Origin of the sequence: Variovorax boronicumulans (genome assembly GCF_019352895.1) — a bacterium.
GTDB classification, from domain to species: domain Bacteria; phylum Pseudomonadota; class Gammaproteobacteria; order Burkholderiales; family Burkholderiaceae_C; genus Variovorax; species Variovorax boronicumulans_A.
In genome coordinates this window covers 346663-402659 of record NZ_JAAAFX010000007.1, presented here as the reverse complement: position 1 = coordinate 402659, position 55997 = coordinate 346663, and the positions used below count along the sequence as shown (strand labels likewise).

Genomic DNA, 55997 nt, shown 5'->3' with positions numbered 1-55997 from the left:
TCGCTGCCGCCCGGTGCGGCGCGCCACGTGCAGGTGCTGCGGCTGCAGCCCGGCGACGCGCTCACGCTGTTCGACGGCCGGGGCGGCGAGTACGCGGCCACGGTCGAGCGCATGGGCCGCAGCGAGGTCACGGTGAACGTCGGCGCGCACGATCCGGTCGAACGCGAGGCCGTCACCGCGGTGCATCTCGCGCCGGGCATGCCGGCCAACGACCGCATGGACTGGCTGGTCGAGAAAGCCACCGAACTCGGCGTCGCGAGCATCCAGCCGCTGGTCACCGCGCACGGCGTGCTGCGGCTGGCGGCCGAGCGCGCCGAGAAGAAGCGCGCGCACTGGGAAGCGATCGCGATCGCGGCCTGCGAGCAGTGCGGCCGCAACCGCGTGCCCGTGATCCATCCGGTGCGCAGCTTCGCCGACTGGGTCGCGGCCGCCGACGACGGCGCGCAGCGCGCCGTGCTCAGCCTGGTGCCCGGCACCCGGCCGCTGGCCGAACTCGCGCACGAACACGCGGCTGCGGCCTGGCGCATCCTGAGCGGGCCCGAGGGCGGCCTGAGCAGCACCGAGGAAACGCGCGCGCTGGACAGCGGCTTCCTTCCCGCCCGGCTCGGGCCGCGCGTGCTGCGCGCCGAGACCGCCGCGCTGGCCGCACTGACGCTCCTGGGCGGCGCATGAGCGGCGCGCTGCGAAGCGGGTCGTTTCGCAGCAAGTGCCGGGCCGCCGGGGCCGCGTCGATCTGGCTCGCGGGGCTCTGCGTCGCCGCCGCGGCGCAGGGGCAGTACCTGCATTCCCGCAGCGCCGTGCCGGCCCCCGTGCGGCCCGAGGTCGACCGCGCCTACGTCCAGCTGATGGCCTCGCCAACGGTGCAGCGGCTGCTCGACGCGGTGCGCGACGACCATGCGCGCGCGGGCGTCGACCTGCGGCGGCTCACCGAGATCGAGGCGCCGCCCTTCAAGGAGCAGGCGCGCGCCGAAGCCTTCCTGGCGCGCCTCAAGGCGCTGGGCCTGAGCGACGCCCGTATCGATGCCGAGGGCAATGTGCTGGGCCTGCGCAAGGGCCGCGGCAACGGGCCCACGCTGCTGGTCTCGGCCCACCTCGACACGGTGTTCCCGGCCGGCACCGATGTCACGGTGAAGGAGCGCGACGGCCGGCTCTACGCGCCCGGCATCTCGGACAACACGCGCGGCCTCGCGGTGCTGCTGTCATGGCTGCGCGTGCTCAACGAAGAGCAGGTGCAGACCGAGGGCGACCTGCTGTTCGCGGCCAATGTCGGCGAGGAAGAGCTCGGCAACCTGCGCGGCATGAAGCACATCTTCGCCGAGCACCCGGAGATCGACGGCCTGGTGGCGCTCGAGCCCGCGCCCGAGGGCAGCGTGCTGATCTTCGGCACCGCGAGCCGACGCTACGAAGTCACCTTCGAGGGGCCGGGCGGCCACAGCTTCGGCGCCTTCGGCCGCGTGCCCAGCGCGATCCACGGCATGGGCCGCGCGATCGCCAAGATCGCCGACCTCAAGACGCCGCGCTTTCCGCGCACCACCTTCACCGTGGGCACGGTCAGCGGCGGCACCTCGGTCAACACCATCGCCGCGCAGGCCCGCATGGCGATCGACATCCGTTCCGATGCGAACGGGCCGCTGCTGGCCACCGAGAAGAAGATCTTCGCGGCCATCGATGCCGCGGTGCGCGAGGAGAACCACCGCTGGGGCGTGGACACGCTGCGCGCCTCAAGCCGCCTGATCGGCGACCGGCCGGGCGGCCGCACCCCCTCGGACACGCCGATCGTCGAGGCCGCGGTGCGCGCCAACACCGCCTTCGGCCGCCGCACCGTGTTCCGCGGCGGCAGCACCGACGCCAACGTGCCGATGTCGCTGGGCATTCCGGCCATCGTGGTGGGCGGCGGCGGGCTGACCGGCGGCTTCCACGCGCTGGACGAATGGATCGACCTGCACGAGGCCTGGCGCGGGGCGCAGAACTCGCTGCTCACGGTGCTGGGCCTGGTCGGCGTGCAGGGCGTGAGCGCCCCCCTGCTGGCCAAACGCCTGCCGCCGTGAAGGAATTTCGCACGGGAACGCCGATCGCCTGACTACGATCTGTTTCATTCTGCGCAGCGGCCAAGCACAATCGCTGCGGTACTGTCACACAACAGAAACTTCAAGGAAAAACCATGGGATTGCTCGACTCGGTACTCGGTCAGGTGCTCGGCGGCGCGGCGCAGAAGTCCGGCGGACTCGGCGATGCGGGCGGGCTGGCCGACGCCCTCGGCGGGCTGCTGGCCAACAACGGACAGCAGGGCGGGCTGGGAGGCCTGGTCTCGAAGTTCGAGCAGGCCGGGCTGGGCGACGTGATCGGCTCATGGATCGGCAAGGGCGACAACGCGCCGGTGTCGGGCGGGCAGCTGAACCAGGTGCTCGGCGGCGACGTGGTCTCGGCCATCGCCGGCAAGCTGGGCATCAACGCCGCCATGCTGCTGCCGATGCTGGCCACGATGCTGCCCTCGCTGATCGACCAGCTCACGCCGCACGGCAAGATTCCCGACGAGGGACTCAACACCAACGAAGACCTGCTGTCTTCGCTGAGTGGTCTGCTGCAGAAACGCTGAGACGCATCTGCGGCTTCGGTACGGCGCCCCTTTGGGGGCGCTTTTTTTTTGGCCTCAGGCGGGCTCGGCCTGCGCCGCCTTGTGCGCCACCGGCAGCGCCGCGATCACCTCGGCCACCGCGGCCGTGAGCTTCTTGGCGTAGGGCACGTGCAGGAACTCGTTGGGGCCGTGGGCGTTGCTCTTGGGGCCGAGCACGCCGCAGACCATCATCTGCGCGGTCGGGAAGCCCGCGCTCAGCATGTTCATCAGCGGGATCGTGCCGCCCTGGCCGATGTAGCCGCAGGGCGCGCCGAAATGTGCGCGCGAGGCGGTGTGCAGCGCCTGCTCGAACCAGGGCGTGATTTCGGGCGCGTTCCAGCCGGTGGCGCCGCCGCCGCCGTCGAAGGTGACCTTGGCCTGGTAGGGCGCGTTGTCTTCCAGCAGGGCCTTGAGCTCCTGCACCGCCTTGTCGGCATCCACCAGCGGCGGCAGCCGCAGCGAGAGCTTGAAGGCGGTGTAGGGCCGCAGCACGTTGCCCGCGTCCTTGGGCGCGGGGAAGCCCTCGGCGCCGACCACCGACAGCGCGGGCCGCCAGGTGCGGTTGAGCAGCGCCTCGACCGGGTCGCTGGTGGTGGGCAGCGTGAAGGTGCTCGAACCGCCGCAGTCGGCATGGGCCCAGGGGAAGCGCTTGAACAGTTCGTCGCCGAGGATGGCGGCCGTGGCCTGGGCCTGCGCCAGGCGGTCGGGCGGCACTTCGCAATGGAAGCTGGCCGGCAGCAGGCGGCCGGTGGCGCTGTCCTCGAGCCGGTCGAGCACCTGCCGCATGATGCGGAAGCTCGAGGGCACCAGGCCCGAGGCGTCGCCCGAGTGGATGCCTTCGGTCAGCACCTCGACCTTGAGCGTGCCGCCCGCCAGGCCGCGCAGCGAGGTCGTGAGCCAGAGCTGGTCGTAGTTGCCGGCGCCGGAGTCCAGGCAGATCACCAGTTCGACCTCGCCGAGCCGGGGCCGGAGGGCGTTGACGTAGGGCAGCAGGTCGTAGGAGCCGCTTTCCTCGCAGGTCTCGATTAGGCCGACGATGCGCGGGTGCGCGGCGCCCTGGCTCTTGAGCGCCTGCAGCGCCGCCACGCTGGCATAGACCGCGTAGCCGTCGTCGGCGCCGCCGCGGCCGTAGAGCAGGCCGTTCTCGTACTTGGGCGTCCAGGGGCCGAGGTCGTTGCGCCAGCCGGTGAACTCGGGCTGCTTGTCGAGGTGGCCGTACATCAGCACGGTTTCCTTCATGTCGGTGCCGCTGGCCGGCACTTCGAAGAACAGCACCGGCGTGCGGCCTTCGAGGCGCACGATCTCGAGCTTCAGGCCCTCGATCTTCTGTGCCTCGACCCAGGTCGCGGCATTGCGCAGCACGGTCTCCAGGTAGCCGTTGGCCGACCAGTCCTTGTCGAAGCCCGGCGACTTGGACGGGATGGCGATGTAGTCGGTGAGCTGACGCAGGATGTCGGTGTCCCATTTCGCCGAGACTTCGGACAGGGCACGGTCGGCGTCGAGCAGGCCAGCGGGCATTTCACGGTGCAGGGGGGCGTTCATCGGGGGTCTCCGCGCAAAGGGATCGTCGGGGGAAAAAAGCATTTTGCACCTGCGGCCCCGCCGCGTAGAGTGCGCAGTCCCAAACCCGACAAGCCGGAAGGAACGCGATGAGCAGCAGCAAGGTGACGCCCGGCATCCGCGTGGGCATCGGTGGGTGGACCTTCGAACCCTGGCGCGACAACTTCTACCCGTCCGACCTGCCGCAGAAGCAGGAGCTGCACTACGCGAGCCGGCAGGTCACGGCCATCGAGGTCAACGGCACCTACTACAGCACGATGAAGCCCGAGAGCTTCCGCAAGTGGCACGACGAGACGCCCGAGGACTTCGTGTTCTCGCTCAAGGCCTCGCGCTTCGCCACCAACCGCAAGCTGCTGGCCGGCGCGGGCGAATCGATCGCGCGCTTCGTCGAGAGCGGCGTCGCCGAATTGAAAGACAAGCTGGGCCCGATCGTCTGGCAGTTCATGCCGACCAAGGTGTTCGACGCCGAGGACTTCGCGGCCTTCCTCGCGCTGCTGCCGAAGAAGGAGGGCAGCCGCGCGCTGCGCCACGTGATGGACGTGCGGCACGAGAGCTTCATGACGCCCGACTACCTGGCGCTGGCACGCCGGCACGGCGTAGCCACGGTGTTCACCGACTCGCCGAAGTTTCCGTCCTTCGCCAACCTCACGGCCGACTTCGCCTATGCGCGGCTCATGAACAGCGACGCCAAGCTCAAGAGCGGCTATGCGCCCAAGGCGCTCGCGGCCTGGGCCGACCATGCGCAGCACTGGGCCGAGGGCGGTACGCCGGCCGGGCTGCCGCGCGTGGAAGGCGTCGACGACGTGGCGGCGAAGACGCGCGAGGTGTTCGTCTTCTTCATCAACGGCGCCAAAGAAAAAGCACCCGCCGCGGCGGGTGCCTTGCTGACGAAACTGCGGGGCTGAGCCCGCATCGCATCAAGCCGACTGCAGGCCGGACTTCTTGCTTTCGCTGGTGCCGAAGCTGATCTCGCCCGACAGCTGGCCGCCTTCCTCGATCACGATCTTGCCGTAGCGGATCTTGCCCGTGACCTTGCCGGTCGAGTGGATCACCAGCTTCTCGCGCACCGTGAGGTTGCCGTCGAACACGCCGCGGATCTCCGCGATGTCGATCTCGGCCGAGCCCTTGAACTCGCCCTGCTCGGAAATCTGGATCACGCGCGAGTCCATGGTGGCCTCGACCATGCCTTCGACCACTAGCGTGTCGCAGTCGGTGATCTCCACGCCCTTGAGCTTGATGTTCGGGCCGACGGTGAGCTTGCTGCCGCCTTCCTTGACCGCGGGTGCCGCGGCGGCGGCGCTGGATGCGCCGGTGGTGAGGGAAGAAGGATTGACGGGTGTACCTGCGAGGTTGGTGCCGGCGCCGACGAGCGGTGCGGGACGGGAATTGAAGTTGTCGGTGTCGCGGTCACGCTTGCCGAAGAAGGGGGACTGTGAAGCCAAGACTTACTCCTCTGGGAAACGGCCTATCGTAAGAAGCATGTGGACGCTGGTGGCACTTCTTTGAGAAAGATTGGTAACGAATCCATTCCCAGCCACCCGCATGCGAACTTTCGATCGGCATGGTGCGCCCGCACTGCGCCATAGGCGCAGCAGCCACAATGCCTGCGATTCCATCAAACACCAAGCCATGTCCTCAAAGCCCTTGCCCAGCGGCGGCACAACGCGCGCGTCCTTCAGCGACGAGGTGCGCTTCGGCAAGCCCACGCATGGCTGGCGCCTGCGGCTCTACTCGGTGATCTTCGAATCGGAGACCCGCGCCGGCCGTGCCTTCGACTTGCTGCTGATCGCGGTCATCCTGTTCAGCGTGCTGGTGGTGATGCTCGACAGCGTGCAGCCGATCCGCGCGCGCTGGGGCGAGGTGTTCGGCGCCTTCGAGTGGGTCTTCACCGTCGTCTTCACGCTCGAGTACATCGCGCGGCTCGCCTGCCTGGGCCGGCCGCTGCGCTATGCGCGCAGCTTCTATGGCGTGGTCGACCTGCTGGCGCTGCTGCCCACCTACCTCGCGATCCTGGTGCCCGGACTGTCGGTGCTGATCGACGTGCGCATCCTGCGGCTGCTGCGCGTGTTCCGGATCTTCAAGATGTCGCGCTATGCGGCCGAGTACCGCGCGCTGGCCACCGCGCTGGCAGCCAGCCGGCGCAAGATCATGGTCTTCGTCGGCTTCGTCTTCATGGTGGTGCTGGTGCTGGGCACACTGATGTACGTGGTCGAAGGGCCGCAGCACGGCTTCACCAGCATCCCGGTGGCGATCTACTGGGCCATCTCGACCATGACCACGGTGGGCTTCGGCGACCTGGTGCCCAAGACCGACATCGGCCGCGCGATCGCCTCGCTGATGATGCTGCTGGGCTGGGGCGTGCTGGCGGTGCCCACGGGCATCGTGTCGGCGGAGATGGTGCGGCACGGGCGCGATGCGGCGCCCGAGGGCCTCATCGGCCGCGGCCTCCTCGGCGACATGACGACGCGCTGCACCGGCTGCGGCACCGAAGGCCACGCGGCCGATGCGCGTTTCTGCCGCCGCTGCGGCACGTCGCTCGGCTGAAGCGCTCGCGCCTCAGACCGCGCGCCAGTCCGCGCGCCCCTGCGTGAGATCGTCGATGCGCCGCACCAGCGCGTCGGCCTCGGACTCGACCACGCTGAACTGCAGCGCGACCAGCGTGCCGTGCGCAACCTCGCCCAGCGTGGCGCCGGCCGCCGCCAGTTCGCGCCGCAGCGCGCCCTCCATTGCATAGGGCACGGCGCAGCAGCACACGCGCAGCCGTTGCAGCGGCAGCTTGGCGGCGCCCAGCAGCGCCTGCGCCACGGCATCGGTGTAGGCCCGCACCAGGCCGCCCGCGCCCAGCTTCACGCCGCCGAAGTAGCGCACCACGGTGGCCAGCACGCCTTCGAGTTCCTGGTGGCGCAGCACCTCGAGCATGGGGCGGCCGGCGGTGCCGCCGGGTTCGCCGTCGTCGTTGGCGGCCGACTGGCCGCCGGCCATCAGTGCCCAGCAGACATGGGCCGCGCCGGGATGCTGCGCGCGCAGCGCGGCCACGACCTGCAGCGCGGCCTCGCGGTCGGCGACGGGCTGCACGCAGCCGATGAAGCGGCTCTTCTTGATCGAGAGCTCGCTGTGCACCGCACCGGCCAGCGTCTGCGCCACGGCCTCAGGCGCGTTCGAACTTGAAGACGGCCGTGCTGGCGCGCGCGTTCGGCAGCCAGCGCACCTCGCGGTCCTGCTGCACGCCGAAGGCGTCGAGCACCCGCAGTTGGTTCTTCTGCGCCAGCACCTCGAAGTCCTTGAAGGTGCCGACCCGGATGTTGGGCGTGTCGTACCACTGGTAGGGCAGCCGGCGCGTGACCGGCATGCGGCCGCGCACGATGCTCAGGCGGTTGGGCCAGTGCGCGAAGTTGGGGAAGGCCACGATGCCGATGCGGCCCACGCGCGCCGTCTCGCGCAGCATGACCTCGGCATTGCGCAGGTGCTGCAGCGTGTCGATCTGCAGCACCACGTCGAAGGTGGCGTCGTCGAACATCGCCAGGCCTTCGTCGAGGTTGAGCTGGATCACGTCGACGCCGCGGCGGATGCACTGCAGCACGTTGCCGTCGGCGATCTCCACGCCGTAGCCAGTGCAGCCGCGCTCGCGCTGCAGCAGGTCGAGCAGCGCGCCGTCGCCGCAGCCGAGGTCGAGCACGCGCGCGCCTTCGGGCACCAGGCGGGCGATCAGGCGTTGGGTGTCGAGGTCGCTCATGCTGCGGCTCCGGCGAGTTCGGCGGCAACCCGCTCGAAGTAGGAGCGGACTACGCCCATGTAGCGCACGTCGTCGAGCAGGAAGGCATCGTGCCCGTGCGGCGCGTCGATCTCGGCGTAGCTCACGCTGCGGCGGTTGTCGAGCAGCGCCTTGACCAGTTCGCGGCTGCGCTGGGGCGAGAAGCGCCAGTCGGTGGTGAAGCTGACCAGCAGGAACTTGGCGCTGGCCCGCGCGAAGGCCCGGGTCAGGTCGCCGCCGTGTTCGCGCGCCGGATCGAAATAGTCGAGCGCGCGTGTGATCAGCAGGTAGGTGTTGGCGTCGAAGTACTCGCTGAACTTGTCGCCCTGGTAGCGCAGGTAGCTCTCGATCTGGAACTCGACCTCCTGCGTCGAGTAGCGGTAGGTGGTGCCGGCCAGCTCGCCCTCCACCGCGCTGCGGAGTTCGCGACCGAACTTGGCGTTCATCACGTCGTCGCTGAGGTAGGTGATGTGGCCGATCATGCGGGCGATGCGCAGGCCGCGCTTGGGGATCACGCCGTGTTCGTAGAAATGGCCGCCGTGGAAGTCGGGGTCGGTCACGATCGCGCGCCGCGCCACTTCGTTGAACGCGATGTTCTCGGCCGTGAGGTTGGGCGCGCTCGCCACCACCACCGCGTTGCGCACCCGGTCCGGGTACTGCAGCGTCCACGACAGCGCCTGCATGCCGCCCAGGCTGCCGCCCATCACGGCGGCCAGCGTCCGGATGCCCAGCGCATCAAGCAGGCCGGCCTGCGCGTCGACCCAGTCCTCGACCGTGACCACCGGGAAGTCGGCGCCGTAGACGCGGCCGGTGGCGGGGTCGGTGTGCATCGGGCCGGTCGAGCCGAAGCAGGAGCCGAGGTTGTTGACGCCGATGACGAAGAAGCGGTCGGTGTCGAGCGGCTTGCCCGGGCCGATCATGTTGTCCCACCAGCCCTCGGACTTGGGCTGGCCGGCGTACACGCCCGCCAGGTGGTGCGAGGCGTTGAGCGCATGGCACACCAGCACCGCATTGCTGCGGTCGGCGTTGAGCGTGCCGTAGGTCTCGTAGGCCAGCATGTAGTCGCCGAGCGACGCACCGCTGCGCAGGGGCAGCGGCCCCGGGAAGGACATCGACTGGGAAACGGCTTCGAGGGAGGAAGACATGGACAAAGAAAAACCCGGCCTCGCCAAAAAACGAGCCGGGGTCGGCCACGGTCTTTAGCTGAATTTGTTAAGCGCCCGCAAGCTGTAGCAAATCGGCGCAGGGTCAGTATATCGCCCCGAGGGCTCGCGCGCTTCGTGTCGCTTCGCCTTCCCCCTTCCGGGGGCAACACCGGCGGCCCGGCAAAGCCGGTTCCGCGGTAGGACTTGGCTCCCCCCCGAGGGCTCGCGCACTTCGTGTCGCTTCGCCTTCCCCCTTCCGGGGGCAACACCGGCGGCCCGGCAAAGCCGGTTCCGCGGTAGGACTTGGCTCCCCCCCGAGGGCTCGCGCACTGCGTGTCGCTTCGCCTTCCCCCTTCCGGGGGCAACACCGGCGGCCCGGCAAAGCCGGTTCCGCGGTGTTTTTGGAAAAGAGAAGAGTGTGGGGCGAAGGGTACGGAGGTGCTACCAGCCCACGATCATGACGATGCCCAGCACCAGGAAGATCGCGGCCGAGAGGCCGTGGACCAGCTTGATGGGCACGCGCCGCATGATGCGTTCGCCGAGGAAGACCACGGGCGCGTTGGCCAGCATCATGCCGAGGGTGGTGCCGGCGACCACGCCGAAGTAGTCGTGCACGAAGCGCGCCGCGAGCATCACGGTCGCGATCTGGGTCTTGTCGCCCATCTCGGCCAGGAAGAAGGCCACGACGGTGGTGCCGAACACGCCGAAGTGGGAGCGCACGCCGGTGTCCTCCTCGTCGAGCTTGTCGGGGATCAGCATCCAGGCCGCCATCGCGATGAAGGAGGCGCCCAGCAGCCAGCGCAAGGTGGTCGGGCCGAGCCATTGCGTGACGAAGGCGCCGACCGCGCCCGCGAGCGCATGGTTGACGATGGTGGCGGTGAAGATGCCCAGCACGATGGGCCAGGGCTTGCGGAAACGCGCCGCGAGGACGAGGGCCAGAAGTTGGGTCTTGTCGCCCATTTCCGCCAGGGCAACGATGCCGGTGGCGACGAGAAAAGCTTCCATGATGAACGTGGGTTCCTTGGGCCGAAGGACGCAATTGACCATGCAGCGCCTTCGGCCAAATTCCGAAGCTGCATGGTCAAAGGTCTCGCCAAGTTCTCACCGTTTGCGCCATGTCCCGTGTGGGGCAGGACAAGTCTGTTGACGCAAACCCTTCTCGCGATGGAAGGCGGCTACTCCCCAATGACACGCAAATTGTAAATGCCCGCCAGAGCTGATTTGTGAGCGAGCGCTAGCTTCTTATAAATTTGCACGGGGCTTGTGTTCACGCGCAAATCCTGTTTTCAATCCGGATATTTCACCCATAATGCACGAGCCTCCCTTTAAATTTCCCAGGGCGGCAACTGGGTGATCGGACAGTTTCGCGCGGCTCGGAATGCTCTCCGGGCTGGTGCTTTCGGGACTCCATCGCTTTCATTGATGTGTTTATAGGAGTCCCTCAATGGGCAACAAACTGTACGTCGGCAACCTGCCATATTCCGTGCGCGATGGCGATCTCGAGCAGGCCTTCGGCCAGTTCGGCGCGGTCACCAGCGCCAAGGTCATGATGGAACGCGACACCGGCCGCTCGAAGGGCTTCGGCTTCGTCGAGATGGGCAGCGATGCCGAGGCGCAAGCCGCCATCAACGGCATGAACGGCCAGCCCCTGGGCGGCCGCAGCGTCGTGGTCAACGAAGCGCGCCCGATGGAAGCCCGCCCGCCCCGTAGCGGCGGCGGCGGTGGCTACGGTGGTGGCGGCGGCGGTTACGGCGGCGGCGGCAGCGGTGGTGGGGGATACGGCGGCGGTGGCGGCGGCTACGGTGGTGGCGGCGGCGGACGCAGCGGCGGTGGTGGTGGCGGCTACGGCGGCGGTGGTGGTCGCAGCGGTGGCGGCGGCGGTGGTGGTGACGGCGGCTTTCGCAGCCCCTATGGCGCCGGCCCGCGCGGCGGCGGTGGCCGCAGCGGTGGTGGCGGCGGTTACGGCGGCGGCGGTGGTGGCTACGGTGGCGGCGGCAACGGCGGCTATTGAGCCCACTCTCTCATTCCAGCAAAAAAGCTCCCTCGGGAGCTTTTTTCATGTCCGGCCCGCCTCGGTGGCGCCAACCTGAAACGGGCTATTCGCCCTTGCGCCGCTTCCGGCCCCGCCCCTGGACGGCGCGGTCGAACAGCGCATTCGGCGCCAGCCGCATCAGCTTGGCGAGCACCCCCATCTGCCAGGGAATGACGCGGTAGCTGCTGCCCGCCTCGATGGTGCGGAAGGCGCGCTCGGCGAAGTCCTCGGGCTGCATCAGGAAGGGCATGCCGTAACGGTTGCCCTGGGTCAATGGCGTGTCGATGTAGCCCGGGCAGACGGTGACCACCTTGACGCCGCTCGCGCGCATTTCACCGCGCAGGCTTTCGCAGTACGCGACCACGCCGGCCTTGCTCGCGCAATAGGCGCCGTGGCCGGGCAGTCCGCGGATCGCGGCCACGCTGCCGATGCCGACCAGCCGGCCGCTGCCGCGCGCCGCCATCGCGGCGACGAAGGGGTGGAAGGTGGCGGCCAGGCCGACGTTGTTGACGGCGAAGGTCTGGGCCAGCACGTCGAGATCGGCCCGGTCGGCGGTGTCGATGCCCACGCTGATGCCCGCATTGGCGATCACCACGTCGGGCAGGCCCTGGCGTTCGATGCAGCGCGCACCGACAGCGGCGATCGCATCGATCTGCGCCACGTCGGCGCCGTAGATCTCGCAGCGATCGGAGGCAATCCCGCGGGCCGCGGCCCAGGCCTCGATCTCCGCGGTGCGGCGCGCCACCAGCGCCAGCCGATAGCCGGCCTCGTAGAAGCGGGCCGCCAGCGCCTGGCCGATGCCGCTCGAGGCGCCGGTGATGAAGACGAGCGGGGTCGCGGTCATGGCGGTCCTCAGCGGGCCTGCCGCAGCGCGGCGGGCGAGGGCATCAACTGGCCGCGCACGCGCCCCTGCAGGTTGGCGACGCCGCTGAGGTTGTCGTAGTCCAGCGTGTCCGCCGTGAAGCGGTCCGTGCCGCGGGTCAGGGTGACGGGCTTGTTGGAGGTGACGCGCTCGGTGTCGAGGTAGGCGTGCAGGAACTCGCCGCGGAACTCGAGGCGCGGCACGACGCGCCCGCTGTTGCCGGTGGCGGCTTCGCGCACCACCACGGCATTGCCGAACAGCTGGATCTCCGAACCATCGCCGTTGGACAGGCCACGGTTGGCGGTGGCCTGGGTGACCAGCCCCTCCGGCGAGATCGCACGCATGCGCACCTGGTCGACTTCCATCGTGTCGTTGTCCGGATAGTGCCGGCCTTCCTTGCCAAACAGTTCGCTGCGCAGGTCCCCGCTGGGCAGGAAGTTCTTCACCACGAAACCGCGCATGAAGTAGTCGGGATCGTGCGTGGGCGCCTCCTTGACGGTGGGCTCCAGCAGCTTGGGCGCGTTGCGCACCAGCCAGTAGGTGCCCAGCGCGAGCAGGGCGGTGAGGATGACGGGCAGGTAGATCGTGACGCGATCGAGCGCGTCGCGCAGCAGCAGGCGCGGGGCCTTCATGCGGCCGCCCCCAGGACGGCATCGAGCAGCCGGCGGTAGTGACCGCCCGCGGTCAGCAACAGGTCGCAGAACTCGCGCGCCGCACCTTCGCCACCACGCGCGGTGGTCACGTGGTGGACGCGGGCGCGCACTTCGGCGTGTGCATTGGGCGGCGCGGCCGCGAAGCCGACGCGGCCGAGCACCGGCAGGTCGGGCCAGTCGTCGCCGATGGCGGCGGCCTGCGCCCAGGAGAAGCCGAGCTGCGCCAGCATCGCCTCGGCTGCCGGCAGCTTGTCCTCGGTACCGTAGCGCACATGCACGATGCCCAGCGCCTCGAGCCGCACGCGCAGCGGCTTGGAGTCGCGCCCGGTGATCACCGCAGGCTCGATGCCGGCCTTGCGCAGCAGCTTGAGGCCGTAGCCGTCGAGGATGCTGAAGCGCTTGAGCGTCTCGCCGTCCTCGCTGAAGAAGACGCCGCCGTCGGTCAGCACGCCGTCGATGTCGAAGAAGGCGATGCGCACGTCCTGTGCGGCCAGCAGGGTCTCGGGCGTGAAGCGGGCCGTCGTCATCAGATGACCTTGGCGCGCATCAGGTCGTTGATGCTCAGGGCACCGACCAGCACGTTCTGCGCGTCCACCACCAGCACGCTGGTGATGCGGTGCTGCTCCATGAGTTCGGCGGCCTCGACGCCCAGCGCCTCGGCGCGGATGGTGCGCGGGGCGCGGTGCATCACGTCGGCCGCGCTGAGCGAGCGCAGATCGGCGCCGGTCTCGATCAGCCGGCGCAGGTCGCCGTCGGTGAAGATGCCCTGCACGCGGCCGTCGGCATCGACCACCGCGGCGGCGCCCAGGCCCTTGGAACTCATCTCGCGCATCAGCTCGCTGAAGCCCGCGGTGGGTGCGATGCGCGGCACCTGGTCGTCGGCGCGCATCAGGTCGCTGACCAGCGTGAGCAGCTTGCGGCCCAGCGCACCGCCCGGGTGCGAACGCGCGAAGTCCTCGGCGCCGAAACCGCGCGCATCGAGCAGCGCCACGGCGAGCGCGTCGCCCATGGCCATCTGCGCGGTGGTGCTGGCGGTGGGCGCGAGGTTGAGCGGGCAGGCCTCCTTCTCGACGCTGCTGTCGAGCACCAGGTCGGCATGGCGCGCGAGCATCGACCCGGCGCCGCCGGTGATGGCGATCAGCGGCACGCCCTGGCGCTTGACGACCGGCAGGATGGCGGCGAGCTCGTCGCTCTCGCCGCTGTTGGAGATCGCGAGCACCAGGTCTACCGCCTTGATCATGCCCAGGTCGCCGTGGCTCGCCTCGGCCGGGTGCACGAACATCGCGGGCGTGCCGGTCGACGCCAGCGTGGCGGCGATCTTGCGGCCCACGTGGCCGCTCTTGCCCATGCCCATCACCACGACCCGGCCGCGCACGGCCAGGATCTTGTGCACGGCCTCGACGAAGCTGGGGCCGATGCGCGACTTCAGGCCCAGCACGGCGGCGGCTTCGATCTCGAAGGTGGTACGTGCCCGCGCCAACAGCGTCTCGGGGTCGGCCGCGAAGGCCTGGGGGGGGCGGGTGCTCATTGCCCGGATTTTATCGGTCGGACGCCCCGCGGCCCGCGCCGCGCCGCCGCATGGCCTTGCGAAGCCCCGGACGCGCCGTGTGCATGGCCCTTGCTAGCATCGGGTGATGTCCTCCCTCGATCTCACGCTGTTGTACCTGCTGGCCGCAGTGATCGGGGTGGTGATCTGCCGTTCGCTCAAGCTGCCGCCGATGCTGGGCTACCTGACGGCCGGCGTGCTGATCGGCCCGCACGCCTTCGCGCTGGCGCAGAACAACGAGGGCATCCGGCACCTGGGCGAGTTCGGCGTGGTGTTCCTGATGTTCGTGATCGGGCTCGAATTCAGCCTGCCCAAGCTGCGTGCGATGCGCAAGCATGTGTTCGGGCTCGGGCTGATGCAGGTGGTGCTTACCATGAGCCTGGCCACCGTCGCCGCGCTGCTGCTCGCGCGCCTGCTGCCGCCGGCCTGGCAGCTGGGCTGGCAGACCGCGCTGGCGCTGTCGGGCGCGCTCACCATGAGCAGCACCGCCATCGTGGTGAAACTGATGGCCGAGCGGCTCGAACTCGAGAGCGAGCACGGCAAGCGCGTGATGGGCGTGCTGCTGTTCCAGGACCTGGCCGTGGTGCCGCTGCTGGTGCTGATCCCGGCGCTGGGCGCGCCGCCCGAGGCGCTGTTCAAGGCGCTGTCGATCGCCATGGCCAAGGCGGTGTTCCTGGTCGGCATCCTGCTCTACGGCGGCCCGCGCGTGATGCGCTGGTGGCTCACGCTGGTGGCGCGCCGACGCAGCGAGGAGCTGTTCATGCTCAACCTGCTGCTGATCACGCTGGGCCTGGCCTGGCTGACCGAGCTCGCGGGCCTGAGCCTGGCGCTGGGCGCCTTCATCGCCGGCATGCTGGTGTCGGAGACCGAATACAAGCACCAAGTGGAAACCGACATCCGGCCCTTCCACGACGTGCTGCTGGGCCTGTTCTTCATCACCATCGGCATGTCGCTCGACTGGCACATCGTGATCGAGCGCTGGCTGCTGGTGGCGGTGCTGCTGGTGCTGCCGCTGGCCTTCAAGCTGGGGCTGGTCACGCTGCTGGCGCGCGGCCTGGGCGCGACCACCGGCGTGTCGCTGCGCACCGGCCTCTACCTGGCGCAGGCCGGCGAATTCGGCTTCGTGCTGCTGACGCTGGCCCAGGACCGCAGCCTGCTGCCGGCCTGGCTGGCCAACCCGGTGCTGGCCTCGATGGTGCTGTCGATGCTGGCCACGCCCTTCATCATCCTCTACAGCAACGCCATCGTGCGCAAGCTGGTGGCCAGCGACTGGATGCAGCAGTCGCTGCAGATGACCAGCATCGCGCGCAAGACCATCAACACCGCGCAGCACGTGATCATCTGCGGCTACGGCCGCTGCGGCCAGAACCTGGCGCGCATCCTCGAGCGCGAGGGCATCCCCTACATGGCGCTGGACCTCGACCCGGACCGCGTGCGCCAGGCCGCGGCCGCCGGCGACTCGGTGGTGTTCGGCGACGCGGCGCGGCTGCAGGCGCTGATGGCCGCCGGCCTGGCGCGCGCCAGCGCGGTGGTCGTGACCTACCTCGACGTGCCGGGCGCGCTCAAGGTGCTGGCCAACACCCGCACCCATGCGCCCCAGGTGCCGGTGGTGGTGCGTACACAGGACGACCTCGACCTGGAGAAACTGCAGGCCGCCGGCGCCACCGAGGTGGTGCCCGAGGCCATCGAGGGCTCGCTGATGCTGGCCAGCCATGCACTGGCGCTGGTCGGCGTGCCGATGCGGCGCGTGATCCGCGTGGTGCAGGACCAGCGCGATGCGCGCTACAACCTGCTGCGCGGCTACTTCCACGGCGCCGACGACGACAAGGCCGACGAACTCGACCACGCACGGCTCAACAGCTTCACGCTGAGCACCGGCGCGCGCGCCATCGGCCAGACGGTGGGGCAGGTGGCATTGCAGGCGGTGGGCGTGCGCATCGTCGGCATCCGGCGCCGCAACGGCGCGGCGGCACCGGCCGTGGACGACACCGTGCTGGGCGACGCCGACACGCTGGTGCTGTCCGGCAAGCCGGACGCGCTGGCGGTCGCGATCGACAAGCTGCAGAAGGGCTGAGCCTTCGCGGCCGGCCCGGTCGCGCGAGGCTCAGGTGACGGCGATGCGCTTGAGCCGGTCGACCATGCGCTTGGCGATGACGCCCCCCAGGGCCTGCACCACCTCCAGCGCCAGGGTGGGCTGCCGGTTGGCCAGTTCGGTGAAGCGCCCCGGCGTCAGCCGCCAGACCCAGGACTCGGCAATGGCCGCCACGTTGGCGGAGCGCGGCAGGCGCGAAAAGAAGGCCCCCTCGCCGACCACCGAACCCGGACTCAGGATCGCCAGCTGCATCTGGCCCTTGCTGCCCGCGAGGTGCACGCTGAGCACGCCGCTCTCGATCAGGAACACCGTGCTGTCCTTGGCGCCCTGGTCGATCAGCGTCTGACCGGCTGCCAGCTCGAAGCGCTGCATGTAGCCGGCCAGCAACTCCCACTGCGCGGGACTCAATGCCGGCGCAAAGGCGTCATAGCTGGTGTTCTGCGCGATCGCATCGCAAAGATTCTGGATCGCGGAAGCCATGGCGCAGGTCCCTTGGTTCAAAAAGTGGAATGGGCGAAATGTAGACCAAAATGTTACTACATGTCACCCAAGACTTACTACTTTCCTATGCAAAAACGGGAAAAAATGACGCCCAGCAGGTCGTCCGAGCCGAACTCGCCGGTGATCTCGTTGAGCGCGTTCTGCGCCAGCCGCAGCTCTTCGGCCAGCAGGTCGAGGGCCGGCATGCGGGCTGCCAATTGCGCCGCGGCGATGTCCAGGTGCACGGCCACGCGGCCCAGCGCGTCGACGTGCCGCGCGCGCGCCAGGTAGAGGCCTTCGGGCACGGCCTGCCAGCCGGCCACCTCGAGCAGCCGCAGGCGCAGCGCCTCGAGGCCCTCGCCGGTCCTGGCCGACAGCGCGAGGCCGTCGGCCGGCGCGGGCGCGCTCGCGGCATCCTGCTTGTTCCAGACGTCGAGCACCGGCACGCTGGCCGACAGCTTCTCTTGCAGCGTGCGCAGGATGTCGGCGTCGGCCCGGGCGTAGTCGGCCGAGCCGGCGCGCGTGAGGTCGTGCAGGAACAGCACCGCATCGGCGCTCTCGATCTGGTCCCAGGCACGGGCCACGCCGATGCGCTCGACCTCGTCGCTGCTCTCGCGCAGGCCCGCGGTGTCGGCCACGTGCAGCGGCACGCCGTGGATCTGCAGCGTCTGCGAGACCACGTCGCGCGTGGTGCCCGCGATCGCGCTGACGATGGCCAGCTCGGCCCCGGCCAGCGCGTTGAGCAGCGAACTCTTGCCGGCGTTGGGCTGGCCCGCGATCACCACCTTGATGCCCTCGCGCAGCAGCGCGCCCTGGCGCGCCCGCTGGCGCACCGCCACCAGCTGCGCCTGCAGCGCGGCGAGCTGGCCGGTGGCGTCGGCCTTCTGCAGGAAGTCGATGTCCTCCTCGGGGAAGTCGAGCGTGGCCTCGACCAGCATGCGCAGATGGATCAGCGCGTCGCGCAGCGTGTGGATCTCGCGCGAGAAGGCGCCCGACAGCGAACGCCCGGCGCTGCGTGCCGCCGCCTCGGTGCTGGCGTCGATCAGGTCGGCGATCGCCTCGGCCTGCGCCAGGTCGACCTTGCCGTTGAGGAAGGCGCGCTGGCTGAACTCGCCCGGCTCGGCCACGCGCAGGCCGCGCAGCCGCGGACGGCCGGTCGTCGCATCGACTTCGGCCGCGGCCTCGAGGCAGCGCGACAGCAGCAGCTGCAGCACGACCGTGCCGCCATGGGCCTGCAGCTCGAGCACGTCTTCGCCGGTGAAGGAGTGCGGCGCCGGGAAGTGCAGCGCCAGCCCGTGGTCGATGGCCTCGCCGGCCGCATCGCGAAAGGGCAGGTAGGTCGCCTCGCGCGGCTTGAGCGGCCTGGCGCACAGCGCGGCGACCAGCGGGCCGAGCCCCTGGCCCGAGACCCGGACGATGCCCACGGCCCCACGGCCGGGCGCGGTGGCGATGGCGACGATCGGGTCGGAGGTGCGAGCGAGCATGGGCCTATTCTTTCATCAGACGTGGAAACGAGAAGGGCCGCTTGCGCGGCCCTCGGGGGAACGGGGGGTCGATGCCAGGCTTACTTGCCCAGCACGCCCAGCCGCTTGTTGATGAACCACTGCTGCGCGATCGACAGCACGTTGTTGGTGATCCAGTACAGCACCAGGCCGGCCGGGAAGAAGATGAACATCACGCTGAACGCGAGCGGCATGATCCACATCAGCTTGGCCTGCATCGGGTCCGGCGGCGTCGGGTTGAGCCAGGTCTGGAACAGCGAGGTCAGCGTCATGACGACCGGCAGGATGAACCACGGATCGGGTGCCGAGAGGTCATGGATCCAGCCGATCCAGGGCGCATGGCGCATCTCGACCGACGACAGCAGCACCCAGTAGAGCGCGATGAACACCGGGATCTGGATCACGATCGGGAAGCAGCCGCCCATCGGGTTGACCTTTTCCTCGCGGTAGATGCGCATCATCTCCTGCTGCATCTCCTGCGGCTTGTCCTTCAGACGGGCGCGCATCTCCGTGATCTTGGGGTTGATGCCCTTCATCTTGGCCATGCTCGCGTAGGCCTTGGCGTTGAGCCAGTAGAAGGCCGCCTTCAGCAGCACCACCAGCGCGACGATGGACCAGCCCCAGTTGCCCAGCAGGCTGTGCAACTCGTTGAGCAGCCAGTACAGCGGCTTCGAGATGATGGTGAAGATGCCGTAGTCCTTGACCAGTTCGAGGCCGGGCGCCAGCGCCTCGAGCTTCTTCTCTTCTTCAGGACCGGCGAACAGGCTGGAGTCGATGGTCTTCGTGGCACCGGCGGCGATGGGTTCCAGCGGCAGCACCATGGCCGCCGAGTAGAGGTTGTTGCCCAGGTCGGCGGCGCGGAACTCGCGCTTGAGGTGCAGGCTGTCCGGCGCGTTGAGCAGCCAGGCCGACACGAAGTAGTGCTGGACCATCGCGACCCAGCCGTTGGTGGCGGGCGGCGGCAGGTCGGCCTTGTTCTTCGTGATGTCGGTGAACGCGACCTTGTGGAACTTCTTCTCGTCGGTGTAGAAGGCCGGGCCGGTGAAGGTGTTGGTGCCGAACATCGTGCCGCCCGCGACCGTGCCGTGGCGCACCAGCTGCAGGTAGAGCTGCGCGTCCTGCGGCTTGTCGCTCACGTTGACGATCTGGTGCTTGACGTGGATCGAGTAGTCGCCGCGCAGGAACTGGTAGGTCTTGACGTACTTGAGGCCGCCGGCGGGCTCCGATTCGAACGAGACTTCCAGCGAATTCTGGCCGTCGGCCAGTTCGCGCGGGCCGGCCTTGGCCGTCATCAGGCTCAGGTGGTTCGGGAAGCGCGCACCGCTGTCGACGGGGTTGAGCAGGCCGGTCTGCGCCACGTAGCGCGACGCGGGCGAGCCGTCTTCCATCAGCGTGACGTTCTTGACCTCGTTCGGCGGGACCGGCTGGCCGATCAGGCGCTTGACGGTGTCGACCAGGCCGTTGTGGTTGGTCTGGTCGTCGTACTTGCGCAGCTGCAGGTTCGACAGGGTGCCGCCCTGGCCGTCGAAGACGGCGGTGAACAGGTCGGTGGACACCGTCACCTTTTCACCGACCGCCGTCTCGCCCTGCGTCGGCACGGTGGCCGTGCCACCCGCCACGCCGGCCGCGCCCGGCAGGGTCGTGCTGCTGCCCGAAGCGGGGGCCGCGGCCGGTGCGGTGGCCACCGGCTTGCCCGGCAGGAAGGTCGGCTTCTGGCCGTTGTGGACCTGCCATTGGTCCCACAGCATCACCAGCGAGAAACCAAAGATCACCAGCAAGATGGTGCGGCGAATATCGTTCATGAAGAAGACTTCTTGTCGGAGGAGAGAAAGGAGAACAGCGCCCCGGAGCCGGGAGGCTGGGCCTTCGAAGGAGGCACCGGATCGTGGCCGCCCTGGCACCAGGGCTGGCAGCGCGCGAGACGGCGCAGGGTCAGGTAGCTGCCGACGGCGGCGCCGTGGACTTCGAGCGCCTCGATGGCATAGCGCGAACAGGTGGGCTCGAAACGGCACGATTGGCCGAGCCAGGGACTCAACAGCAGGCGGTAGGCCTTGACCAGGCCGATGAGCAGGCGCCGGATCATGTCCGTGCCGCGCGGGCCCGCTGAAGCAGTTGTTCGAGTTCGGCGCGCACGGCCGCCTTGAGCTTGTCCGAAGTGGCGCTCACGAATTGCTTGCGATCGAAACCGGCGCGCAGACGCACCACATGCGCGGCATGCGGGAACGAGGCCTCGGCCAGGGCGCTCACGGTATAGATCTGTCGCTTGATGGCATTGCGCGTGACCGCGCGGCGCGCCCAGCGCTTGGGCACCATGGCCCCCACCCACACGTCCGGTTCAACACCGAAGAGCGGCGCAGCACCGGCCGGCGCATCGAGTGCGCAGCGGTGCAGTGCGAAATGGGTGGTGCGCGCCACGGTGGCTCCGGCGAGGACGGCCTGGAACTGCGCGCGCGTCTTCAGCCGTTGCATGGAAGACGGCGGCATCAAGCCAACGGGAGCTGCGGGCGCGAGCGGCACGTCGAGCTGAGTGCCGTCTTGCTCGGGCCTTAGACGGCCAGGCGCTTGCGGCCCTTGGCGCGGCGTGCGTTGATGACGGCGCGGCCGCCGCGGGTCTTCATGCGGACCAGGAAGCCGTGGGTACGGGCGCGGCGGACTTTGGAAGCTTGGTAAGTGCGTTTCATGATGAGGTTTCCTGGCGCCCGGGGCGTGCCCCTGGGTGCGACGGGTGGAATGTCTGGGACGCCATGCGGCGATGCCCTCGATTCGGGTTTTTCGGGATCGCCCCGAAACACACAAAAGAGGCTTTCAGGGGAACCGAAGATTATCGCAAACATTTGGCGAACCACCAAACCAGGGGTTTCGGTGGGTGCTTGCGGGGCGGTGTGCAACGGTGTGGATAAGGCTTTGACAAGTTAGAATGCCGGGCGCTTCGAAGAAGCATCTATCCACAACACGACAACCAGAAAATGACCGAGGGACACCCCCCATTTCAAGCCGCCCATGCCGAACGACGGCGCGGGTGACAGCCTCTGGCAGGCCTGCGTCGACCAACTCGCGCAGGAGCTGTCGGAGCAACAGTTCAACACCTGGATCAAACCGCTGACAGCGCAGGTCACGGACGACCTGTCGCGCATGACGGTGTTTGTCGCGAACCGCTTCAAGCTCGACTGGATCCGGGCCCAGTACGCCGGCAAGATCGCCGCCATGGCCGAGAAGATCTACGGCCAGCCTGTGTCCGTGGAGTTGGCGCTCGCTGCGCGCGAGGCGCCCGTGCGCCAGTCGCCGATGGCCGCCCTGGTCGAGACCGACGTGCCGCGCGAAGTGGCCGGCCTGGGCGAGGACCCGGCCCTGGCCGCGTTCAAGAACCGGCTCAACTCGGGCCTGACCTTCGACACGCTGGTGGAAGGCACGGCCAACCGCATGGCGCGCGCCGCGGCGATGCACGTCTCGGGCATGCCCGGCCATCTGTACAACCCGTTGTTCATCTACGGCGGCGTCGGCCTGGGCAAGACCCACCTGATGCACGCTGTGGGCAACCGGCTGCTGGCCGACAAGCCGGACTCCAAGGTTCTCTACATCCACGCCGAACAGTTCGTCTCGGATGTGGTCAAGGCCTACCAGCGCAAGACCTTCGACGAGTTCAAGGAACGCTACCACTCGCTCGACCTGCTGCTGATCGACGATGTGCAGTTCTTCGCCAACAAGGACCGCACGCAGGAGGAGTTCTTCAACGCGTTCGAGGCCCTGCTGGCCAAGAAGTCGCACATCGTGATGACCAGCGACACCTATCCCAAGGGTCTGGCCGACATCCACGAGCGGCTGGTGTCGCGCTTCGATTCGGGCCTGACGGTGGCGATCGAGCCGCCCGAGCTCGAGATGCGCGTGGCCATCCTGATCAACAAGGCGCGCGCCGAGTCGGCCGAGATGCCCGAAGAGGTCGCATTCTTCGTTGCGAAGAACGTGCGCTCGAACGTGCGCGAACTCGAGGGTGCGCTGCGCAAGATCCTGGCGTATTCGCGCTTCAACCAGAAGGAGATCTCGATCGCCCTGGCGCGCGAGGCGCTGCGCGATCTGCTGTCGATCCAGAATCGGCAGATCTCTGTGGAAAACATCCAGAAGACGGTGGCCGACTACTACAAGATCAAGGTCGCCGACATGTACAGCAAGAAACGCCCGGCCAGCATTGCGCGGCCACGGCAGATCGCGATGTACCTGGCCAAGGAGCTCACGCAGAAGAGCCTGCCGGAGATCGGCGAGCTGTTCGGTGGCCGCGACCACACCACGGTGTTGCATGCGGTGCGCAAGATCTCGGGCGAGCGCCAGCAGCTCACCGAGCTCAACCAGCAGCTCCACGTGCTCGAGCAGACCCTCAAGGGCTAGCCGCGGGCACCCGCTACGCTCAGCACCGCACACAAACGATTCGAACGAAACGAGGAAGAGGTAATCGACATGATCGTCCTGAAGGCAACACAAGACAAAGTCCTCGCCGCACTGCAGTCGGTGGCGGGCATCGTGGAGCGGCGTCACACGCTGCCGATCCTGGCCAACGTGCTGATCCGCAAGACCGGCGGCCAGCTGCAGCTCACCACCAGCGACCTGGAGATCCAGATCCGCACATCGGCCGAACTCGGCGGCGACGAAGGCAACTTCACGACCACCATCGGCGCGCGCAAGCTGATCGACATCCTGCGCACCATGCCGACCGACCAGACCGTGAGCCTGGAATCGAGCGCCAGCAAGCTGGTGCTCAAGGGCGGCAAGAGCCGCTTCACGCTGCAGTCGCTGCCGGCCGAGGACTTCCCGCTGGTGCAGGAAGCCGCCAACTTCGGCCCCGTGTTCAGCGTGCCGCAGAAGACGCTCAAGGACCTGCTGGGCCAGGTGTCCTTCGCGATGGCGGTGCACGACATCCGCTACTACCTCAACGGCATCCTGTTCGTGGCCGAAGGCAAGCAGCTGAGCCTGGTCGCCACCGACGGCCACCGCCTGGCCTTCGCCTCGGCGATGCTCGAGGTCGAAGTGCCGCGCCAGGAAGTGATCCTGCCGCGCAAGACCGTGATCGAGATGCAGCGCCTGCTGTCCGACGCCGAAGGCGCGATCGACATGCAGTTCGCCAACAACCAGGCCAAGTTCAGCTTCGGCGGCATGGAGTTCGTCACCAAGCTGGTCGAGGGCAAGTTCCCCGACTACAACCGCGTGATCCCCAAGGCCCACAAGAACAGCGTGACCCTGGGCCGCGCCACGCTGCTGGCCAGCCTGCAGCGCACCGCGATCCTGACCTCGGACAAGTTCAAGGGCGTGCGACTCAACCTCGAGCCCGGCACGCTGCGCATCGCCTCGAGCAATGCCGAACAGGAAGAGGCGCAGGACGAGCTCGACATCGACTACGGCGGCGACGCCATCGAGATCGGCTTCAACGTGACCTACCTGATCGACGCGCTGGCCAACATGAGCCAGGACATGGTCAAGCTGGACCTGGCCGACTCCAACAGCTCGGCGCTGCTGACCATCCCCGAGAACGCATCGTTCAAGTACGTCGTGATGCCGATGCGCATTTGACCCACCCCCGAGGGCTGCGCGCACTGCGTGTCGCATGCGCCTTCCCCCTCCAGGGGGCAACACCTGCGGCCCGGCAAAGCCGGTTCCGCGGTGTTCCTGGAATGAGAGCGGAATCGCCGCCCATCCGTTAAGAGAGAGTTTGAAAGAGTCCTATGAGCGAAGAAAACAAGCCGGAAGTCCCGCACACCGAACCGGTCTACACCCCGGAAATCGAGAGCGCGATTCCGATTGAAGTCACGCCCGCCGACACCTCGTACGGCGAGGGCTCGATCACGATCCTCGAAGGGCTGGAAGCGGTGCGCAAGCGCCCCGGCATGTACATCGGCGACACCTCCGACGGCACAGGCCTGCACCACCTGGTGTTCGAAGTGGTGGACAACTCCATCGACGAGGCGCTGGCCGGCCATTGCGACGACATCGTCGTCACCATCCACAGCGACAACTCGATCTCCGTCACCGACAACGGCCGCGGCATCCCGACCGGCGTGAAGATGGACGACAAGCACGAGCCCAAGCGCTCGGCCGCCGAGATCGCGCTGACCGAGCTGCATGCCGGCGGCAAGTTCAACCAGAACAGCTACAAGGTCTCGGGCGGCCTGCACGGCGTGGGCGTCTCGTGCGTGAACGCACTGAGCATCACGCTGCGCCTGATCGTGCGCCGCGAAGGCAAGATCCACGAACTCGAATTCAGCCGCGGCTTCGTGCAGAACCGCCTGCTCGAGACCGTCAACGGCTTCGAAGTCTCGCCCATGAAGATCGTCGGCGAGACCGACAAGCGCGGCACCGAAGTCCACTTCCTGCCCGACACCGAGATCTTCAAGGAAAACAACGATTTCCATTACGAGATCCTGAGCAAGCGCCTGCGCGAGCTGAGCTTCCTGAACAACGGCGTGCGCATCCGCCTGAAGGACGAACGCACTGGCAAGGAAGACGACTTCTCCGGCGCCGGCGGCGTCAAGGGCTTCGTCGAGTTCATCAACAAGGGCAAGACCGTCCTGCACCCCAACGTGTTCTACGCGATGGGCGAGAAGCCGGCCGAAACCTACGGCGGCATCCCCGGCACGCACATCGGCGTCGAGGTCGCGATGCAGTGGAACAGCGCCTACAGCGAGCAGGTGCTGTGCTTCACCAACAACATCCCGCAGCGTGACGGCGGCACCCACCTGACCGGCCTGCGCGCCGCGATGACCCGCGTCATCAACAAGTACATCGAAGAGCACGAGTTCGCCAAGAAGGCCAAGGTCGAAGTCACCGGCGACGACATGCGCGAAGGCCTGTGCTGCGTGCTGAGCGTGAAGGTGCCCGAGCCCAAGTTCTCGAGCCAGACCAAGGACAAGCTGGTGTCGAGCGAAGTGCGCGCGCCGGTGGAAGACATCGTCGGCCGCCTGCTCACCGACTACCTGCAGGAACGCCCGAACGACGCCAAGATCATCTGCGGCAAGATCGTCGAAGCCGCCCGTGCGCGCGAAGCCGCGCGCAAGGCCCGCGAAATGACGCGCCGCAAGGGCGTGCTCGACGGCATGGGCCTGCCGGGAAAGCTGGCCGACTGCCAGGAAAAGGACCCGGCGCTTTGCGAGGTCTACCTGGTGGAGGGCGACTCCGCCGGCGGCTCCGCCAAGCAGGGCCGCGACCGGAAGTTCCAGGCCATCCTGCCGCTGCGCGGCAAGATCCTGAACGTCGAGAAGGCACGCTACGAGAAGCTGCTGACCAGCAACGAAATCCTGGTGATGATCACCGCCCTGGGCACCGGCATCGGCCGCGCCGGCGCGACCACCAACGGCGGCGGCGCCGACGACTTCAACGTCGCCAAGCTGCGCTACCACCGCATCATCATCATGACCGACGCCGACGTCGACGGCGCCCACATCCGCACGCTGCTGCTGACCTTCTTCTACCGGCAGATGCCGGAGCTGGTCGAGCGCGGCCACATCTACATCGCGCAGCCGCCGCTGTACAAGGTCAAGGTCGGCAAGGAAGAGCAGTACCTCAAGGACGGCCCGGCCCTCGACGCCTTCCTGCTCAAGGTCGCCCTGAAGGACGCCAGCATCGAGACCGGCGGCGCCAAGTCCACCACGCTGACCGGCGACACGCTGGCCGAACTGGCGCGCAAGCACCAGCTGGCGCAGGCCGTGATCGCCCGCCTGGGCGTGTTCATGGACGCGGCCGCGCTGCGCGCGATCGCCGACGGCGTGTCGCTCGACCTCGACACGCCCGCATCGGCCGAAGCCTCGGCCGTGCTGCTGCAGGCCAAGCTGCGCGAACTCAACGACAGCGGCGCACCCGCCGAAGTCGCGAGCGAGTTCGACGTGCGCACCGACAAGCCGGTGCTGCGCATCAGCCGCCGCCACCACGGCAACATCAAGAGCAGCGTGATCACGCAGGACTTCGTGCACGGCGCCGACTACGCGGCCCTGGCCACGGCCGCCAACACCTTCCGCGACCTGCTGAGCGAAGGCGCGGTGGTCAAGCGCGGCGAAGGGGAGCGCGCCAAGGAAGAGAAGGTCGCCGACTTCCGCGTCGCGATGAAGTGGCTGATCGGCGAAGCCGAGCGCACCACCTCGCGCCAGCGCTACAAGGGCCTGGGCGAGATGAACCCCGAGCAACTGTGGGAAACCACCATGGACCCGACCGTGCGCCGCCTGCTGCGCGTGCAGATCGACGACGCGATCGAAGCCGACCGCGTGTTCACCATGCTGATGGGCGACGAGGTCGAGCCGCGGCGCGAGTTCATCGAGCAGAACGCGTTGCGGGCGTCGAACATCGACGTGTAGGCGCTGTAGAGCACCCCATAAGGTGCGAAACGGGACCCTATAAGCTGCGAAGCTTTGGGGTCTTGCTCTTCATTGGCTCGACTTCACCGCCAGACGGTCACAAAACAACTAGTCCATCAAAACAAATAACTCTACTGCTTGCACCCGAACGCAGGCAGCGCTACACTGCGCCAACAGTAGAGTTATTCGATGAATTCCATTCTTGCACTTAACGACTTGGCGGAAGTCCACACCGCAGTGGTCTTCCGAGATCAAGCACCGCAAGAACATCCTGAAGGCAACGTGCGTGCGTTGGCCATCCGGGACGTTTTGGCTTCGACGCCAGTAAGCTGGAGCGAACTGCCGCGGGTTGTTGTGGCCGAGAAGTACCGCGCGAATTGCCTGCAAGCGGGTGATGTGGTCATTCCTTCACGGGGCGACTACTACAGGGCATCGCTTTTTACCGGGGCGGACGTGCCAGTTCTGCCGGTGGGTCAATTGAATGTGATCCGACCGGCCGCCGCGTTAGATGCGGGTTACTTGGTGTGGTTTCTCAACCTGCCGACTACCCACGTCAAGCTCAAGCAAATGCTGACAGGCACCAGTATCAAGGCGTTGACCAAGACGGCTCTTCAGACGCTAGAGGTGCACCTCCCCGACATGGAACTCCAACACCGTATCGCCGAGATTGTTGAACTGGCGGGGCGGATCGCTGCCATCCGGCATCGGTTGACAGCGCTAGACACCATTGAGGTAGCTCATATGGCCGACCCCTTTTCGCACCGAGGGGGCGCCCATGCTTGATGCTGAGACCGAGCAGGCAATCCGTCATGCACTCGTGCGCTGTTTCGATTCAGTTCGTGGCGTGGCCGATGTTGGAGAGGTTCGTGTTTACCTCCTGGCGTTGCTGGTATTCAAGTACGCCTCTGACCGTACTGCCGACGAAGCTAGCCATGCGGTTGCGCTCGACGCGGATGCCGGATCGGTGCCATCCTTTGAGCAACTGCTCAACGCCAAGCACATGCCCGATATCGGGCGGCGTATTGACCGGGCACTGGCCGACTTGGAGAACCAGCACCCGCTGCTGCAAGGCGCCTTCCACAGCGTCCGCTTCGACTCCCCCTTGCTGGGTGAACCCAAGCAAAGGCAACACCTCATCGCTGATCTGCTGGGCTGCTTCGGTTTGCCAGAGTTCGACTTTCGAGGAGGCGCAAGTGCCGAAGCGGCTGGCTTTGCCTGCGAAACGCTCATAAGCGAGGCCGCGGCCGTTGCCGGCAAGCGAGGCGCCGAGTTCTTCACCCCGCCCGGGGTTTCCCGGCTGATCGCTGAAATCCTCCAGCCCGAAGGTAAGGAAAGCGTTGGCGATCCGTGCTGCGGTTCTGGCACGTTGTTGTTGACCTGCAGTGGCTTCGCACGTGCTCACTCTGGCGGCGAGGGCTGTCAGCTGTTTGGCCAAGAGAAGAACGGCAGCACCTGGGCCCTCGCAAAAATCAACATGTTTTTGCATGGGGAGCTCGCCGCGCATTTGGCATGGGGAGACACCCTCAAAGACCCGCTCTTGGTGGCCGGAAGCCAGCTGCAGACGTTCGACGTGGTGGTTTCAAGCCCGCCCTTCAATGTGAAGGATTGGGGACAAGAAGCCGCAGCCTCCGATCCCTACGGGCGCTACCAACGCGGAGTTCCGCCCCGCGCTTCGGCTGACTACGCTTTCATCAGCCACATGGTGAAGACGCTCAAACCTGGTCACGGCCGCATGGCAGTCGTGGTCTCCCATGGTGTCCTCTTCCGGAGCGGTGCGGAGCTCCAGATTCGCAGGCAGCTGCTGGAGGAAGGCCTCGTAGACACAGTGATCGCATTGCCAGCCAAGCTGCTTCCATACACGCCCCTGCCGATTGCACTGCTGGTGTTACGTAAGGACAAGAGCGACGGGCAAGTGCTCTTCATTGACGCCAGCCGCCAGTTCAAGCACGGGAAAACCCAAAACCAGCTATGCGATGAGGATCTGGCGCGGATCGTGTCCACCTATGCAGCCAGGGCGGATGTTGAGGGCTACGCCAGCTTGGTGTCGTTAGAGAACATCATTCAGAACGAATGCAATCTCAACGTGGTTCGCTATGTGGGTGCCGTGGAGCAGCTCCAGCAGGTGGACCTGCAGGCCCTTCGATTGGAGCGCGCACAGCTCCGAGCAGAGTTGGAAGGTCTGGAGAGCCGGTTTGCCAGCCTCATCCAGGAGGTGCATCGTGCATAACACAAAGGAAAACGGCCGCTTACGCGGCCGCCTCCTCTATTGCGTCTTGGAACCTGACGTCCGTCCGAAGAGAGACTTGTCAAGCCATGGTACCCAAGCGCCTACCTCTCAAGGATAACACGAGTGCTTGACTACAACAACATGTCCGCCCAGAACGTGCAGGAGGTGATCCAGGCCATTTCTCACGTTCGGCTGGGGAGCTATAGGCGCTTCTTTCAGGCAGGCACCGACTTGGAGGCGCTAGGGCTGTATCAATGGAACGAGGACTTGCGCGAGGCCTTTGCTCGCACCACGGACCTGATCGAGGTCGTCTTGCGCAACAAGTTCCACGCAGCTCTAAGTCAGCGATATGGCCAGTTGGGCAGCGCCGGATCGCGCGACTGGTATGCCCACCTGCGTCTTCCCCAGAAGTCGTTTGAAAAGGTGCGCGACATCACTCATGTAAGCAATAGAGGGAACTGGCGACCACGCCAGCCGGCCCGCACCCCGGATGACGTGGTCTCGAACCTCACGTTTGGCTTTTGGCCAAGGCTCTTGGATGTATCGACGGACACCAATCAGGTTGCGGTTCCTTGGAATCACATTATTCCGGACGTTCTTCCTGGCCATCGTCAACGGGTCGAAACGTACTGGCGGCCCCAAGCTCATCAAGATGCCTTCTTTGCAAGGTTAGACCTGTGCAATGACCTGCGAAACAGGATCGCGCACCTGGAGCCCATCTGGAAACTGGGGCCCCTCAGGGAAGAAGCCCGTAACCGGCCTGGACGCCAGGTGAATATCGTTGATGGCCCCACAAGGACTCCACAAGAGTCTTTGGATCGCCTTCGCCTGATCGATGACCGCCTGATCGAGTTGCTTCACTGGCTGTCGCCCACTCTCGCATCCCTATATCGGCAGTGCCCCACCCACTCTCGTTGCGTGGCACTGCTCACCCCAGCAGCTTTGGATGCATACCGCCAAAACCGCCCGTTTCCTTGAACAGACCTACAAGAACACTGTCACCTCATGGCACTTACCCTCAAATCCCTCGAATCCTGGCTCTGGGAGTCCGCCAACATCCTGCGCGGCTCCATCGACTCGTCGGACTTCAAGAACTACATCTTCGGCCTGCTGTTCCTCAAGCGCTTCAATGACGTGTTCGAGGAGCGCGTCCGGCAGTTGGAGCAGGACGAGAAGCTCAGCGAGAAAGAAGCCGCCGTCGAGGTGCAAGCCAAGTGGGGCATCTTCCCGCCCGACGCCCGCTGGCCGCCCCTGATCGCACGCACCGAGAACATCGGCGAGGCGCTGGACAAGGCGTTCGCGGACATCGAGGCCAACAACACCGAGCTGCAGCACGTGCTGACCGCCACGCAGTACGGCGACAAGCGCGTGCTGTCCGACGCCACGCTGCAGCGCCTGCTGCGCCACTTCAACCAGTACCGCCTGGGCAATGCCGACCTGTACAAGGCCGACATGCTGGGTGATGCTTACGAGTACCTCATCAAGCAGTTTGCTGACGATGCCGGCAAGAAGGGCGGCGAGTTCTACACGCCCAAGGCTGTGGTGCAGCTGGTGGTGGAACTCATCGACCCGCAGCCCGGCCACAGCGTGTACGACCCCACCTGCGGCAGCGGCGGCATGCTGGTGGAAAGCGCACACCACATCGCCAAGCTGCCCAACGGCACGCTGCTCGGCCAACCCAACGCCCTGCTGTACGGCCAGGAGAAGAATCTGGGCACCTGGGCCATCGCCAAGCTCAACCTCTACCTGCACAACATGCGGGCGCAGATCGAGCGTGGCGACACACTGGTGGAGCCCAAGCACCTGGATGGCGGCTACCTCAAGACCTTCGACCGTGTCATCGCCAACCCGCCCTTCTCCGCCAAGGCCTGGTGGACACCGCTGGAGCTGGAAGCCGAAGCCGCGCAAGACAGCGAAGGCGGCGCTGGCAGCAACAAGAAGTCCAAGACGCCCAGCTATAAGACCGTCAGCGACCCCTTCGGTCGCTTCAGCTACGGCGTGCCGCCGCGCGGCTATGCCGACCTGGCCTTTGCCCAGCACATGCTGGCCAGTCTGAAGGCCGACGGCCGCATGGGCATCATCCTGCCGCACGGCGTGCTGTTCCGCAGCGGCGAGGAGGGCAGGATTCGTGAGGGCCTGCTGTTCGGCACCGATGCCGCCAGCGGCGGCCAGCCCGGCGACCTCATCGAGGCCATCGTCGGCCTGCCGACCGCGCTGTTCTACAACACCGGCATCCCGGCCTGCGTCCTGGTGCTGAACAAGCGCAAGCCCGCCGCGCTGCAGGGCAAAGTCATCATCATCGACGCCAGCCGCGACTACCTGGAAGGCAAGGCCCAGAACAGCCTGCGCCCTGAGGACATCGAGCGCATCGCTCGCACGCACAATGCCGCTTTCGAGCAGCAGACCGAGGTGGACAACTACTGCCGCGTGGTCTCGCTGGACGAGATTCGCGGCAATGACACCAACCTCAACATTGCGCGGTACATCGCCAACGGGGAGACCGAGGACACCGTCGATGTGGCGGCCACTCTGACCCAGCTTGCGGCATTGGTGGAGGAAGAGGCGCAGATTGATGTGCGGCTGAACGGCTACTTAGCGGAACTGGGGCTCCTGGAGGGCGTTGAATGACGAACGCAGGAATTCCCGGCTACCGGGAAACGGACGCGGGTTGGATACCGAAGGACTGGGCCCCGCTGTCGCTTGGCACCATTGCGTCCGCCAGAAAGAGCAAGGCTGTAGCGCAGCACGGCGTTCGCTGCGTAGAACTTGAGCACATTAAATCCGAGACAGGCCGTCTGCTGGGATGGGACAGCGGCGGCGCGCAGGCTAGCATCAAGACTGCATTCAAACAGGGCGATGTGCTCTTCGGGAAGCTACGGCCGTACCTTCGCAAGTACGCCGTTGCTCCGTTCGACGGAATCTGCACCACGGAAATACTGGCGATTCATCCAAAGGATGACCTTGCCGACAGGAGCTTCCTGTTTCAGTTGATGCAAGGCGATGGCGTCTTTTCAACCGTTGAGGCGCTGTCGTATGGCACCAAGATGCCGCGTGTGAGTTGGTCCGACTTGGCTGACATCGTGGTCGGCGTCCCCTCTCTGGCGGAGCAGCGGGCCGTCGCCGCCGTCCTGATAGCCGTGGACGACAAGCTGGACGTGATTGCACGCCAGATTGAAGCCACCGAGACCCTCAAACAGGGCCTGATGCAGACGCTGTTCAGCCGGGGCATTGGCACCCTAGGAGCCGATGGCCGGTGGACGGCGCACGCCGAGTTCAAGGACAGCCCCTTTGGACTGATCCCTACGAAGTGGGGCGTCCAGACGCTGGGAGAGGTGTGCGACGGCGCACTGCAAACGGGACCGTTCGGAAGCCAACTGCATGCCCACGAGTATCAAGACGAAGGCGTGCCCGTACTGATGCCTAAGGACCTCGTGAACTGCCGCGCCAATCTTGAAACTGCCGCCAAGGTCTCACAGACACGCGCGGAGGAGTTGGATAAGCATCGCTTGAACCGGGGCGATCTGCTTTTCAGCCGACGAGGAGACGTCGCCAGATTTGCGCTCATTGATGAGAAAACCCAAGGCGCCTTGTGCGGCACGGGATGCCTGAAGGCAATACCCGGCAAGGCGCATTCGCCGGCATACCTCGCGCACCTACTTCAGCTGGACGTTGTGCGCACATGGCTAGAGCAGAACGCCGTCGGTCAGACGATGCCCAACATGAACACCGCCATCCTTGCATCGCTTCCGCTTGTGGTGCCTGATGACAGGGCAGAGCAAGAACGGATCGCTGACATCCTTGATGGCGTAGATGCGAAAGCCAATCTCCTAGATGAGAAGCAAACGAACTACCAGGCACTTAAGCGCGGACTGATGCAAAAGCTCCTGACCGGCGAATGGCGCGTCAAGGTCGACGCCGGCATGGCGGCCTGATCTACGATGGACGCCGCCGCCTCGCCCGTCCCCGACAACACCCGCCTGGCCGAGCTGCAGCGCGCCGTGCAGAACAAGCTGGGCGGCTGCCTGCTGCGCCTACAGCAGTACGAGCGGCTGCTGAAGGCAATGGTGGCGAACGCCGATCTGTCGGGTGATCCGGCCCAGCTACAGGCCGTGCGAGACGCACAGGTGGAAAGCGTTCACAGGACCACACTGGGCGGGCTGGTGAGCCTGTTCACAGGCGGCTACCTGCGTGCCGAGGACGACTCCGCCCCGGCGCAAGAGACCGACGACAAGTCTCCAAGCGACAAGCCCTGGTTCAGCTTCCAGCAGCGCAAGGAGATGAGCGCCGAGCGCCATGAGGCCATCACGGCCGAGTTGAAGGAACTAGTGGACCTGCGCAATGAGCTGGTGCACCACCTGCTGGAGCGCTTTGACCTGGGGCAGCTCGACCGCTGCGAGGCCGCCGTGGCCTACCTGGACGACAGCCGCGCCATCATCGACCGGCACTACCTGACGCTGCGCACCTGGGCCGAGCACATGGACAACGCCAGAGCCTTGGCTGCGTCCTTCATGAACAGCGCCGCCTTCAAGGACATGTTCATCGACGGCATTGCGCCGGACGGTCAGGTGCACTGGCCCATGAGCGGCATCGTCAGCAGCCTGCGCGAGGCGGAGCAGGCGCTGGCACCCCCGGGCAGCCAGGCGCGATGGACCGAGCTGAACGCCGCCATCGCCTGGATCGCCCGGCAGCACCCGGACCAGACACCGAGGCGCTACGGCTGCAGCAGCTGGCGGCAGGTGCTGCATGAGAGCCGCGAGTTCGAGGTGATGAAGAAGCATGCACCGGCACCCATCGAAGGCGCCGGCCCAACAACTGGCACGGTAGTTTGCTACCGTAGCCGCAGGGAGGATGAACCATGAACAACAGGCTGACAGCCCTGGCCCGGGGAGCGCACGCATGAGCCAGGCCCCCGAGAAGACCGGCGTGGAAACCCCGGCCCTGGAGTGGCTGGTGCGGCTGGGTTACACCCACCTGCCCGGAGCCGCAGTGAAGGTGGAACACCGCCACCTCGCCCCGGTGCTGGAAGACGTGCTGCGCCCGCAGCTGCTGGCGTTGAACCCCTGGCTGGCCGGGGCGCCCGGCGGGGTGGATGCGGCGCTGATCGAGCTGCGCAAGCGCGCCAACGACGAGCTGCTGGCGGCCAACCAAGACGTTTGGCAACAGGTGCTGCACCGCTCGGACATCCAGGTGAAGGACCTGGCCGGCCAGCCGCGCAGCGTGCGCTTTCTGGACGCCACTGATGCGAGCCTCAACGACTTCCATGTGGTGGACCAGTACGTGGGCCGCAACGCCGATGGCGAGCTGTTCCGCCCGGACCTGCTGCTGTTCGTCAACGGCCTGCCGCTGGCCGTCATCGAGTGCAAGGCAAGCCACCACCGACTGGACGAGGCGCTGGCGCAACTGGACGGCTACCAGCGCAGCTTTGCCGCGCAGTTCGTGTTCAACCAGGTCTGCGTGGGCCTGAACCGCCGCCAGGGCCTGTACGGCGCCATCCTGACCAAGCCAGCCTTCTACGCCCGCTATCGGCTGGAAGCGCCCGAGCTGGCCGAGGTGGTGGAGCTTCTTGGCAGCGAGCCTGCGGAGCAGGAGCAACTGCTGTGGGCGCTGTTCGAGCCCAGCCGCTTCCTGGAGCTGGTGGCGCACTTTGTGCTGTTCGAGACGCGCGACGGCAAGACGGTGAAGAAGCTGCCTCGCTACCAGCAGTGGCGCGCCGTGCGCAAGACGGTGCGGCGGCTGACCGGCGCGACGCCGCTGGGCGGCGTGATCTGGCACACGCAGGGCAGCGGCAAGTCGTTGACCATGGCGCTGCTCGCCCGCCTGCTGCGCGCGGACAGCACCGGCCTGGCCAACCCCACGGTGCTGGTGCTGACCGACCGGCGGGACCTGGACAAGCAGATCTTCGACACCTTTCACGCCGTGGGCATCCGGGCCATCCAGGCGGTGTCGGTGGCCGGGCTGGTGAGGATGCTGGGCAATGACTACGGCAGCGTGTTCACGAGCACGGTGCAGAAGTTCCAAGAGGGTGACAAGCCCGCCGCCCAGGCCGAGGACGGCGCTGATGGCGAGACCGATGACTCGGACGAGGTCTTGCAGGCCACCCGGCACCGACGCGTGCGCGTGGGCAAGGACTTCTTCATGGTGGAGGAGCGCAATGAGCACTTCGGCCAGCATGACGCCGATGGTGTGCTCCTCGACGCAAAGTGGGTGGAACTGAAGCGCGAGAAGATCAGCTTCCGCGTGCTGAGCGCCAAGCCCAACTTCTATGTGCTGGTGGACGAGGCGCACCGCAGCCAGTACGACTTCCTGGCCGCCTTCATGCGCGCCAGCCTGCCCAATGCCAAGTTCATCGCCTTCACCGGCACACCGCTGCTGAACGACGACAAGCACACGCTGGCCGAGTTCGGGGGCGAGACCTACATCGACGAGTACCGCCTGCACGAGGCGGTGGCCGACGGCGCCACGCTGCCCATCAAGTACCAGGACGCCTGGGTCAAGCTGGCTGCCGATGCCAGGCTGGACGAAGCCTTCAACGAACAGTTCGCCCAGGCGCCTGAGGCGCACCAGCTGGCCCTGAAGAAGGCGCTCCTGGCCCGCTGGCGACATGCCGGTGACCGCATGGAGCAGGTGGCGGCGCACTTGGTGGAGCACTTTGTCAGCTACGTGCAGGCCAAGGGCCTGAAGGCCATGCTGGTGTGCAACGGCCGCGACATGGCCGTGCGCTACAAGGACCTGCTCGATGACTTGATGGCCCAGCGCGTCGCGCGGGGGCTGCCCACCTTCCAAAGCCAGGTAGTCATCTCCCTGGCAGGCATCACCGGCACACGGACAGGCGCCACGGTGGAGGAAGAGGCGGCCGAGTACAAGCTGCCGGTCACGAAGGTGCAGAGCATCGAGGAGCGCATCCGCGATGAGCTAAAGGCCGGCAAGCCGCCCGTGGCCCTGCCGGCCGAGCAGGTCGGCCAGTTCGTCAGCAAGCTGTTCCCGCTGCCCTATGGCGACGAGAGCAAGGGCCAGGATGGCCAGCCACATGCGAACAACGTGGGGCTCATCATCGTGTCCGACATGCTGCTGACCGGCTGGGATGCGCCCATCGTCAGCACCATGTACCTGGACAAGCCGCTAAAGGAACACACGCTGCTGCAGGCGATTGCGCGGGTGAACCGCACGCTGCCGGGCAAGAACGCGGGCTACATCGTGGACTACCACGGTGTGGTGGAGCACCTGGACCAGGCGCTCAAGCTGTACGGCGGCGAGGTGCAGCCGGCGCAGGTGTGGCAGGGCGTGGAGACCGAGCTGCCCAAGCTGCAGAGCACGCAGGAGCGGCTGCTGAAGCTGCTGCCCAAGCAGCACGACCCGGTCAGCGAGCGCGAGGCCTACAAGGACGATGCCGAGCGTTTCCTGGACCCGGCGAGCCGGCTGGATGCGGTGGAGGACTTCCTGACGCTGGCCAAGCAATTCAACCGCAGCATCGACATCATCCTGCCCGAGGTGCGGGGCCTGCCCTTCAAGCCCTACTTCACGCTGTTCGCCGAAATCCGGTTGATGCTGCGCGACAAGCTGCCGGACGCGACCTACCGCGAGCGCATCACCCAGCTGGAATCGGCCCTGCTGCAGCGGTTGCTGGACGAGTACATCGCCGCCAGCCCGGCCAAGAGCCTGCTCGGGCGCGAGGTGTCCATCCTGGATGCCAGCGACATGGCGCGCCTCAAGCAGCTGGCCAGCCCGGGCAGTCAGGCGCTGGTGATGAAGAACCAGCTCAAGCACACCATCGTCACCGGCCGCGACAAGGACCCGGCCTTCTTCGACAGGCTGGCTGAGGAGCTGGAGAAGCTGCTGGAGGAGGAGAAGGCTGGCCGCATCAGCCAAGCGCAGTTCCTGGAGCAGCTGGAGCTGTTCGGCCAGCGCGTGGCGGACAAGGACAAGACCGGCTTCGAGACGCCGGCGCACTCGGCGGTGTTCCGCTACCTGGCTGCCCTGATAGGGGAGGACACGGCGCGCGCGGCAACGACCCAGCTCTTTGAAGACCCGTCGCTGAGCCAGACTCTGGCGGCCAGCAACTGGAAGCAGATGCTGGACCTGCACCCCGAGATGCGTGACCTGCTGCGCAAGCTGCTGATGCCGTTGGCCGGCTGGGAGCGCGCAGTGGCGCGTGAGCATGCAGCCCGCATCCTGGACATCCTGCTGAAGAACTGAGCCATGCCCCGCTTGCAGTACGGTCAGACGACCATCGAGTGGCGCTTTAAGGCCGATGCCACGCTCAAGCGGCACTACGTGACCGTGGAGCGTGGCCGGCCGGTGCTGCTGCGCGGGCCGGCGGTCGTACTCGAAGAGCAGGAGGCGCTGGTGCGACAGCGCGCCCGCTGGATTCGTGAGAAGCGGGCGCTGGTGGAGGCACCGGCCGCGGATGAGCAGATCGTGACCGGCAGCCGGCTGCGTTACTGCGGGCGCACCTATTTCACCGAGGTGAGGCATTCGCCGAAGCTGGCGCATGCCACGCTGCACTTCACCGCGTCGCGCTTCGTCATCGAGAACCCGACCGGGCGCTGCATCAGCGCGGACGCGCTAGCGCCGCTGCTCAATGCGTTCTACCGAGAGAAGGCGCACGAGAAGCTGCTGGCGCGCGTTAGGCACTGGGAGCGGCAGTCCGGCCTGCAGGCCCGGGGTGCTCGCATCAGGCACTTCCAGAGCCGGTGGGCCAGTTGCAATGCGCAAAACGTCCTGGAGTTCCACCCGCGGGTGATGGAGCTGCAGGCCAGCGTCCAGGACTATGTCATCGTGCATGAGCTTTGCCACACGGTGGAGAAGAGCCACACCCGGACGTTCTGGGCACTGGTGACGCAGCAGATGCCGGATTGGCAGCGGCAGCATGAGGTGCTGGAGCGCGCAGCGTTCGCGCGATCTAATCTAGCGGTGAAGGCCCAATAGGTTGTTTCGGGTATTCACCCGGAGACGTTTTGAGAGACTGGAAATCGCCAAACGCCCAATCCACTCAAAACCCCGAACCGGATGAACACCCATAAGAATGCCCGATTGACGTACCTGCACCGCCTGGAGATCGTTCAAGGCATCACCGAGCGTGGCGCCAGCGCATCAGATGCTGCTCTCGCACATGATGTCAGCGCCGTCACTGCCCGCAAGTGGCTGGCCCGTTACTTGGTCGATGGTGCGGCAGGCCTGCTGGACAAGTCCTCTCGCCCCGAGCAGTCACCTCGCTCCATCGAGCCTCATGTGGCCCTGGCCATCGTGGAGTTGCGCCGCAAGCTATTCCTGCAGGCACCCATCGCCTCTTACGTGGCCGTGTCCAGGGCGACCGTCAGCCGCGTGCTGCGTCGTGCCGGGCTGTCGCGACTGAGCGACCTGCGCGCGGACGAGCCGGTGCAACGCTACGAGCGCGACAACCCTGGCGAACTGCTGCACATCGACATCAAGAAGCTGGGGCGCTTCGACAAGGTCGGCCACCGCAACACTGGCGACCGGACGCAGCGTGCCCGAAACGTCGGCTGGGTCTTCATCTTCGTGGCTGTGGACGACCATAGCCGACGGGCCTTCACGCGGGTGTACGCCGACGAGACCAAGCTCAGCGCCGAGGCGTTCCTGCGGGCTGCCGTAGGCTACTTCGCGAGCATGGGTGTCAAGATCAGCGAGTGTTGACCGACGACGGCATGTCGTTTCGGTCTGGGCTGTTCGGCGAGGCATGCCTGGAGCTGAGCATCGGCCAGAAGTTCACCAGAGCGTATCACCCGCAGACCAACGGTAAGGCCGAACAGTTCATCCAGTCCGCGCTGCGCGAATGGGCCTACGGCCACGCCTACGCGAACTCAGACCAGCGCCGCGAAGCCCTGCCTGTGTGGAACCACTTCCACAGCTGACACCGCCCGCACCACGGCATCAATCTCGTGGCCCCTGTCTCGCAAGAACCTCTTGACCCTTCGCGGCTAGAACAGCCCGCGCTGCGCCGTCGTCAGCGCCCCAAAGCTATCCCCCAGCGGATGAAGGATCGCATCCGCGATGGGCTGGAGTTGCTTGGCCATGTAGTGCCCGTAGTCGATGCGTGATCGGCGGGTCTCCAGCGGCTCGGGGCCGGCTTGCGTCATCACGTACTGGATCCAGCCGCCGTTCTGGTACTGCTGAGGCCGGTTGACCCGCGCGTTGTGCGCGTCGGCGATGCGCGCCGCGCGCACCTGGGGCGGCACGTTGACCTGGTAGGCGTCGAGCCGGTGGCGCAGGCGCTTCCGGTAGACGAGCAGATCGTCCATGCGGCCGTCCAGCATCGAGCGTGCGTAGTCGGCGACGAAGGCCCTGTAGGGCTGGTCATGGAAGATGCGCGAGAGCAGGCCCTCCTGGAATTGCCGGGCCAGGGGCGTCCAGTCGGTTCGGGCCATCTCGAGCCCGCGGTAGACCATCTCTTCGCGATGTTGGGCATCGACGCTCAGGCCGGCATAGCGCTTCTTGCTGCCGACATCCGAGCCACGGATGGTGGGCATGAAGAACTTGGCGTAGTGCGTGTCGAACTCGATCTCGAGGTGGTTCTCCAGCCCTTGTTCCTCGCGCAGCCTGTGCGTCCACCAGGCGTTGATGTCCTCGACCAGGGCAGCCGCGACGGCGTGCGCCTCCTCGTTGGTGTGCGCCCGCTTGAGCCAGATGAAGATGGAGTCCGTGTCGCCGTAGATGGCCTCGTACCCGCGCTGCTCCACGAAGTCACGGGTGAGCTTCATCATCTCGTGCCCGCGCAGCGTCACGGCCGAGACCAGCTTCGGATTGAAGAAGCGGCATTCCGACGCACCCAGCACGCCCGCAAAGGAGTTCATGAGCAGCTTCAGCGCTTGCGACAGCGGTTCGTTCGCGGCCCGCTTGGCTTCATCGCGGGCGCGCGACAGCGTCGTCACGATGTCCGGCAGGCAGTGCCGTGTGCGCGAGAAGGCGGTGTCCTCCGGGCCCTGCACGGTCGTTGCCGGGTCGTCGAGCATCGCGCCTTCGATCAGGCCCACGGGATCGACCAGGAAGGTGCGGATGATGGAGGGATAGAGGCTCTTGTAGTCCAGCACCACGACCGAGTCGTAGAAGCCCGGCCTCGAGTCCATGACGTAGCCGCCGGGGTAGGCCTTGGCCGCGATGTCGCCCACGTTGGGCGCCACGTAGCCCAGCCGGTGCATGCGCGGCAGGTAGTGGTGGCTGAAGGCCGCGATGGAGCCGCCGAAGTGGTCCGCCTGCAGGCCCGTCGTCTGCGCGCGCTCGAGCACGAAGCGCAGCAGCCTGGCCTTGTCGAAGATGCGAAGCACCAACTGGCAGTCGCGGATGTTGTAGCTGGCGAGCGCGGGCTTGTCTTCCTGGTAGCGCCGCTCGATCTCGGCCATCTTGTCGTAGGCGTCGCCGATCTCCTTGCCCTCGCCCAGCAGCACCTGCGAGACGGTCTCCAGGCTGAAGGACGGGAAGCTCCACATCGCGGCCTTCAGCGCATCGATGCCGTCGATGACCACGCGCCCGGGCATGGGGGCGAACAGGTAGCCCTGGCGGCCGGGGTGGGTGCGCCATTCGATGGGCCGGCGCTCGCGGCCCATGAGCAGCGGTACGCCGCAGGCGTCGGCGGTCTTCTGCAGCACGCGCAGGTCGAACTGCACCACGTTCCAGCCGACGAGCACATCCGGGTCGTGGTCCACGAACCAGGCATTCAAACGCTCGATCATCTCTCTGCGGCTGGCGCAGTAGACGAGGCGGAAGTCCGCCGGCGCCGCCGCGTGCGCCGGCGCCTCGCCGAGCATGAAGACGATGCGGTCGTCCACGCCGTCGAGCGCGATGGAATAGAGCGCCTCCGTGGCGCTGGTCTCGATGTCCAGCGACACCACCTTCAGCGCCGGACGGTATTCGGGCGCGGGCCGCAGGCGGCCGTTGAAGAGGGTGGAACCGTCCTGCTGCCCGCCCTCGACCCGCACGCCGGCAAAGATGAAGCGCTCCATCAGGTAGCGGTCATGCGGCCGGACGTCGGCTTCGTGCAGCGGGATCTGCTGGGCCTGAAGCGCCCGGGCCAGCTTGCCGAGTTGGCGGAACTGTCGCGCATAGACGCCCAGGACCGGCTCCTGGCCGAAGGTCTTCAGTGCGAGTTCGCGCAGTTCCAGCCCCGGCAGGGACGGCAGCAAGGCCTCGACGGCGGACCGGTGGCGGGCCTGGACGAAGGCGACCGAGGTCCGCGCCGTCAGGACGACCTTGCGCGGTCCGGCGTCCGTGGCCAGCCAGTAGTCGATCTGGGTTCCCTCGGGCGCATCCCGCCAGTGACGGGTGAGGATGAAGCCCTGGAGTTCATGGGACGCCACGGGAGTCTAGTATTCGGATCGAGCGGGAAGATGATGGGCTGGCGTCCATTTTCGCTGACGCACACGCTCTGCCCGGCCTTCGTCGCGAGGCGATTCTTCGTGCCGCGGCACCGACCATCGCCTTCAGGTTCCACCGCAAATTTCGTTCACTTCTTCGAAAGCCCCTCCCATGCAGGAACTCTCAGCCCTCGCCGGCGTGCTCGCCGCCCTCACGGTCGGTGTGATCAGCCCCGGCCCCAGCTTCGTGATGGTCGCGCGCACGGCCGTCTCGTCGTCGCGCGCCAACGGCCTGGCGGCCGCGCTGGGCATGGGCGCGGGCGGCGTGGTCTTCGCGCTGGCAGCGCTGCTGGGGCTGCAGGCCGTGCTGCTGGCGGTGCCTTCGCTGTACCTGGTGCTCAAGATCGCGGGCGGCATCTATCTCGCCTACCTCGGCGTGCGGATCTGGGCCTCTGCCAGGCAGCCGCTCGTGGTGCCGGGCGAGGCCACCGGCAACAGCGCCCCGTGGTCGAAGTCGCTCGCGCTGGGCTTCGTCACGCAGGTGAGCAACCCCAAGACCGCCATCGTCTATGCCAGCGTCTTCGCGGCCTTCCTGCCGGCCGCGCCGTCGTGGGGCTTCGACATCGCGCTCGTGGCCGTGGTGTTCGCGATCGAGGCGGGCTGGTACGCGACCGTGGCCCTGGCGCTGTCGTCCGAACGGCCGCGCCGCGCCTACCTGCGCTTCAAGGCCGCGATCGACCGCATTGCCGGCGGCGTGATGATGCTGCTGGGATTGAAGCTGGTGCTGTCCAGCCACCGGGCCTGAGCGAAGGTCTGGCGTCAGCGCAGAAAGGCCACGCCTGAGAGGCGCGCGCACAGCGCCAGCAGCGCGTCCTGTACGCCGACGTCGTGCGCGGCAGGCAAAGCCTGCGTCTGCTCGGCGTGATAGAAGTAGCGCCCCGTCACCTGCGTTGCAGGATCGACACCTGCCGCAAGCCAGGCCTGCGTGCGATGCGCCTGGTCCAGGTCGTCGGTGGCGCCCGGGCCGCCCATGCGCGTGGCGACCCAGCCGGGTTCGAGCGCATTGGCCTGCACCTCGGGCCAGAGACGCGCGACCGCGAAGGCCAGCAGCACGTCGTGGAACTTGGTCTCGGCATAGGCCTGTGCGCCATCCCATTCGCGCCGCTCCCAGAGCGCATCTTCGAGGGTACCCTCTGCCTTGCGGTGCAGCAGTGAGCTCAAATAGACCAGGCGCTTCGGGCGCGCGATCAGGCTGGTCAGCACATAGGGCGCGAGCGTGTTGACCGCGAACAGCTCGGGCAGGCCGTCGCTCGTGAGGCGCCGCCGGCGTTCGCGATAACCCAGCGCGGCGTTGTGGATGACGGCGTCGGCCACCGGCAGGCGGTTGGCCTGCTCGGCGACCGCGCGCATCTGCGCCAGCGTCGACAGGTCGCCCACCAGCACGGCCTCGGCCTGAGGCAGCGCGCGCCGTGCGTCGTCGGCCCGCGCGGCATTGCGTGCGTGCAGGATGACCTGGTGGCCCTTTGCGACCAGCAGGCGGGCCGCCATCAGGCCCAGGCCGTCGGTGGAGCCGGTGATGAGGATGCGTGACATGCGTCTTTCCTTTTCTTGAAGACCGATCAGACGGCGCTGCGCTCGATCAGGCCGCGCAGCACCGTGTCCAGGCCGATCTCGCCGGTGCGGTGTTCGGTGCCTGCTTCTGCGAACGCGATCCAGCCTTCGTTGAAGCCGTCGAGCATCTGCATGCGTGGCAGCGGGTGGTGCATGCCCTGCGAACGGAACAGTGCCTCCCAGCTGTCGCGCGGCACCGGCTGCGCCTGCACCGCATGGCCCAGCAAGCGCGCAAAGGCCGCGGCGATGTCTTGCGGCGACACAGGCTGCGGACCGGCGAGTTCGATGACACGACGGCCGGTCCACGTCGTGGCCATCAGTTCGGCGCACACGCGGCCCACATCGGCGGTGGCCACCATCGGGATGGCCCGCTCCAGCGGCTGCAGGAAGCTGGGGACCACGCCCTGGTCGCGCGCCGACGCCACGTCCCATTGCGCGTTCTCCATGAACCAGGCCGCACGCACGAAGGCGATGGGCATCGGCAGCTCGCCCAGCACCTGTTCCATGTGCGAGAGCTGGCTCAGCAGGTTGGCGCGGGGCTGATGCGCGCCCACGGTGGAAAGGCACACCACGCGCGACGGGCGTGCGGCCGCCAGCGCCGCATGCAGCGCGGCCACGATGGCGCGCGACTCGGCCAGGTCCGGCGAGGGATCGAAGTTGGGCGGCAGCAGCACGAACACCGCCTCGGTGCCGGCAAAGGCCTGCGTCAACGCCTTTGCATCGCCCGCGTCCGCGGTCGCCACTTCGCAACCCTGCTGCGCCCAGGCCTGGGCCTTCGCGGGATCGCGCACCACGGCGCGCACGTCCTGCCCTTCGGCCAGCAGACGGCGCGCTACCACGCCGCCGACTTGCCCGGTGATTCCTGTGATGGCATGCATCTCGAATTCCTTCTCTTTGAATGACGAATGAGCGGAATTCTGGGCGTCGGCATGCAAGCTGTCGACGGCATGAATGGCACTTTAGAATTGACCTTATGTCATCAATGAAGGAGGCTGTCCATGGCCTTTGACGAACGCACGCTCAACGGCATGGGCGTGCTGGCCGCGGTGGTGCGCAACGGCAGTTTTGCGGCGGCGGCCGGTGCGCTGGACATGACGCCCTCCGGCGTCAGCCGTGCCATCGTGCGGCTCGAAGGGCGCCTGGGCGTGCGCCTGTTCGAGCGCACCACGCGCTCGGTGGCCCTCACCGACGAAGGGCGGCGCTTCCACGAACAGATCGCGCCGCTGCTGGCCGGCCTGGAAGACGCGGCCACCGAAGCGGCGCAAGGGCAGGCGGCGGTGCGCGGCCGCCTGCGGGTCAATGTGCACCCCTTCTTCTCGCGCCTGATCCTCGGGCCGCGGCTGGGCAGCTTCATGCGCCAGCACCCGGAACTGCGGCTGGAGCTGATCACGCGCGAAGCCATGGGCGACATGATTGCCGAGGGCTTCGATCTCGCGATCCGCTTCGGCGAACCGCGCAACTCCGGCCTGGTGGCGCGCAAGCTGCTCGACACCCGCATCCTGACCGTGGCCTCGCCGGCCTACATCAAACGCCAGGGCCGGCCCGCCGCGCCGGCCGATCTCGACAGCCCGCAGCACCGCTGCATCCAGTTCCTGGACCCCGAGACCGGCAAGCGCTTCCCCTGGGAGTTCCATCGCGGGCGCAAGCGGCTCGAGTTGCCCATCGACGGTGCGCTGCTGGTCAACGACGTCGGCACGATGCACGGCGCCTGTCTGGCCGGCTACGGCATCGCGCAGGTGATGGAGCTGGGGGCGGAGACGCTGCTGGCCGAGGGCCGGCTGGTCAATGTGCTGCCCGATTGGGCCGACGAGCGCTTTCCGCTCTATGCGCTGTACCCGTCGCGCAGCCACGTGCCGGCCAAGACGCGCGCCTTCCTGGACTTCGTGGTCGCCGTGGCGAAGCTGGGCACGGCGGCGCAGGAGCCCGGGCCCGTCGAAGCCCCTCGGCGCGCCAGGCGCGGGGCATAGGCCCGGCCCGTCGACGCCTTCTGCTACGCCCGTTCCGGTGCGAACTGATGCTGTTTCCGGGCGCTTCCGGAGCGCACAGTGCAGGCATCGCTCTCATGCGTTTCGACGAGGCCCCATGTCCAACTTCCTTCGCTATCTCCGCGCCGTGCTCTGGGGCCTGATCGGCCTGGGCGGGCGTCGTTCGGCCGCGGACGCCCGGGTCGACCGGGGCGGCGCCGTGCCGATGATCGCCATCGCGCTGACCCTGGTGCTGCTGCTCGTGGTCGGCCTGATGGCGCTCGCGCGCTTCGCGGCCGGCGGTTGAAACGCCGCACAGTCTGCGCCTGCGCCTACGTGCGCCTGCAACGTCGGCCGGCCCCCGCGCGGCAGCAGGGTCCGCTCAATGGAGGCATTCGTTGGCAGCCATCGCTGCCCAGGAGATGCCCATGACTTCGCACACCGATCCCACCACCCCGGCCAACGAGGCCGCATCGGCCGCCACCGGCGAGCTGCACGAAGCGCGCCTCGGCGACCGCGGCGCGGCCTCGGGCCGCAACATCGCGCAGAGCCGCGCGATCGGCCAGGACGACCCGCTGGAAGGCAGCCGCATGGGCCGCGAGCAGCACAAGGCCGAGGGCTTCCCGGGTGACGGCGAACCCGGCAGCGGCGAAGGCACGGATGCGGCGCAGACGCGCGAGGCCCAGGACTGACGAAGGCCCTGCGCGTGCGCCTCAGCCCACGTCCATGCCTTCCGCCGGATAAGGCGCGAAGCGGCTCTCGTTCTCGCTGACGTCCAGCGGCCGCCCCACGAAGGGAAAGGCGCGTTGCGGACAGCGCGTGCGTTCGCAGACCTTGCAGCCCATGCCGATCGGCGTGGCGATCTCGGGATCGTCGAGGTCCATGCCGCGCGAATAGACCAGCCGCGGTGCATGGCGGATGTCGCAGCCGAGCGCGACCGAGAAGGTCTTGCTCGGCGCGCCGTAGCCGCCCTGGCCCGTGGACACGGTGCGCGCGATCCAAAGGTAGGAGCGGCCGTCCGGCATGCGCGCGAGCTGCGGCAGGATCTTGCCGGGCTGCGAGAAGGCCTCGTAGACGTTCCACAGCGGGCAGGTGCCGCCGGTCTTGGAGAAGTGGAAGTGCGTGGCCGACTGCCGCTTCGAGATGTTGCCCGCGCGGTCGACGCGGATGAAGAAGAAGGGCACGCCCGGCGCGCCCGGCCGCTGCAGCGTGCTCAGGCGGTGGCAGATGGTCTCGAAGCCCACGCCGAAGCGGCGCGACAGCCTGTCGATGTCGTAGCGCAGGGCCTCTGCGGCCTTGAGGAAGGGTTCGTAGGGCAGCAGCAGCGCGCCCGCGAAGTAGTTGGCCAGGCCGATGCGCGCCAGCGTGCGCGCCTGCGGGTCCTGCTGCAGCTCGGGCGTGTCGACCAGCGCATCGAGCAGCGCCGAATGCTCGAGCAGCGCCAGCTGCGTGCCCAGCTGGAAGCCGAGCTGGCCCTTCTCGAGCGCGGGCGACAGCCGCAGCACCTTGCTGCCCGGGTCGTAGCTGCGCTGCCTGGCGTCCATGTCGTCGTGCGAAGGCACGGCGCGCACGCCATGCCGCTGGGCCAGGCGCTGCATCAGCCAGTCGGTCAGCGGGCCGCCCTGCGCGTGGGCCTCGATGGCCAGGGCTTCGGCCGCGCGGTCCACCGCGTCGAAGTGGTTCTGGTGGGTGAAGAAGAAATCGCGCACGCGCTCGAAGGCCATGGGCCGCATCGGTGACAGCTCGGCGCGGTCGTCGCCCAGCCGCAGCGCGATCTCTTCCAGCCGCTGCACGGCATCGAGGTTGCGCCGGTGCAGGGCCAGCAGCGCGCGGCCCACCGCGGGCATCTGCGCGGCGATCTCGCGCAGCTCGGGCAGGGCCACGGCCTCGCCACCCGGGTTGTCGGCCAGCGCCTCCTGCATGCCCGCGACCAGCCGCGTTTCCTCGTCTTCGGAGAACTGCTGCACGTCCACGCCGAGAGCCCGGCTGACCTTGAGCAGCACGCCGACGGTGAGCGGCCGCTGGTTCTGCTCGAGCTGGTTCAGGTAGCTGGGCGACAGGCCCAGCAGCTGCGCCATCGCGATCTGCGAGATGCCGCGTTCCGCGCGCAGCTTGCGCAGGCGCACGCCCATGAAGGTCTTCTTCATCGGGTGCTTTCGCGCGCGGATGAATTCGCAATATTCGCAAGACTTCTGGATCTCATTCGCAAGACTTCGCTGATGGATATCGTGGGCACCCCGCGATTGTGCGTAGATTGCGAATCATGGCAAGCCCCGCGCGAAGGGCTTGCGAAGCCGGCTGTCAGCCCTGCAGCCGCGTCGACAGGAAGGACAGGATCTCGTCGCGCGCCGCCAGCGTGGGCTGGCCCTCTTCGTCGATGAGGTGCACCGTCACCACGCTGTGCGGGCTGCGCACGTGCTGCGCGAAGAAGGGCGGCGGGTTCGGGTGGGCCGCCGCGTCCGGCAGGATGCGGGCCACGAAGCGCGGCCCCAGCGCGGCCGTGTAGGCCGCGAAGCGCTGGGCCCGGCAGAAGCTGTCGCCGTCGAAGCGATAGGCCATCACGGTGAGGTCTTCGGCCTCGAGGCGGCGGCGCACGGTGGCAAGTTCGTCGGGTGCCATCTCGATGCCGGCCGGGTCGTCGAGCGGCAGCGAAGGCTGGCACACCACCGGCGCCAGCACCGCCGGCTCGAGCATCAGCGACAGCGCGAAGTTGCCGGTGAAGCACATGCCGATCGCGCCCACGCCAGGGCCGCCGCATTCGCCATGCGCCTGCCGCGCCAGCGCCCGCAGCCATTGCGTGACCGGGCTCGAGGCGTTCGATGCAAAGGCGCGGAACTCCGCGCTCACGCAGGCACGGCGGAAGACCGCCGCGCCTTCCTCCGCGCTGGATATCGCGCCGTCGCGGCCGAACAGCGAAGGCATGTAGACGGTGAAGCCGGCCGCGCGCACCCAGCGGGCGAAGCGCGCGACCTGCGGGCTGATGCCGGGCATCTCGGTCATCACGATCACCGCCGGCCCGGTGCCCGACACCCACACCCCCTTCGTCGCACCGTCGAGCGTGATCTCGCGGCGCGTGAAGTCCTCGAGCGTGTCGTCCTGATTCACGTCGTGCGCGCTCATGCCGCGACCTCTGCCACCAGGTGCTGCAGGTGCACGTAGCCGGCCGCCTGCGCCAGCGCAGGCAGGGTCCAGAGCGCGCCGTCGCCACCCCAGTGCCCTTCGGCCACCTCCTGCACGATCACCGAGCTGTGGAGCCGGCGCGTGTCGTCGGCGGGCATCGCATGCACGAAGGCGTCGTGCATCGACCGCACGCAGAGTGCGCGCGACGGCGCATCGAGCACGCCGGCAGGCACCAGGGCCAAAGCAAAGCAGGTGAGCACCTGCGCGCCGACGTCGCGGCCGCCGCAGGTCCACAGGCCTGCATCGATCTCCTCGACCAGCACCCAGCACAGCGCACGGTGGCGCGGGTCTTCTGGCATCTGTTCCGCTCTGGCAGCGGCTTTCTCGATGTTGTGCGCGAGCTGCGCGCGCGCGCCGCCGGGGAAGGCGCCGCGGGGAATCTTGACAAGGATGTTGGGCATGGCCTCTTTCGTTGGTGTCGAGCGGCCATTGAAGCGTTTGTGCCCCTAGACTTCGAGTGTCCACTTCGACATCTTTCAAGCGCTTTCAGACAATGAACGATTTCACGATCCTGGTGCTGCCGGGAAGCTATGCGAGCAGCGTGGCCGTGACGCTGGCCCTGCTCGAGGCTGCGTCGATGCTGGCGCCGCCCATGAAGCTGGGCCGCCCGCGCTGGCGCGTGGTGTCGGTCGGCGGGACCGCGGTGCCCTTGAGCAGCGGCATGCATGTCGAGGCCGCGCCCCTGCCGCAGCGCCCGCGCGCCGATGCCTCGTGCTGGATCGTGCCGGGCCTGAACCTGGCCAGCCTGGAAACGCTGCAGAGCCGGCTGGCCGATGACGACATGCAGCGCGCGGCCGCCGCGCTGGCCGCGCATGCGGGCCGAGGCGGGGCGGTCGCAGCCTCGTGTTCGGCGGTGTTCCTGCTGCAGGCTGCGGGCCTGCTGGCCGAGCGCACGGTCACCACCTCCTGGTGGCTGGCCCCGGCCCTGCGTGACCTCGAGCCGCGCTGCACGGTGGACGCCGATCGCATGGTCTGCGAGGACGGCCCGGTGAGCACCGCCGGTGCGGCCTTCGCGCAGACCGACCTGATGCTGCATCTGCTGCGGCGCCGCTTCGGCGTGGCCATGGCCGATGCGGTCGGTCGCAACCTGCTGATCGACGGCCGGCAGGCGCAGGCGGATTTCGTGGTGCCGGCGATGCGGGCCAACGGCAATGCGCTGGTCGCGCGCCTGGTGCGCCGCATCGAGGCCGCGCTGCCGAATCCACCGACCGTGGAAGACCTGGCGCAGGAATTCGCGATGTCGACCCGGACCCTGTCGCGGCACGTGCAGCAGGCGACCGGCAAGAGCACCATGGCCCTGCTGCAGAGCGTGCGGTCCAACCGCGCCCGGATGCTGATCGAGTCCAGCCGGATGACGCTGGAACAGGTTGCCGCGCAGGTCGGTTACGAAGACGCGACCGCGTTGCGGCGCCTGATGCGCAAGGTTGCAGGCGGCAATCCGAGCCGCTACCGGCGCACGGATCCGTGACCGGTGGGGGTTTGCACTCCCCCGCATGTCACGGTTTCTAAGCGTAAACGCTGTACCTTGCCCGACTCTTGCTAGGGAAGAATTCCTGACGCAACCCTGGAACGACGGCACAGCATGAACTTCATCCGTACTTCGCATCGCGCAGCGCCCCTCCTGGCTGGCGCCGCCCTCCTTTTCTGCAGCGTGATGTCAGTGCACGCTTCCGCGAATCCACCCATCCGCATGGCCGATGGCGTGGAATACATGTGCGGCGGCGCGAACAAGGACGAGGCCAGTTTCCTCAAGATGGTGGCACCACGCTGGGCCGCCACGCTGGAGTTCGCGCTGGGGCAGACGGCCCGCGGCGCAGCACCGGGTGATGTGCAGGTGCTGGTTCTCAACAAATACACCGGCAAGCCCGTGATGGAAGCCACCGCCACCGGGCCGATGATGCTGGCGCGGCTGGAGCCGGGCGAGTACGCGGTCGAGGCCACGGTCGGCGGCGTCACGCTCACGCAGGAGCTGACGGTGTTCAACGGCATGCCGACCACGGCGCGCTTCGTCTGGCCGTCCAACATCGATGTGCCACCGCTGAGCGGGCGCACCATGCTGACGCAGGGCGTCAGCACCTCGAGCCACTGAACGGGGCCTGACGCCCCTGCGGCGCCGCGCGCGCCGATTTCCCTTCCTGCGCGGCCCCGCGGGCCTTGAATGCGCGCCGACCGGCTCACAGATGCGCTGCCGGGCATCGCCCGTCTCTTCCGGATCCGCATGCCGCTTCGCCCCTTGTCCATCCTGTCCGCGCTGCTGCATGCCTACATCGGCCTGCGCCTGCTGCCCGCGCTGTGGGTCCTGAGCCCCGTCGGCGCCGCCGCACTGCTGCTGGCCCTGGTCGTCTCCGCCGCCACCATCCCGCTGCCTTTCGTGGGCCTGCGCTCGCCGCGGCCGCCGCTGCATGACGCCTGGCGCTGGATCGGCCTGCTGTGCATGGGCTGGTTCTCCTCGCTGTTCGTGCTCACGCTGGTGCGCGATGCAGGCCTGCTGGTCGGCTGGGTCGCGCAATGGGCCGGCGTGCTGCGCTTCGATGGCGCAGCGGTCCGCCAGTGGAGCGCAGCCGCGGTGCCGCTGCTGGCCACGGCGGTGACGGCGGTCGGCTTCTTCAACGCCCGCCGCACCGCGCCGGTGCAACGCGTCGACGTGCCGATCCGCGACCTGCCGGCCGCGCTGGTCGGCTTCTCGATCGTGCAGCTCAGCGACATCCATGTCGGCCCGACCATCAAGCGCGGCTACATCCAGCGCATCGTCGAGGTGGTCAACCGGCTCGAGGCCGATGCGATCGCCATCACGGGCGACCTGGTCGACGGCAGCGTGGCCGAACTGCGCGAGCACATCGCGCCGCTGGCCGAGCTGCGTGCGCGGCACGGCACCTTCGTGGTGACCGGCAACCACGAGTACTACGCGGGCGCCCCGGCATGGATCGTCGAGTTGCGCCGGCTCGGGCTGCGGGTGCTGCTCAACGAACACGTGCTGCTCGATGCGCGCGGCGCCGCGGGCGCGCAGACCGACGAGGAAAGCGGCGACGCCACCCTGGTGCTGGCCGGCGTGACCGATTTCACCGCCGGCCACTTCGATGCCGCGCAGGCCAGCGATCCGCACGCGGCGCTGGCCGGCGCGCCTGCATCCGCCACCACGCGCGTGCTGCTCGCGCACCAGCCGCGCAGTGCACCGGCGGCCGCCGACGCGGGCTTCCAGCTGCAGCTCTCGGGCCACACGCACGGCGGCCAGTTCTTCCCCTGGAACCTGTTCGTGCCGCTGCAGCAGCCCTTCACGGCCGGCCTGCACCGGCTGCGCGACATGTGGGTCTACACCAGCCGGGGCACCGGTTATTGGGGCCCGCCCAAGCGCTTCGGCGCGCCTTCGGAGATCACGCTGCTGCGGCTGGTGGCTGGCTGATCAGGCCTCGGCGTGCGCCAGCCGGCGTGCGTTGGCCGTGGCCCGCGCATGAATCGGCTTGAGGCCGCGCTGCACCACGCGCGCGCCGGCGCTCCCGATCTGCGTCGCATTGGCGAGGCTGCGGTTGCCGGCGTTCAGCAGCGCGTGGCTGTGCGCCGCGGCCTGGGCGGGCGTCAGGCTGGTGGCCAGGCCCAGCCAGGCCGTGGTGGCGCTCAGCCAGTCGCGCACCGTGCGCTGCGTGAGCGCATGGCCGGTGGTGTGCAGTTGCTGGACGATGGCGGCGCCCGATTCGCTGGCGGCGGCCAGCTTCTCCTGGCCCATCAGCTGGAACTCGACCTGGTCGGCGGCACTGGGTGCCAGCCCGGCCCGGGCCATGCGCTCGGTGCGCAACTGGATCACGGCGGCAGCGCTCCACAGCATCTCCTGGGTCGTGAGGGCGACGTCGGCCCACAGCATCAGCGGATTGAAGAACCGCGAGGAGAAGGTGGGGGACATGCAGGCACTTCGACGTTGGGAAAGCACCCACTATAGGCCTGTGGCGCACTTCATGCTGCAGTGCAGCAATTCCACAGGGGCGCGTCCTACTCCACGGAGAGACAAATGACCGGCATCTAGGTTTTTCTCGCTGCGCGACAGTGACATTTGTATCCACCCTCGAACAAGAACCATGACAACAAAGTTCTCCGGCGTCCGCGTGGCGCTCGGACTCGGCGCGCTGCTGGTCTGCGCCACCCAGGCCCTCGCCTATGGGGACGCCACACCGGGCTTCTACGTGGAAGGTGGGAAGGCCTTGCACGGCGGCGCCGACACCGATGCCTGGGCGCTCGGCGCGGTGCTGCCCTGGTCCCCCGGCGGCGCCGGGGTGGTCAACGGCCGCTCCTTTGCCTGGGACCTGTTCGCCAGCCAATGGCGTGCGCCCCACGAAGCGGGCGACGGCCGCCGCAACTATGTGCAACTGGGCGCCATCGCCACCTGGCGCTACCGCTTCGACCAGGGCAGCTCGCCGTGGTTCGCCGAAGCCGGCATCGGCGGCACGGTGATGAACCATGTCTACCGCACGCCCGAGCGCTCCTTCAGCACGGCCTTTCAATTCACCGAAGTGCTGGGCCTGGGCCGCAGCTTCGGCGAACGGGGCGAGCATGAACTGTCCGTGCGGTTGCAGCACGTCTCCAACGGCGGCATCAAGAAGCCCAACCCCGGGGCAAACTTCGTGCGCCTGCGCTACCTCTACCGCTTCTGAGCGGCTTCAGCGAGCGGCCGTCTCGCGCTGCATCGAGCCGGCGGCCGCGTGCAGCATGGCCGTGGCCTTGGACAGATCCTCCAGCCACGCGGCATAGGCCTCGTCGCGTTGCTGCGGATCGCCGCGCAACAGGGCCGAGGGATGCAGCGTGACGAGCACGGGTTCGCCGCGCGGCCCGGTCTGCCACTGGCCACGTTCGCGCATCACCGCCACCGGCCGGCCGAGCACCGCACGGGCGGCCGTGGCCCCCAGCGCCAGCACCGCCTGCGGACGCACCTGGGCCATCTCGCTTTCGAGCCAATGCAGACAGGCCTGGGCCTCGTGCTGCGTAGGCGTCTTGTGGATGCGCCGCTTGCCGCGCAGCTCGTACTTGAAGTGCTTGACCGCGTTGGTCACGTAGAGCGCCTCACGCGACCAGCCCAGGTCGTGCAGCGCACGGTCGAAGAGCTGGCCCGCCGGGCCCACGAAGGGACGGCCGCGCAGGTCTTCCTGGTCGCCCGGCTGTTCGCCCACCACCATCAGCGCCGCGCCCACAGGGCCTTCGCCGAACACGGACTGGGTGGCGTGCGCACCGATCGGGCATTCGCGGCAGCGATCGGTGGCGCGCTGCAGCTGGGCCAGCGCGGCGGCCGGATCGGCGGACGTGTCTTCTTCGGCCAGCAGCGGCCGGACGATGGGCACGATGCGCCGCGCCGGCACCGTGGCCGGCGCGTCGACCATGCGATCGCTGCGCGCCGCGGCGTCGGCCGCGAGCGGCGCGATCAGCACCGCCTCGGGCAGGTTCTGCCAATAGCGGCGCGGCATCTCCTTCTGCATCATCGCGAGCTTGAGCCGCGCCGGATTGAAGATGTGGCGATAGTAGGTGAGCCACAGCGCCTCGCCGGCGTCGGCGGGCGGCGCATCCTCGCGGCGCGCGCCGGGGCCGAAGTCGAGCCGGCCTTCGGTGGGCAACGCCTCGCCGCCATCCGCGTCAGCGGTAGCCCCGGGATGCCATTGCACCGAACGCTCGGGCGTGAGGATGGCCCAGCGCATCGTGGCGAAGCGCCGCACGAAGAAGGGCGCGACGGCCTCGACGATGTGGTGGTCGGGCTCGAACCAGGCGACGTGCAGCGTCGGCTCGCCATCGTCCTGCGGCAGCGGCCGGAACCGCACGAAGGCCTTCATCTTGTGCATGTCGCGCCGCACCGCCTGCGCCATGTGCTGCGCACGCACGCGGTCGGCATCGAGCGGATCGCGGCGCAGCGTGGGCTCGTGCACCAGCCGCCAGAGCAGGCGGTAGAGCAGGCCGAAGCGATCGGGGTCGTCGTGCAGCACCACGGTCTCGCACAGCCGCACGAAGGCCGGCGGCACGATCGCCGAGGCGCTGCCCACGCCCTGCGCGCGCGGCGTCTCGAGCGCCGCGAACAGGTCGCTCTCGGCACTGGCCCGCGTGTGCCAGACCACGTCTTCCGGCGGCACCTGGCGCGCCAGCAGTGCACGCGCCTCGCCGCGAAAGCCGGGCCAGTCGGTGTCGCTGGAAAGCGTGACGGTGTGGGTTGCCATGCAGGCAATGTCGCGCGCGCAGGGCGCACGCGTTGTAGGCATTCAGGCGGAAAAGAGCGAGGCCTGCACCGGCGCGGGCCGGAAGCGCGCGGCGAAGCCGGCGGCGTCGAGTGCGCGGCCCGGCCGATGGTCGGCCAGCAGCACGAAGGGCAGCACCTTCTTCAGGGGCACATGCAGCCGGCCCAGGTCGGCGCTGCGAACCTGCCGCACGCGCCGGGCGATGAGCAGCCGCTCGACCGCCTTCACGCCCAGGCCCGGCACGCGCAGCAGCATCTCGCGCGGCGCGGTGTTGAGGTCGACCGGAAAGCGCTCGCGGTGCGCCAGCGCCCAGGCCAGCTTGGGGTCGACGTCGAGCGAGAGCATGCCGCCGGCCGCGCCGGTGTCGGTGTTGGCAGCGGCCGGCACGATCTCGTCGTGCGTGAAGCCATAGAAGCGCATCAGCCAGTCGGCCTGATAGAGCCGGTGCTCGCGCACCAGCGGCGGCGCGGCCAATGGCAGCGAGGACGACGCATCGGGGATCGGGCTGAAGGCCGAGTAGTAGACGCGGCGCAGCCGGTAGGCGCCGTAGAGCTGCGCGCTGGTCGCGAGCAGGGTGCGGTCGTCGGCCGCATCGGCGCCCACGATCATCTGCGTGCTCTGGCCGGCGGGCGCGAAGACCGGTGCGGGCGCGCGGCGTGGCGCGGCCCCGGGCATGGACATCACCGTGCCCGCGTCCGCATCGCGCCGTGCGCCCTTGGCATCGTCGATGTGCACCCGCATGCGCGCCATCGCGCGCCGGATGCCGGCGCCGTCCTTCTCGGGCGCCAGCGCGGCCAGGCCGTCGCTCGTGGGCAGCTCGACGTTGATGCTGAGCCGGTCGGCATAGCGGCCGGCGCGCTGCAGCAGTTCGGGCGAGGCCTCGGGGATGGTCTTGAGGTGGATGTAGCCGCGGAAGTCGTGGTCTTCACGCAGCGCACGCGCCACCTCGACCACCTGCTCCATCGTGTGGTCGGGGCTCTGGATGATGCCGCTCGACAGGAACAGGCCCTCGATGCAGTTGCGGCGATAGAAGTCGAGCGTGAGCTGCACCACCTCGTCGGTCGTGAAGCGGGCGCGCGGCACGTTGCTGCTCACGCGGTTCACGCAGTAGAGGCAGTCGTACTGGCAGAAGTTGGTCAGCAGGATCTTGAGCAGCGAGATGCAACGGCCGTCGGGCGCATAGCTGTGGCAGATGCCCGCGCCCTCGGTCGAGCCGATGCCGCGCCCGCCCACCGAGTTGCGCGCGCCCGTGCCGCTGGAGGCGCACGAGGCGTCGTACTTGGCGGCGTCGGCCAGGATGGCGAGCTTGCGATCGATGTTCACTGTATGAATATACAGTTATGCAAACAACCCTTGTCGCGGGTCGGCTCAAGCGACCGGCGTGCCCGCCGAGAGCCGCTTCGCACGCGCCTCCATCGCGAGGTAGCCCAAGGTGGCCATGGCCAGCGGCGCCAGGTAGTAGAGCGCGCGGTAGCCGATCAGGCCCGCGAGGATCTGGCCCGGCGGCAACCGGTGCGAGAGCAGCGCCACAAAGACGGCCTCGAGCACGCCCAGCCCCGCCGGCACATGCGTGATCACGCCGGCCACCGCGCCCACCATCAGCACGGCCAGCACCTCGGGGTAGGGTGCCTGCCGTTGCAGCAACAGCCACACCACGCCGCCCATCAGGCTCCAGTTGGCGCACGACATCACCAGCTGCAGCAAGGCCAGCCGCAGCGCGGGCGGCTGCCAGGCATGGCCGCGCAGATGCCAGGTGCGGTCGCTCGCGAAGGCGCACAGCGCGAGGTAGGCGGCGGCCAGCACCAGCAGCGTCGCGCCGAGGATGCGCAGGCCGCCGTTGCCGATCTTCCAGTCGGCCGGCAGCTCCAGCGGCCAGAAGCAGAAGGCCGTGCCCGCCACCACCAGGTAGCCGAGCCAGTTGGTGAGCATGCTGAAGCCGAGCACGC

Annotated in this window: 52 protein-coding genes, 1 pseudogene and 1 riboswitch (2 of these 54 only partly in view); of the genes and pseudogenes, 27 read left to right on the top strand and 26 right to left on the bottom strand. The window is 67.8% G+C overall.

Going from position 1 to position 55997, the window contains the following annotated elements; translation table 11 throughout:
• From K0H49_RS16865 to K0H49_RS16855, 3 genes are all read left to right on the top strand, one after another.
• On the top strand, nt 1–672 hold the 3' portion of the coding sequence (locus K0H49_RS16865) for a 16S rRNA (uracil(1498)-N(3))-methyltransferase (protein WP_219214823.1). The gene continues 48 nt to the left of window position 1, outside the view; only the last 672 of its 720 coding nucleotides appear in the window; its start codon lies beyond the left edge, outside the window; its stop codon occupies nt 670–672.
• Nucleotides 669–2048 (top strand): M20/M25/M40 family metallo-hydrolase, encoded by a 1380-nt coding sequence (locus K0H49_RS16860; protein WP_219214820.1) that lies wholly within the window; start codon nt 669–671, stop codon nt 2046–2048. Before K0H49_RS16865 ends, K0H49_RS16860 begins: the two co-directional genes overlap by 4 nt.
• Before the next feature lie 113 nt (nt 2049–2161).
• Nucleotides 2162–2596: a YidB family protein gene (locus K0H49_RS16855; protein WP_183028552.1), complete on the top strand. Its 435-nt coding sequence runs from the start codon at nt 2162–2164 to the stop codon at nt 2594–2596.
• Between the two features lie 54 nt (nt 2597–2650).
• Here the strand turns inward: K0H49_RS16855 and K0H49_RS16850 are convergent, their stop codons facing one another.
• Nucleotides 2651–4156, bottom strand: a complete 1506-nt coding sequence (locus K0H49_RS16850) for a M20 family metallopeptidase (RefSeq protein ID WP_219214817.1) — start codon at nt 4154–4156, stop codon at nt 2651–2653.
• A 107-nt stretch (nt 4157–4263) separates the two neighbouring features.
• Between K0H49_RS16850 and K0H49_RS16845 the strand changes: the two genes are divergently transcribed.
• Nucleotides 4264–5079, top strand: a complete 816-nt coding sequence (locus tag K0H49_RS16845; RefSeq protein ID WP_219214815.1) for a DUF72 domain-containing protein — start codon at nt 4264–4266, stop codon at nt 5077–5079.
• 12 nt (nt 5080–5091) lie between these two features.
• Here the strand turns inward: K0H49_RS16845 and K0H49_RS16840 are convergent, their stop codons facing one another.
• On the bottom strand, nt 5092–5616 hold the full coding sequence (locus K0H49_RS16840; RefSeq protein WP_219214812.1) for a bactofilin family protein: 525 nt from the start codon (nt 5614–5616) through the stop codon (nt 5092–5094).
• Between the two features lie 187 nt (nt 5617–5803).
• On the opposite strand from K0H49_RS16840, the gene K0H49_RS16835 reads away from it, so the two are divergent.
• Complete coding sequence (locus K0H49_RS16835; RefSeq protein ID WP_219214809.1) at nt 5804–6718, top strand: ion transporter; 915 nt, start codon at nt 5804–5806, stop codon at nt 6716–6718.
• A 12-nt stretch (nt 6719–6730) separates the two neighbouring features.
• Here K0H49_RS16835 and K0H49_RS16830 read toward each other — a convergent pair whose 3' ends face one another.
• The 4 genes from K0H49_RS16830 to K0H49_RS16815 all read right to left on the bottom strand — a co-directional run bounded on the left by K0H49_RS16830 (nt 6731) and on the right by K0H49_RS16815 (nt 10075).
• Nucleotides 6731–7318, bottom strand: coding sequence for an IMPACT family protein (locus K0H49_RS16830; protein WP_219214808.1), 588 nt, complete (start codon nt 7316–7318; stop codon nt 6731–6733).
• 4 nt (nt 7319–7322) lie between these two features.
• Nucleotides 7323–7907, bottom strand: coding sequence for a methionine biosynthesis protein MetW (gene metW, locus K0H49_RS16825; protein ID WP_219214806.1), 585 nt, complete (start codon nt 7905–7907; stop codon nt 7323–7325).
• Nucleotides 7904–9070, bottom strand: coding sequence for a homoserine O-succinyltransferase MetX (gene metX / locus K0H49_RS16820; protein WP_219214803.1), 1167 nt, complete (start codon nt 9068–9070; stop codon nt 7904–7906). The genes metW and metX overlap by 4 nt, the downstream gene beginning before the upstream one ends.
• 441 nt (nt 9071–9511) lie before the next feature.
• Nucleotides 9512–10075: a TMEM165/GDT1 family protein gene (locus K0H49_RS16815; protein WP_219214801.1), complete on the bottom strand. Its 564-nt coding sequence runs from the start codon at nt 10073–10075 to the stop codon at nt 9512–9514.
• A 10-nt stretch (nt 10076–10085) separates the two neighbouring features.
• A riboswitch (yybP-ykoY riboswitch) is annotated at nt 10086–10266 on the bottom strand.
• Between the two features lie 248 nt (nt 10267–10514).
• Between K0H49_RS16815 and K0H49_RS16810 the strand changes: the two genes are divergently transcribed.
• Nucleotides 10515–11081 (top strand): RNA recognition motif domain-containing protein, encoded by a 567-nt coding sequence (locus K0H49_RS16810; protein ID WP_219214799.1) that lies wholly within the window; start codon nt 10515–10517, stop codon nt 11079–11081.
• Between the two features lie 85 nt (nt 11082–11166).
• Here the strand turns inward: K0H49_RS16810 and K0H49_RS16805 are convergent, their stop codons facing one another.
• From K0H49_RS16805 to K0H49_RS16790, 4 genes are read right to left on the bottom strand one after another with little or no spacing between them, the layout of a single operon-like run.
• Nucleotides 11167–11946: an SDR family oxidoreductase gene (locus K0H49_RS16805; protein ID WP_219214796.1), complete on the bottom strand. Its 780-nt coding sequence runs from the start codon at nt 11944–11946 to the stop codon at nt 11167–11169.
• Nucleotides 11947–11954: 8 nt separating this feature from the next.
• Entirely contained in the window at nt 11955–12596 is a 642-nt protein-coding gene (gene lptC, locus K0H49_RS16800) for an LPS export ABC transporter periplasmic protein LptC (protein WP_219214794.1), read from the bottom strand.
• The gene (locus K0H49_RS16795; RefSeq protein ID WP_219214792.1) at nt 12593–13144 is read right to left on the bottom strand and encodes a KdsC family phosphatase; all 552 of its coding nucleotides are present in this window, start codon (nt 13142–13144) and stop codon (nt 12593–12595) included. Before K0H49_RS16795 ends, lptC begins: the two co-directional genes overlap by 4 nt.
• The gene (locus K0H49_RS16790) at nt 13144–14145 is read right to left on the bottom strand and encodes a KpsF/GutQ family sugar-phosphate isomerase (RefSeq protein WP_219214790.1); all 1002 of its coding nucleotides are present in this window, start codon (nt 14143–14145) and stop codon (nt 13144–13146) included. Before K0H49_RS16790 ends, K0H49_RS16795 begins: the two co-directional genes overlap by 1 nt.
• Before the next feature lie 106 nt (nt 14146–14251).
• Here K0H49_RS16790 and K0H49_RS16785 point away from each other — a divergent pair, with 106 nt between their 5' ends.
• Entirely contained in the window at nt 14252–16237 is a 1986-nt protein-coding gene (locus K0H49_RS16785) for a monovalent cation:proton antiporter-2 (CPA2) family protein (RefSeq protein ID WP_219214787.1), read from the top strand.
• Between the two features lie 30 nt (nt 16238–16267).
• On the opposite strand, the gene K0H49_RS16780 is transcribed toward K0H49_RS16785, so the two are convergent.
• From K0H49_RS16780 to rpmH, 6 genes are all read right to left on the bottom strand, one after another.
• A complete protein-coding gene (locus K0H49_RS16780; RefSeq protein ID WP_219214785.1) occupies nt 16268–16735 on the bottom strand; it encodes a Crp/Fnr family transcriptional regulator in 468 nt (155 codons plus the stop codon).
• Between the two features lie 77 nt (nt 16736–16812).
• Nucleotides 16813–18219, bottom strand: coding sequence for a tRNA uridine-5-carboxymethylaminomethyl(34) synthesis GTPase MnmE (gene mnmE, locus K0H49_RS16775; RefSeq protein ID WP_219214783.1), 1407 nt, complete (start codon nt 18217–18219; stop codon nt 16813–16815).
• An 80-nt stretch (nt 18220–18299) separates the two neighbouring features.
• The gene (yidC, locus tag K0H49_RS16770) at nt 18300–20039 is read right to left on the bottom strand and encodes a membrane protein insertase YidC (protein WP_219214781.1); all 1740 of its coding nucleotides are present in this window, start codon (nt 20037–20039) and stop codon (nt 18300–18302) included.
• Complete coding sequence (yidD, locus tag K0H49_RS16765) at nt 20036–20320, bottom strand: membrane protein insertion efficiency factor YidD (RefSeq protein WP_219214778.1); 285 nt, start codon at nt 20318–20320, stop codon at nt 20036–20038. Before yidD ends, yidC begins: the two co-directional genes overlap by 4 nt.
• Nucleotides 20317–20706, bottom strand: coding sequence for a ribonuclease P protein component (locus K0H49_RS16760; protein ID WP_219214776.1), 390 nt, complete (start codon nt 20704–20706; stop codon nt 20317–20319). Before K0H49_RS16760 ends, yidD begins: the two co-directional genes overlap by 4 nt.
• Before the next feature lie 77 nt (nt 20707–20783).
• Nucleotides 20784–20918, bottom strand: coding sequence for a 50S ribosomal protein L34 (gene rpmH, locus K0H49_RS16755; RefSeq protein ID WP_007834827.1), 135 nt, complete (start codon nt 20916–20918; stop codon nt 20784–20786).
• Nucleotides 20919–21237: 319 nt separating this feature from the next.
• Here rpmH and dnaA point away from each other — a divergent pair, with 319 nt between their 5' ends.
• The 12 genes and pseudogenes from dnaA to K0H49_RS16695 form a co-directional block, all read left to right on the top strand.
• A complete protein-coding gene (dnaA, locus tag K0H49_RS16750; RefSeq protein ID WP_183028533.1) occupies nt 21238–22617 on the top strand; it encodes a chromosomal replication initiator protein DnaA in 1380 nt (459 codons plus the stop codon).
• A 69-nt stretch (nt 22618–22686) separates the two neighbouring features.
• Nucleotides 22687–23793 (top strand): DNA polymerase III subunit beta, encoded by a 1107-nt coding sequence (dnaN, locus tag K0H49_RS16745; RefSeq protein ID WP_183028532.1) that lies wholly within the window; start codon nt 22687–22689, stop codon nt 23791–23793.
• 152 nt (nt 23794–23945) lie between these two features.
• Nucleotides 23946–26564 carry a DNA topoisomerase (ATP-hydrolyzing) subunit B gene (gene gyrB, locus K0H49_RS16740; protein ID WP_219214773.1) on the top strand — a complete coding sequence of 873 codons (2619 nt, stop codon included), beginning with the start codon at nt 23946–23948 and terminating at the stop codon, nt 26562–26564.
• Between the two features lie 189 nt (nt 26565–26753).
• Complete coding sequence (locus tag K0H49_RS16735) at nt 26754–27347, top strand: restriction endonuclease subunit S (RefSeq protein WP_219214770.1); 594 nt, start codon at nt 26754–26756, stop codon at nt 27345–27347.
• Complete coding sequence (locus K0H49_RS16730; RefSeq protein WP_219214767.1) at nt 27340–28791, top strand: N-6 DNA methylase; 1452 nt, start codon at nt 27340–27342, stop codon at nt 28789–28791. Before K0H49_RS16735 ends, K0H49_RS16730 begins: the two co-directional genes overlap by 8 nt.
• Nucleotides 28792–28914: 123 nt before the next feature.
• Entirely contained in the window at nt 28915–29769 is an 855-nt protein-coding gene (locus tag K0H49_RS16725) for an Abi family protein (RefSeq protein ID WP_219214764.1), read from the top strand.
• Between the two features lie 27 nt (nt 29770–29796).
• Nucleotides 29797–31419, top strand: coding sequence for a type I restriction-modification system subunit M (locus K0H49_RS16720; protein ID WP_219214761.1), 1623 nt, complete (start codon nt 29797–29799; stop codon nt 31417–31419).
• Nucleotides 31416–32723, top strand: a complete 1308-nt coding sequence (locus K0H49_RS16715) for a restriction endonuclease subunit S (protein ID WP_219214757.1) — start codon at nt 31416–31418, stop codon at nt 32721–32723. The genes K0H49_RS16720 and K0H49_RS16715 overlap by 4 nt, the downstream gene beginning before the upstream one ends.
• Nucleotides 32724–32729: 6 nt before the next feature.
• Nucleotides 32730–33650 carry an OST-HTH/LOTUS domain-containing protein gene (locus K0H49_RS16710; protein ID WP_219214755.1) on the top strand — a complete coding sequence of 307 codons (921 nt, stop codon included), beginning with the start codon at nt 32730–32732 and terminating at the stop codon, nt 33648–33650.
• A 37-nt stretch (nt 33651–33687) separates the two neighbouring features.
• Nucleotides 33688–36984, top strand: coding sequence for a type I restriction endonuclease subunit R (locus K0H49_RS16705; protein WP_219214753.1), 3297 nt, complete (start codon nt 33688–33690; stop codon nt 36982–36984).
• A gap of 3 nt (nt 36985–36987) precedes the next feature.
• Nucleotides 36988–37716, top strand: a complete 729-nt coding sequence (locus tag K0H49_RS16700; RefSeq protein ID WP_219214750.1) for a M48 family metallopeptidase — start codon at nt 36988–36990, stop codon at nt 37714–37716.
• Between the two features lie 81 nt (nt 37717–37797).
• Nucleotides 37798–38729 (top strand): annotated as a pseudogene (locus K0H49_RS16695) (IS481 family transposase); the annotation flags it as partial.
• Here K0H49_RS16695 and K0H49_RS16690 read toward each other — a convergent pair.
• Nucleotides 38727–41099 (bottom strand): DNA polymerase II, encoded by a 2373-nt coding sequence (locus K0H49_RS16690; protein WP_219214748.1) that lies wholly within the window; start codon nt 41097–41099, stop codon nt 38727–38729. The pseudogene K0H49_RS16695 and the gene K0H49_RS16690 sit on opposite strands and share 3 nt — an antisense overlap.
• Before the next feature lie 169 nt (nt 41100–41268).
• Here K0H49_RS16690 and K0H49_RS16685 point away from each other — a divergent pair, with 169 nt between their 5' ends.
• Nucleotides 41269–41901 carry a LysE family translocator gene (locus K0H49_RS16685; protein ID WP_219214746.1) on the top strand — a complete coding sequence of 211 codons (633 nt, stop codon included), beginning with the start codon at nt 41269–41271 and terminating at the stop codon, nt 41899–41901.
• A gap of 14 nt (nt 41902–41915) precedes the next feature.
• Here the strand turns inward: K0H49_RS16685 and K0H49_RS16680 are convergent, their stop codons facing one another.
• A complete protein-coding gene (locus K0H49_RS16680; RefSeq protein WP_219214744.1) occupies nt 41916–42689 on the bottom strand; it encodes an SDR family NAD(P)-dependent oxidoreductase in 774 nt (257 codons plus the stop codon).
• A 26-nt stretch (nt 42690–42715) separates the two neighbouring features.
• Nucleotides 42716–43585 carry an NmrA family NAD(P)-binding protein gene (locus K0H49_RS16675; protein WP_219214742.1) on the bottom strand — a complete coding sequence of 290 codons (870 nt, stop codon included), beginning with the start codon at nt 43583–43585 and terminating at the stop codon, nt 42716–42718.
• A gap of 120 nt (nt 43586–43705) precedes the next feature.
• Between K0H49_RS16675 and K0H49_RS16670 the strand changes: the two genes are divergently transcribed.
• The 3 genes from K0H49_RS16670 to K0H49_RS16660 all read left to right on the top strand — a co-directional run bounded on the left by K0H49_RS16670 (nt 43706) and on the right by K0H49_RS16660 (nt 45363).
• On the top strand, nt 43706–44674 hold the full coding sequence (locus tag K0H49_RS16670; protein ID WP_219214739.1) for a LysR family transcriptional regulator: 969 nt from the start codon (nt 43706–43708) through the stop codon (nt 44672–44674).
• A gap of 115 nt (nt 44675–44789) precedes the next feature.
• Entirely contained in the window at nt 44790–44978 is a 189-nt protein-coding gene (locus K0H49_RS16665) for a DUF2970 domain-containing protein (protein ID WP_219214738.1), read from the top strand.
• 121 nt (nt 44979–45099) lie between these two features.
• The gene (locus K0H49_RS16660) at nt 45100–45363 is read left to right on the top strand and encodes a hypothetical protein (RefSeq protein WP_219214735.1); all 264 of its coding nucleotides are present in this window, start codon (nt 45100–45102) and stop codon (nt 45361–45363) included.
• A 21-nt stretch (nt 45364–45384) separates the two neighbouring features.
• Here K0H49_RS16660 and K0H49_RS16655 read toward each other — a convergent pair whose 3' ends face one another.
• From K0H49_RS16655 to K0H49_RS16645, 3 genes are all read right to left on the bottom strand, one after another.
• The gene (locus tag K0H49_RS16655; RefSeq protein ID WP_219214733.1) at nt 45385–46818 is read right to left on the bottom strand and encodes a short-chain fatty acyl-CoA regulator family protein; all 1434 of its coding nucleotides are present in this window, start codon (nt 46816–46818) and stop codon (nt 45385–45387) included.
• A 154-nt stretch (nt 46819–46972) separates the two neighbouring features.
• A complete protein-coding gene (locus K0H49_RS16650) occupies nt 46973–47791 on the bottom strand; it encodes a dienelactone hydrolase family protein (protein ID WP_219214731.1) in 819 nt (272 codons plus the stop codon).
• A complete protein-coding gene (locus K0H49_RS16645) occupies nt 47788–48252 on the bottom strand; it encodes a tautomerase (protein WP_219214728.1) in 465 nt (154 codons plus the stop codon). The genes K0H49_RS16650 and K0H49_RS16645 overlap by 4 nt, the downstream gene beginning before the upstream one ends.
• A 92-nt stretch (nt 48253–48344) precedes the next feature.
• Here K0H49_RS16645 and K0H49_RS16640 point away from each other — a divergent pair, with 92 nt between their 5' ends.
• From K0H49_RS16640 to K0H49_RS16630, 3 genes are all read left to right on the top strand, one after another.
• Nucleotides 48345–49319, top strand: coding sequence for a GlxA family transcriptional regulator (locus K0H49_RS16640; RefSeq protein ID WP_219214726.1), 975 nt, complete (start codon nt 48345–48347; stop codon nt 49317–49319).
• 222 nt (nt 49320–49541) lie between these two features.
• Nucleotides 49542–49940 carry a hypothetical protein gene (locus tag K0H49_RS16635; protein WP_257624926.1) on the top strand — a complete coding sequence of 133 codons (399 nt, stop codon included), beginning with the start codon at nt 49542–49544 and terminating at the stop codon, nt 49938–49940.
• Between the two features lie 69 nt (nt 49941–50009).
• Nucleotides 50010–51251: a metallophosphoesterase gene (locus K0H49_RS16630; protein WP_374122369.1), complete on the top strand. Its 1242-nt coding sequence runs from the start codon at nt 50010–50012 to the stop codon at nt 51249–51251.
• Here the strand turns inward: K0H49_RS16630 and K0H49_RS16625 are convergent, their stop codons facing one another.
• Nucleotides 51252–51746 (bottom strand): polyhydroxyalkanoate granule-associated phasin, encoded by a 495-nt coding sequence (locus K0H49_RS16625; protein ID WP_219214719.1) that lies wholly within the window; start codon nt 51744–51746, stop codon nt 51252–51254. It abuts the gene before it with no gap.
• Between the two features lie 172 nt (nt 51747–51918).
• Between K0H49_RS16625 and K0H49_RS16620 the strand changes: the two genes are divergently transcribed.
• Entirely contained in the window at nt 51919–52491 is a 573-nt protein-coding gene (locus K0H49_RS16620; RefSeq protein WP_219214716.1) for an acyloxyacyl hydrolase, read from the top strand.
• 6 nt (nt 52492–52497) lie between these two features.
• Here K0H49_RS16620 and K0H49_RS16615 read toward each other — a convergent pair whose 3' ends face one another.
• The 3 genes in view from K0H49_RS16615 to K0H49_RS16605 are tightly spaced (at most 45 nt apart) and all read right to left on the bottom strand, a layout consistent with a single transcriptional unit that may run on beyond the window.
• Complete coding sequence (locus tag K0H49_RS16615) at nt 52498–54033, bottom strand: UdgX family uracil-DNA binding protein (RefSeq protein WP_219214714.1); 1536 nt, start codon at nt 54031–54033, stop codon at nt 52498–52500.
• Nucleotides 54034–54075: 42 nt separating this feature from the next.
• The gene (locus K0H49_RS16610; protein WP_219214712.1) at nt 54076–55374 is read right to left on the bottom strand and encodes a putative DNA modification/repair radical SAM protein; all 1299 of its coding nucleotides are present in this window, start codon (nt 55372–55374) and stop codon (nt 54076–54078) included.
• 45 nt (nt 55375–55419) lie between these two features.
• Nucleotides 55420–55997: the 3' portion of a lysylphosphatidylglycerol synthase domain-containing protein gene (locus K0H49_RS16605; protein ID WP_219214710.1), read on the bottom strand. The gene runs 412 nt beyond the window's last position; only the last 578 of its 990 coding nucleotides appear in the window; the start codon falls outside the window, past its right edge; its stop codon occupies nt 55420–55422.

Coding starts and splice junctions, on each gene's coding strand:
- K0H49_RS16735 (WP_219214770.1), top strand. CDS start 26,754: ATGAATTCCATTCTTGCACTTAACGACTTGGCGGAAGTCCACACCGCA.
- K0H49_RS16705 (WP_219214753.1), top strand. CDS start 33,688: ATGAGCCAGGCCCCCGAGAAGACCGGCGTGGAAACCCCGGCCCTGGAG.
- K0H49_RS16835 (WP_219214809.1), top strand. CDS start 5,804: ATGTCCTCAAAGCCCTTGCCCAGCGGCGGCACAACGCGCGCGTCCTTC.
- dnaA (WP_183028533.1), top strand. CDS start 21,238: ATGCCGAACGACGGCGCGGGTGACAGCCTCTGGCAGGCCTGCGTCGAC.
- K0H49_RS16810 (WP_219214799.1), top strand. CDS start 10,515: ATGGGCAACAAACTGTACGTCGGCAACCTGCCATATTCCGTGCGCGAT.
- yidD (WP_219214778.1), bottom strand. CDS start 20,320: ATGATCCGGCGCCTGCTCATCGGCCTGGTCAAGGCCTACCGCCTGCTG.
- K0H49_RS16675 (WP_219214742.1), bottom strand. CDS start 43,585: ATGCATGCCATCACAGGAATCACCGGGCAAGTCGGCGGCGTGGTAGCG.
- K0H49_RS16730 (WP_219214767.1), top strand. CDS start 27,340: ATGCTTGATGCTGAGACCGAGCAGGCAATCCGTCATGCACTCGTGCGC.
- K0H49_RS16615 (WP_219214714.1), bottom strand. CDS start 54,033: ATGGCAACCCACACCGTCACGCTTTCCAGCGACACCGACTGGCCCGGC.
- K0H49_RS16780 (WP_219214785.1), bottom strand. CDS start 16,735: ATGGCTTCCGCGATCCAGAATCTTTGCGATGCGATCGCGCAGAACACC.
- rpmH (WP_007834827.1), bottom strand. CDS start 20,918: ATGAAACGCACTTACCAAGCTTCCAAAGTCCGCCGCGCCCGTACCCAC.
- K0H49_RS16660 (WP_219214735.1), top strand. CDS start 45,100: ATGACTTCGCACACCGATCCCACCACCCCGGCCAACGAGGCCGCATCG.
- K0H49_RS16785 (WP_219214787.1), top strand. CDS start 14,252: ATGTCCTCCCTCGATCTCACGCTGTTGTACCTGCTGGCCGCAGTGATC.
- lptC (WP_219214794.1), bottom strand. CDS start 12,596: ATGAAGGCCCCGCGCCTGCTGCTGCGCGACGCGCTCGATCGCGTCACG.
- K0H49_RS16855 (WP_183028552.1), top strand. CDS start 2,162: ATGGGATTGCTCGACTCGGTACTCGGTCAGGTGCTCGGCGGCGCGGCG.
- metW (WP_219214806.1), bottom strand. CDS start 7,907: ATGAGCGACCTCGACACCCAACGCCTGATCGCCCGCCTGGTGCCCGAA.
- K0H49_RS16720 (WP_219214761.1), top strand. CDS start 29,797: ATGGCACTTACCCTCAAATCCCTCGAATCCTGGCTCTGGGAGTCCGCC.
- K0H49_RS16715 (WP_219214757.1), top strand. CDS start 31,416: ATGACGAACGCAGGAATTCCCGGCTACCGGGAAACGGACGCGGGTTGG.
- K0H49_RS16655 (WP_219214733.1), bottom strand. CDS start 46,818: ATGAAGAAGACCTTCATGGGCGTGCGCCTGCGCAAGCTGCGCGCGGAA.
- K0H49_RS16625 (WP_219214719.1), bottom strand. CDS start 51,746: ATGTCCCCCACCTTCTCCTCGCGGTTCTTCAATCCGCTGATGCTGTGG.
- K0H49_RS16645 (WP_219214728.1), bottom strand. CDS start 48,252: ATGCCCAACATCCTTGTCAAGATTCCCCGCGGCGCCTTCCCCGGCGGC.
- K0H49_RS16860 (WP_219214820.1), top strand. CDS start 669: ATGAGCGGCGCGCTGCGAAGCGGGTCGTTTCGCAGCAAGTGCCGGGCC.
- K0H49_RS16650 (WP_219214731.1), bottom strand. CDS start 47,791: ATGAGCGCGCACGACGTGAATCAGGACGACACGCTCGAGGACTTCACG.
- K0H49_RS16850 (WP_219214817.1), bottom strand. CDS start 4,156: ATGAACGCCCCCCTGCACCGTGAAATGCCCGCTGGCCTGCTCGACGCC.
- K0H49_RS16630 (WP_374122369.1), top strand. CDS start 50,010: ATGCGCGCCGACCGGCTCACAGATGCGCTGCCGGGCATCGCCCGTCTC.
- mnmE (WP_219214783.1), bottom strand. CDS start 18,219: ATGCTCGCTCGCACCTCCGACCCGATCGTCGCCATCGCCACCGCGCCC.
- K0H49_RS16815 (WP_219214801.1), bottom strand. CDS start 10,075: ATGGAAGCTTTTCTCGTCGCCACCGGCATCGTTGCCCTGGCGGAAATG.
- K0H49_RS16640 (WP_219214726.1), top strand. CDS start 48,345: ATGAACGATTTCACGATCCTGGTGCTGCCGGGAAGCTATGCGAGCAGC.
- K0H49_RS16790 (WP_219214790.1), bottom strand. CDS start 14,145: ATGAGCACCCGCCCCCCCCAGGCCTTCGCGGCCGACCCCGAGACGCTG.
- K0H49_RS16620 (WP_219214716.1), top strand. CDS start 51,919: ATGACAACAAAGTTCTCCGGCGTCCGCGTGGCGCTCGGACTCGGCGCG.
- yidC (WP_219214781.1), bottom strand. CDS start 20,039: ATGAACGATATTCGCCGCACCATCTTGCTGGTGATCTTTGGTTTCTCG.
- K0H49_RS16700 (WP_219214750.1), top strand. CDS start 36,988: ATGCCCCGCTTGCAGTACGGTCAGACGACCATCGAGTGGCGCTTTAAG.
- dnaN (WP_183028532.1), top strand. CDS start 22,687: ATGATCGTCCTGAAGGCAACACAAGACAAAGTCCTCGCCGCACTGCAG.
- K0H49_RS16665 (WP_219214738.1), top strand. CDS start 44,790: ATGTCCAACTTCCTTCGCTATCTCCGCGCCGTGCTCTGGGGCCTGATC.
- K0H49_RS16760 (WP_219214776.1), bottom strand. CDS start 20,706: ATGCAACGGCTGAAGACGCGCGCGCAGTTCCAGGCCGTCCTCGCCGGA.
- K0H49_RS16845 (WP_219214815.1), top strand. CDS start 4,264: ATGAGCAGCAGCAAGGTGACGCCCGGCATCCGCGTGGGCATCGGTGGG.
- K0H49_RS16685 (WP_219214746.1), top strand. CDS start 41,269: ATGCAGGAACTCTCAGCCCTCGCCGGCGTGCTCGCCGCCCTCACGGTC.
- K0H49_RS16670 (WP_219214739.1), top strand. CDS start 43,706: ATGGCCTTTGACGAACGCACGCTCAACGGCATGGGCGTGCTGGCCGCG.
- K0H49_RS16635 (WP_257624926.1), top strand. CDS start 49,542: ATGGCCGATGGCGTGGAATACATGTGCGGCGGCGCGAACAAGGACGAG.
- K0H49_RS16805 (WP_219214796.1), bottom strand. CDS start 11,946: ATGACCGCGACCCCGCTCGTCTTCATCACCGGCGCCTCGAGCGGCATC.
- gyrB (WP_219214773.1), top strand. CDS start 23,946: ATGAGCGAAGAAAACAAGCCGGAAGTCCCGCACACCGAACCGGTCTAC.
- K0H49_RS16710 (WP_219214755.1), top strand. CDS start 32,730: ATGGACGCCGCCGCCTCGCCCGTCCCCGACAACACCCGCCTGGCCGAG.
- K0H49_RS16795 (WP_219214792.1), bottom strand. CDS start 13,144: ATGACGACGGCCCGCTTCACGCCCGAGACCCTGCTGGCCGCACAGGAC.
- K0H49_RS16680 (WP_219214744.1), bottom strand. CDS start 42,689: ATGTCACGCATCCTCATCACCGGCTCCACCGACGGCCTGGGCCTGATG.
- metX (WP_219214803.1), bottom strand. CDS start 9,070: ATGTCTTCCTCCCTCGAAGCCGTTTCCCAGTCGATGTCCTTCCCGGGG.